The following is a 57,671-nucleotide window of genomic DNA, read 5'->3' on the forward strand; positions in this document are numbered from 1 at the left end:
GGGAATGTTCACTTCTTTCTTGAAATACAAACTAAACGAGCAAGGGAAGAAACTTGTCAAAATCGACAAATGGTTTCCATCTTCTAAAACTTGCTCAGACTGCGGAAACACCCAGCCAATGCCGATGAACTTTCGAACTTATGTTTGTTTGTGTGGACTTCATCTCGATAGAGATGTCAATGCGGCAATCAACATCAAAAAAGAAGGCATTCGCTTATTAGTGATTGCCTAATCGTAAAATATAAACTCTTGGAACAAGAGGGTTAGCTTGGTCCATTTCGTCAGCTAGTAAAAGTGGCGATTACCCAAGAAGCCCCCACTTCAAGCAACCCGTAAGGGTGGTAAGTGGTGGGTAGTTCACATGCAAAATAAGTATTTAAATAGTTTACAAAGGTTGCTTTCGTTCATGCGGGAAGCAGCCTTTTTTTTTTGGAAAAACCTTGCATCTTTCTTTCATAGCGAAAACCTTCTATTATATACAGTAATTGCACGACATTCGTAAACAGCCTTTTCTATTTTTATAGACGCCGACATGATAAATTAAAGCGCAACATTATACAAGAAACATTTGATCGTACGTGTTATCTTTTACATGGTCATTACAGGATAGGAGGGCAGCTGCATGTCAGATGGAATTCGACTAGTTCATTTTGATTCAGATTTACACATTGAAGCGTATCAATTTAAAGGAATCATGCAAAAGTTTCCTAGTCACTTTCATGAATATTATGTGATTGGATTCATTGAAGAGGGACAGCGTTATTTAGAGTGCAAAGGCGAAGAATATATGATTAATCCAGGAGATTTATTACTATTTAATCCTTACGATATTCACGGTTGTGAACAAATAGATGGGAAGACATTAGATTATCGTTGTATTAATGTGAAACCAGAAGTGATGAAGAAGGCCATGTTAGAAATTAACGGTCATGAAAATCTTCCTTCCTTTAAACAAAATGTTTTGTATCAAAGTGAAATCGTATCTCATTTACGAGAACTGCATTTGAAAATTTCGCAAGGAGAGAGCGAATTTCAAAAAGAAGAATTATTCTTCTATCTATTAGAAGAGCTCATTCAAACGCACTCAGATCTTCCGATTAGCACAGTAGCTTCTGAAACCTCTTATGAAGTTAAACTTGTGTGTCACTACTTGGAAGAAAACTATTCGAAAACGATTACGCTAAACGATTTAAGTGACTTGACAGGGTGGAGTAAATATCACTTATTAAGGTCGTTCACAAAACAAAAGGAACTCTCTCCGTATCGGTACTTAGAAACGATTCGAGTCAATCATGCAAAAAAGTTGTTAGAAGAAGGTGTAAAGCCGATTGAAGTGGCAGGTTTAACAGGATTTAGTGACCAAAGTCATCTAACGAAATGTTTCAAAAAATTAATAGGATTAACACCAAAGCAATATATGCGGATTTTTGAAACAGATGTAACGAACGAATAAACAAGAGGAGACATACAATGGATCATTTACTTGCATATATGTTAATGGCGCTTATGATGTCCATGTTGCCTGGGACAGATACAGTGCTGATTATGAAAAATACGCTTAACCACGGAGCGAAGGCTGGACGTTATACCATTCTCGGGATGGCAACAGGTCTCACTTTCTGGACTTTTGTTGCTGTTCTTGGTTTGTCGGTTGTCATTGCTCAATCCGTTGTTTTATTTACTACGATTAAATATGTAGGAGCGGCATACTTGGTTTACTTAGGTGTAAGGTCTCTTTTGGCAAAAACGACGTTTTCGGTAGAATCAGTTGAAGCTGAAAGTGAACATCAACTGAACAAATCGCAAAGGAATCACTACAAAGAATCGTATTTGCAAGGCGCAATCAGTAATATTTTGAATCCAAAGACTGTTTTGGTCTACATCACATTTATGCCGCAATTCATTGATCTTAATGGAAATGTAAATCAACAACTCATTGGATTAGGGTTGATTCTTACGGTCATCGCGGTAGGGTGGTTTTTACTGTTCGTTTATTTTTTAAATCATATGAAAAAATGGTTGAAAAAGCCCAAAGTTCAGAACGTGTTTCAAAAGTCTACTGGATTGATGTTAATAGGATTAGGAGTGAAAACGGTTAGTTAAGTTCCTGTAAACCGATAAAAGTAGACTCAGTCACCAGCCGTTTAACGATTCAGTTCAGATAATAAGTAACGAACGTGTTTTAAAAGCCGTACTTTTCTAACTTAAAGTGCGGCTTCACTTTGTTTAAATAACGGTCTTGTTATGTAGAGATTCTATTACTCTATTTAATCGCTTCAAACACAAATGTTTCTTTGTTGTGACTTGGTTTTTTCGAAGAATCATAATTCGCACATACGTGTACTTGAGAAAAACCAATGCTTTTTAATAAAAGAACGAATTCTTCCACTCCATACCAGCGTAAACCAAATCGCTGTAACTCTGTTTGTAGAAGCTTTCCGTTACGCCACTTTTCATACTTTAGATATGACGTTTTTTGTTGATGAAAGAGATTGATATTCACCACTTTTTCTTCCATTGTCATGGTGTCTCCGCTTGGAAGGGAAAAAGTCGATGTGTGGATGTCACCGATGTTGACGCTAAGGTCAGGTAAAAATAAATCAAGAATAAGTCGCCCTTCAGGTTCTAAATGATCATAAAGATTCTCTAATACTGAAATAGATGCATCTCGATCTTCAATTAACAAAAAAGAGCCAGCTGGAATGATAATCGCTTCATAGAGGTGGGGAAGAGATACATGTTGTAAATCAGCTTCATACAAATCAACATGAAGCTCGCGATCTTCACAATGCTTACGACATACGTGTAACATCGCTGGTGAATAATCAACACCATCCACTGTTAATCCCGATTCTAAAAGAGGAACAATGACGCGACCTGAACCGACCATCGCTTCAAGAATGCGACCGTCACAATCTTTGAGTGTTTCAAGATAATACTCGATGTCTCCACCTAACGATTGTCCGACCTTTTTCGTTAACTCATATACCTCTGTGCAAAGCTCTCCGTAATGGCTAAATGACATGTGTGGATTCCTCCGATAAGTAAAATTTAATGTCAACTTCCTAACATAAGATGGATTACAAACCAGACAAGTAGTAAGCGCTGTGTTCGCTTCCTTCTATTTATTGATTGGTGTTTCCATTATAATACATACAAAGAGATAAGTAGAGGTGTACAAAAAATAGTGAACCTTATAAAGTAAGATAAAAGGAGTGGTAGATTGTGTCTTGCGTATTTTGTGGTTTTCCTACTGAAAAGCGGTTATTAGAAAATGAGTACGCGTTTGCTTTTTATGATGTGTACCCCGTTCAAAAAGGACACTTGCTCATCGTTCCAAAAAAACATATCGCTTCATACTTTGACGCGTCAACTGAAGAAATTATCGCGATGCATGAATTATTACATAGTGGAAAAAGGTTATTGGATGAGAAATATCAACCTGATGCATACAACATTGGTGTAAATGTTGGAGAACATGGTGGTCAAACGATTATGCATCTTCACATGCATTTAATTCCACGCTATAAAGGGGATATGAAAGATCCGCGTGGAGGAATTCGAAAAGCAATTCCTAACCTTGTCCCTTATCCATGACATAAAAGGAGAAGTTATCATGCCAACTTATAACAAGCTAGTAAGAGATCGTATTCCAGAAATCATTGAACAAACGGGGAAGTCTTATCGAACGACCGTTTTAACAGAAGAAGCTTACATAACTGAGTTGAAGAAGAAAGCTCAAGAAGAACTAAACGAATTTCTAGAAAGTCAAAGTAAGGAAGAAGCGATGGAAGAGCTTGCAGATCTTCTTGAGATTGTTCATGCATTAGCAAATACATACGGAGCTTCAATTGAACAAGTAGAGGAAATTCGACGAAAGAAAGCAGAAAAGCGTGGAGGCTTTCAAGAACGAATGTTCTTGATTGATGTGGATGATGAGTAAAGTAGAGTTAGTCACAAGTCAAATTGGAAAGCGTATCAAGCAAGAAATAGAGAAAGCAACGAGCATTTATATTCTTACATCATTTGTGATGGATTCTGGCGTGAAGTGGTTATCTCATGAGTTATCAAAAGCGCTAGAACGAGGGGCAGAAGTGAAAGTATTAGCGGGTGATTATTTATTTGTCACACAACCCCATGCATTAAAGCGATTGATTGAGCTCCATCCTAACATTGAAGTGAGACTATGGAAAAGTAACGGTAAATCTTTTCATCCAAAAGCTTATATGTTTGGTTCATCTGAAAGTGAAGGGGTATTAATGGTAGGTTCGTCAAATTTGTCGGCTTCTGCTCTTTCACACGGTGTAGAGTGGAGTTTGCAAGTGACAGATGCGATGCAAGATGGCCCTATCAATGAGGCGTATGATGAGTTTATTCGATTATTTCAAAACGACCAAACAATCACGGTTAATGTTGAGACCATTTCAATATATGAGAAAGAATATGAGCTTTACCATCAAAAACATCCATACGCAATCAAAGAGTGGACAGTTTCTGAAGAAGAAACTTTAATGCTTCCAGATCAAGGGAAGGAAGAAGAGCTTGTTATTCAAGAATCGTCTGTGTCTTACCATACAGTTATTGAGCCAAGGTTTGCGCAAGTTGAAGCACTACAATCACTGAATGAAACGTATCGCGAAGAAGGTTACAACAGGGCGATGGTTGTGATGGCGACAGGTCTTGGAAAAACATATTTAGCTGCGTTTTTTGCAAAGCAGTTTAAACGTGTGCTCTTCATTGCACACCGTGAAGAAATTTTACATCAAGCAAAAAACTCTTTTCAAATTGTGATGCCAGACAAAACAGGAGGCATTTATAATGGTAAATCTAAAGAAAGTGACGTTGACTTTGTCTTTGCATCGGTTTATACGCTAAGTATGGAGTGTCACCTTTATCATTTTAACGAAGATGAGTTTGATTTAATTGTCGTCGATGAATTTCATCATGCTGCGGCAAACACCTATCAAAAAATTATTAACTACTTTAAACCATCATTTTTACTAGGCATTACGGCAACGCCTGATCGAATGGATAATAAAGATGTATATGGATTATGTGATGGGAATGTGGCTTATAGCATGCACTTTATTGAAGCTGTTCAAAAAGGGTGGCTAGCACCGTTTCGTTATTATGGTGTGTATGATGACATTGACTATTCTGCTATTACATGGCTTGGAACAAAGTATGATCAAGAGGAATTGCTAGCAGCTCAATTAAGAGAAGAACATGCAAGTTTAATTCGACAAGCGTGGGAAAAACATAAGCAAACAAGAACCATTGGATTTTGCTCATCTATCCTACAAGCGAACTTTCTCTCTCAGCAATTTAATCAGCATGGCTATCAAACGGTCAGTCTTCATTCCAAAACGGTAGACATGTCTCGATTGGAAGCGATAAAGAAGTTAGAAAGAGGAGAACTTGATGTCATTTTTACCGTCGATTTATTTAATGAAGGAACAGATATTCCAGCCGTTGATACTCTTTTGATGGTGCGGCCAACTGAGTCACTCACGGTATTCACCCAACAAGTTGGACGTGGTTTACGCATTTATTCTAATAAAACACATTGTACCATCATTGATTTAATTGGAAACTATAGAAATGCTGATCATAAGTTATCGTTGTTTCACCTTGAAGAAGTAAACGAAAAAACGAAGGGACTGGTGTTACCAACAGTTCCAGCTAACTGTGAGTTTCACCTTGAAACGAAAGCGATTGATTTGTTGAAGCATCTCTCAAAAAAGCATCAACCTCGTAAAGAGCAATTGAAGGAAGCGTACTTAAATTTAAAAAGAGAGATTGGTAGAAGACCAACTTATCAAGAACTTCATTTATATGGGAAAGAGCCTGCGATTGCGTATAAGCAGGAATTTAAATCATATGTCGGTTTTTTAGCGTGGGCGAACGAGTTATCCGAGCTGGAGGAAGAAGTGTTTCAATTATATGAATCGTGGCTCGTAGAAGTTGAAAAAACGGGAATGACAAAGAGTTATAAAATGATTGTGTTAAAAGGAATGTTAGAACGGGGAAAAGAGAAATGGTTAACGCCAATCACTCCACAAGAAGTAGCGCCATTTTTCCATACGTATTTAACAGAAAAGAACTACCGTAAAAAAATCGATTTCTCCGATAAGTCACTGCAAAAACTGTGGGAGTATGATGAAGAGAAAATAAGCAAATTGATTGCGAAGATGCCGATGACAAAATGGAGCGGATCTTCAAATGGAATTGTTACGTTTGAAAACAGTGAATTTAAATTTGATTTTAATGTAGAAAGCACGACGCATAACGATATCTTGTACGACTGGACTACTCAAATATGTGAATATCGTCTTGCTTCCTATTTTGAGAAAAAAGCACAAAAGCCAGGCTCCTAACCTAAGAGTCTGGCTTTTCTTTTTCTTTCTTAAAATGATTTTTCCAAAACGATCTTCGGATATTATTACAAATATTGTTAAGGATTTATATAGAAAAATAACTAGTCCACTCTTTTCTTGGTTGTGACCTTTGACTCGTTTTACTCTATCTTTGTTCACATTTTTGTCACAAAGTCTTCTTTTTTCGATACGTCATCCGATACATTTAGAGGGGGGAGCTTGCTCTACCCGATAAATAAGTAAAGGGGAGAAGATCGTGAGGCGTTTGTTGATGTTGGTGTTTGTTGTATGGTTTGCACTTCCACTTGGGGCACAGGCTGGTAGTATTGGAGGAAAAGATGACCCTTCTGGTGTTCCTGGCCAATGGTATCTTGGTGATACACCTGCTTCCATTGATCCAGCGAAGCCACCAATTGTGTTTGTCCATGGATTTAATAGTTCATCAAAAACATGGTGGGAAAACAATGATATGTATCAAACAGCTTTTCAAAATGGGTATCAAACTGCTTTTATTGATGTGCATCCAGATAAAAATATGTGGACAAATGGTCCGTTGCTTTCAGCGAAACTTCGTGAGATCTACAATCATTTCGGAGGAAAGAAGCTTGTGGTTGTTGCACATAGTAAGGGTGGCATTGATACACAAAATGCACTCGTTCATCAAGGGGCATATCCGTATGTGTCCAACCTCATTACGTTATCCACTCCACATCATGGTTCGCAACTCGCTGATCTTGCCTACAGCAGCTGGACAAGCTGGCTGACAGGCATTCTTGGTAGTAAAAATGATGCAACCTATTCACTTCAAACCGCTTACATGAAAAACTATCGCATTCAAACCGATTCACATGCAAACTTATATCGAAATCCTATCTACACATTTGGTGGCACAAGCTGGGGAAGCTTTGGCTCGTCATTGTATTGGGGCGGAGTGTATTTAAACTCATATGGCTCAAATGACGGAGCCGTCACGGTTACAAGCTCGCGGTTACCATACGCAACAGAAGTACGTGTGAGCAACTGGAACCATTCTTCGATCAAAGAAGGGCGTTCAACGTTCTCATTATTTAGACCATACTTAACAAGCACACAGGCTGCTTCTTTTATGACATCTAGCTTTGCGGAGGCAAGTGCAAGCTTAGAAGAGGAAGTGGAAGACAGCAATGAGATTCATCGCGGTGGTCAATTTACAAAGCAAGCTGCTCAAACGTTTGTAGTAGAAGATGGTGCTCAGCTTATTCATGTTGATTGGTTAAGTGATCAACAAATGAATCACGTTCAACTGGTGAGTCCATCTGGGCAAGTCTACGGAAAGCCTACCTACTCAAAAGATGAAGGTGTGTTTAAAGGAGCTTATCACCATCTGTTTCAAGTCGCTACACCAGAAGCAGGAACATGGAGGGTGGAGGCGAAACATCCTAAAGCTGCGTACTTAATGAGTGTGAACATCACAAGTCCATTAAATGAAGCCGTACACATTGATTCGATCACGCCATCTTCTCTAGACGTCACGCATACTCAGCCGAACATTCAACAACTAGACGGCGACATTAAAATTACGAAAAACAACAAAACCATCAACAAGCCATTCAAAAACATGAACAAAAAACAAAAAATTGCTGTTTCTTTTACAGAAGAAGGAGTGTACAACATCACACTTGACGTAAAAGGGAAAACAAAAAACGGCAAGTCATTTGAGCGTACACTTGTCAAATCGATTTATGTAGATGGTAATGGAAAGATATATCAGTAAGACAGTAGAGGTGACAAAAAGAGTAGAGGTGCTCTTCTTGTCACCTTTTTTTAAAAATGTATTTATTGAGTTATACAATTATTGTAAACTAGAATAAGTACATAACAAACGAGAATGAAAGTGAGGAAACAATGTACTTTTTTATTAGTTTAGTAGTTGCGGTTATTGTGTATTTTACAGATTATCCACTAGCATCAATCGGATCTATCTTTATCATGATGTATGGATTAGTATGGTCATTAATTGGGCTTGTTCAAAAGAAAGCGGCTGCCAATCTTTCCATCCATATTGGTCGTCTGATTGTGAGCACCAACATTCCAATCTTAAACTATATCTTCTTTTTACTAACAGGTGTCGGAACGTGGGAAGCAACAGAATACGGACCACTTCCAGTGAAGTTTTACTGGTTTTTTGGCTTCCAAATTGTATATGTTATCATTCCAGAAATTGTCGAGCATTTTTTAAGAGATCGTGATAAAAAGCTAAGGATAGGGTGGAATATCCTTTATCCGTGCTTGTTTGTATTCGCGTTTTTCGTTTATATTGCGCTTTAATGGTAAAAGGCCTTTGAAAAGGTCTTTTTCTTTTGCCAGAAACACACGATTTACGGTGCTCCTGGCGGGTAATAGTAAGGAGGCATTTTCAGCCAGCCGTGTGCTCTCATCTTTGTTTTTACATCCATTCCAAACAGTGCTTTTTCTGAGTGAAACCTCATCCACATGAGGCCGATGTCGTTACGTACGCTTTGGCTAATATTTGTGGCGCACATCATAATATTTGCCGCCACTTTCGCTGAAATAAGGTTGGCAATTTCGACATCTGTTGCTTTTACACCGAGTGGCACTGCACTCGGATCAGATTTTGGCTTATGCTCACTCGTTTCAGGTAAAGATACACCTTCTTCGAGCATCAGTTCTTTGAGCGTAGCCATTTGATGATCAGCAAGTTTTTGTGATTCTTTCAATAACTCAATTAACACATTGTCTGTTGTTGAATTTAAGGCTGCTTCAATGACAGGCACTTCTTCTGCTAGTGCGGTGTAATAAAGCCAACATCCCATTGCTTCGCCAATATGCAATCGTGGTTTCGGCTCACTATCAAATCTTGTCTTTAAATACTCAAACACTGCCTCGATCTTTTTCGGCATAGTCAAACACCTCGTCTATGATTGTCATATATAGGTTTTACAAAAAATGGATTTCTACACATGTTTTTTAGTAAAGGTAAGATGAATGAACAGATAACGATGGTTGTGAAGAGGAAAAGTGAAGAATCTTTAAATGAATTTCGTTGCTTGTTACGCTTCGTTTACGTGTGAAAGAGTGGAATAAATGACTGTCTTCCTAATACACTTTAAAGAATTCATCAGTGAGGGGGATGTACATTGACGACAGCGAAAAAGATTTTTGTGGGAAACTACAAAGGTGGTGTTGGAAAAACGACGAGTGTGTATCAGCTTGCTTTACATATGATAGAGGCGGAGGAAAGGGTGTTACTGATTGATCTTGATCCGCAATGTTCGTTGAGTGAAATTTGCTTATCACGTATGAACCGAAACCTAGATGATTTACAACCAAATGAGTGTCTAAATTATGTGTACGATGTGTGGGTGCAGACGAAGAAATTTCCGCATGTGCATATTCAGTTTGATGCCGATGCCTTACTAAAAGTGACAGATGAAGGCGTGTGTTTCATTCCGTCGAATATGTTTTATAGAAACGGCGGTCTCGATGATTTAGCGTTAAAATTGCAAGATGATTTTTACGACCTTTTGCCGCTTCAACAATTTTTTCAATCGACAAAGCTAGAAGCAGGCTTTGATTATATTTTGTTCGATTGTCCGCCAACGAGCAATATGATGACAAAGGGTGCGTTTTTGCTATCAGATTATTACCTCATTCCATCCATTATTCAAACGGTGAGCATAAGAGGGATTGTTCATTATATTAACACGGTCAACACGATTTATCATGAAACATGTGAAGAATCTGAAACAGCGATGTTAGGAACGCAATTTTTTGGTCCAAAACCGAAGTTAGTTGGCATTTTTGAAACGATGAAAAAGTCAAATGTGAACAACCAAGACGAATTAAACGAGCTCAAACAAAATTTGAAAACGGCACAAGTTGAAACGGCTCTAAAGGATCGGTATTTGTTTCAAACAATTATTAATAGCCATGAGTATATCGCGAGAAAAACCGCCAATGGAGAAAAGTGTGCAGAATATGAAAAGTTAACCGATGAAATTTTGGCATGTATGGAAGGACCAGAACCTATTACGTTAGGGAGCTTAGGTGATAAAGATGAAAACCTATGAACTAGCGAAGCAGTTAACGGTGTTAAAAGATGTATATGCATCGGTTGGCAAAGCCAAGCATAAACGCGAGGTGGCGCAATTAGCGAAAGTGATTGAGCAATTAATCAGTGCTCCAGATCAGCCCTTGGAGTTGTTGTTGAAAAGTGAAAGAATGGAGTTGAAGACGACTAATAAACGGTCACAAAAACTCACATTCGAACAAAATTTGGAACACTTACTAAGAAAGCAATACAACCAACTACAAGGAACAAAAATAAAGTACGAGGATATGAATACGAGGGAAGAAGTGTTGGTTTTCTTTGAGTACACAGATGCGGCAATTTTAAAGCAGACGACAATGATGGATTTGAAACTTCTATATAGTATGTTAACAGGGGAAAAGAGCGAATTAAAAGGAAAGAAAAAAGAAGACTTAGTGAGGAAGATACGCCTAAATATTCATGCTAGTCGTAGAGGTGAAGCGTTTTTGAATAGATAGAGGATGGGACATAACGAAATGATTCCTTCTCAAAAACGAACAAGAACGTTTCTATCATCGTTAGGTTACAACAACAAGTTCGTTCCATTTCGCTCCAGCCACTCGCTTTTTGCGGGGAGGAACCTGAGCCTCCTCGTTCCTGTGGGGTCTCAGCCTTTCCTCTATTTCCCGCAGGAGTCGAGTGTCCTACGCTCCATTCCACTATTCTTTTAAACTTGTTTTTTAATCAAAAAATATCTGGACTATAAATAGAATACAACTATAAATAGTTCGGATTTCTTATCGACTGAAACATTTATGTCTCAGCCTCAAGTTAGCTATCCTTTTTATTTATAGGTTAATAAACGATAACCTCAAGTTAAATAACCTCGGAACTGAGCTATTCCTTCCATAACTTTAGTTATATCAAAACTAAAGAACTACACGAAGTAGAAAATATTCCCTGTTTTGTGACTTAAGTGGTATATACAACTATACTGCTATTCCAATAAACTGAAAGAGTAATAATGTAAGTGTTTACAATAATAAAGATGGAGGAGGAGAACGATGAAACGTAAATCAATGTCAATTGCGTTGGCAACTCTCATTGGTACGTCTGTATTTGTACCGCTTGATGCGTCTGCCAACGTAGAAGGAAGGAACGTGTTGGCTACCATGGAGATGAATGATGCGAAGAACACAAGTCATAAAGCTCATCCCGTGTTTACGTGGGATCGCCCAGGACCAACGTCTCCTGTGCTTCACCCAAGTTCAGCAAAAGGAGCAGGGATGATGCAAGGGTCTCTTGATGAAATCGATCCAATTCTTGAAAAAATGATTGGTGATAACGTGATGCCAGGTGCTGTTGTGTTTGTCGCAAGGCGTGGACATGTTGTAAAGCATGAGGCGTATGGATATGCGTACCGTTATGAAGATGATAAATTTACTGAAACGAACAACCCCATTGCGATGAAAGAAGATACGATCTTTGATTTAGCTTCCATTAGTAAAATCTTTACAACCACCGCTGCCATGCAGTTGTATGAAAAAGGTTATTTCGACCTCGATGATTCAGTCGCTACTTACATTCCGGAATTTGCGCAAAATGGGAAAGAGAATGTAACGATTCGCCAACTCATGACGCACACATCAGGATTTACAGCATGGATTCCGCTTTATTCACAAGGAAAAACACGTGAAGACCGCATGCAGATTGTGTTTAAACATCCGTTAGCTAACAAACCTGACACGAAATATACATACAGCGATTTAAACATGATTACGCTCGGTGCGTTAATTGAAAAATTGTCAGGGCAACGTTTAGATGAATTTGTGAAAGAACACATTACAGAACCACTTGGCATGAAAGATACGATGTATAATCCGCCTTCATCTCTTCAACACCGAATTGCTGCAACGGAATACCAGCCAGCGATTAACCGTGGTCTTGTGTGGGGGCAAGTGCATGATGAAAATGCGTGGTCACTAGATGGAATAGCCGGACACGCTGGTGTATTTTCAACCGCATCTGACTTAGCGAAGTTTGCGCATATGTATGTCAATGATGGCCGTTACGGAAGTAAGCAAATTTTGAAAGAAGAAACAGTCAAACTATTGATTGAAAATCAAATTCCACAGTTTCCAGGTAATGATCATGGCTTAGGGTGGGAGCTAGGTCAAGGTTGGTTTATGGATGCATTATCAGAAGGATCGACGTTAGGGCATACTGGGTATACCGGTACTTCAATTGTGGTGAATAAGAACAATGATACGATTGCTATTCTGTTAACCAATCGTGTACACCCGTCTCGTAGTACAGTGACAACGAACATTGCCAGGCGTGCATTTGCAAGGCAAGTGGCTGATGCTATCCCTGTGACCATGCCGAGTAAAGCAGAAGCTTGGTTCGCTGGATACGGCGACAATGCACAAAAAAGCTTAGTGGCGAAAGTGGATGGAGAGGGCGAGCGAACGCTATCATTCAACACGTGGCATCGCATCGAAAATGGCTCCGACTTTGGTTTTGTGGAAGTTTCGTCTGATGGTAAAACATGGACTGCGCTTTCGACGATGACAGGAAGTAGCGTTGAGTGGAAACAAAAGCGTATAACGATTCCAGAAGGATCAACGTACGTTCGTTTCCGCTATCAAACGGACGCGACAGTAAATGGTCGAGGGTGGTACGTACAAGACGTGAAAGTGGAACAAAACGGTCAGTCGAAAAATGTGAGTTTATCAGGAGAAGGATGGACAAAGCGTAGTTACTAGTCGAAAAAGCTGGAGGGATAAAGATGAAGAAAAGAATGAAAAAGCTTGTTTTATCTGCCGTTGCGTTTCTACTCGTGATTACGCAAGTAGGAATGATGAAGCCGGTAGTTGCATCAGCAGAACGTGATGTCAAAGATTTAATCTTTGTTGAAAACATTCCACAAGTCGAAAAAGAAGTAGGGAATCACACTGAATTTCAAGCACTACGTGTTTTTAAAGATGGTCATTTTAAAAAAGCAACCAGTCATTTAACATGGACATCATCAAATAAAACAGTCGCAACCGTTGATCAACATGGAAAGGTAACGTTTAACGAAAAACCAGGCCGAACATTTATTACGGTTAGTGATGGAACATTTACAGACCGTATTGCGATACATGGTAAGAAAACAAGTGAAGGAGTCACTCCTGTTTTACGAAAAGAAAAAGGTGAACGTTATGACGTCATTAATCATGCGATAAAAGGAATGACGATTGAAGAAAAGGTCGGTCAAATGTTAATGCCAGATTTTCGTAACTGGAACGGAAAAAACGTAACAGAAATGCTCCCAGAGATTGAAGCACTTGTGAAAAAGTATCATCTTGGCGGTGTCATTTTATTCCGTGAAAATGTTGTCACCACTGAGCAAACAGCGAAGCTTGTGTCTCAATACCAAGAAGCAGCTGAAAAGCAAGGGCTGTTAATCACAATCGACCAAGAAGGGGGCATTGTGACACGCCTTCAGTCAGGAACAGACATGCCAGGAAACATGGCACTTGGTGCAACGCGTTCGACTGATATTTCTCGTCACGTTGGTCGAGCAATTGGAGAAGAACTTGCATCATTAGGAATTAACGTGAACTTTGCACCTGATATGGATGTTAACAATAATCCAGATAACCCAGTCATTGGTGTTCGCTCATTTGGTGAAGATCCAAAGCTTGTTGCTGATATGGGGGTTGCGTACATTGAAGGACTTCAAGAAGCAGGCGTCGCAGCCACAGCGAAGCACTTTCCTGGTCATGGTGATACAGCGGTTGACTCTCATCTTGGACTACCAGAAGTGCCGCATGACCTTGAACGTTTAAAAGAAGTAGAATTGTACCCATTTCAACAAGCAATGAATGCGGGAATTGATGCGATTATGACAGCTCATGTGACATTCCCGAAAATTGATGATACAAAAGTGATTTCAGAAAAAGATGGCTCAGAGATTGCTGTGCCAGCGACTCTTTCGTATAACGTGTTAACCAAGTTAATTCGTGACGAAATGGGTTACGAAGGTGTCATTTCAACAGACGCCATGAACATGAAAGCCATTGCTGATCACTTCGGTCCAGTCGATGCGGCCATTCGTGCTGTACAAGCAGGAACAGACATCGTGTTAATGCCAGTTGGATTAGAAGCGGTAGCTGAAGGGTTACTTAAAGCTGTAAAAGACGGTGAGATTCGTGAAGAGCGTATCGAACAATCAGTTGAGCGTCTGTTAACGTTAAAAGTGAAGCGTGGCATTTTTAAAGAAGAAGTACCTCAGTCAATCGATGAAAAAGTTGCAAATGCGCTACAAGTGGTTGGATCGCCTGCTCATAAAGCAGTGGAAAAAGAAGCCGCAGAACGTTCGATTACATTGGTGAAAAACGAACAGGCTCTTCCGTTAAATGTATCAAGTGACGACAATGTTGTCGTAGTTGGGCGCACAAACTTAACGGACTTAGCAGTAGCGGTTAAAGCACATCATCCAAACGCAACGATTATCGAAGCATCATCAACGTTTCAATTAACAGAAGCACAAATGCAAATCGTGAAACAAGCAAAAGCGGTCATTGTTGGGACAAGCACATTTAGTGTGGCGGGACGATCACCTGAAAACACGCAAATGAAACTTGTTAACAAGCTAGCCCTAGAAACGGATGCGCCAGTTATCGCAATTGGTATTCGAAATCCGTATGACATTATGGCTTACCCAAATGTTGACGCTTATCTTGCGCAATACGGATTCAGGCCAGCAAGTTTCCAAGCTAGTGCGGCAACCATTTTTGGTGACAATTATCCGAGTGGGAAGCTGCCAGTGACCATTCCAGGCACAACAACTAATGTATTGTATCCATTTGGACATGGTTTAAGCTACTAAAAAGAGGAGGGATTTTCGGTGAAGAAATGGCTCATTACATGCTTGACGGCAATCCTAATCCTTTCTTCGTTATCTGTCGTATTAGCAGATAACGGAAAAGGAAATGGACATGCGTATGGCAAGGGGAAAAAAGAGAAAGAATTCGCACTTGGTGTAGATGTTCTATTGAGTGACAAAAAGGAACTGATAAAAGGAAAACGAGTGGGTCTTATTACAAATCCAACAGGAGTTGACAAACAGTTAACAAGCATTGTGGACTTGCTTCATAACGACCCAGAAGTAGAGTTAACCGCACTTTATGGACCAGAGCATGGCGTTCGCGGTGATGCACAAGCTGGGCAATACGTTGAATTTTACACAGATGGAAAAACGGGATTACCTGTGTACAGCTTATATGGAAAAACAAGAAAACCAACGCCAGAGATGCTTGAGAATATTGATGTTTTATTATTTGACATTCAAGATGTCGGAGCGCGTTTTTACACGTACATTTACACAATGGCATATGCAATGGAAGCAGCAAAAGAAAATAATATGCCATTCATCGTATTAGATCGTCCGAATCCATTAAACGGTACGAATGTAGAAGGCCCTGTCTTAGATATGAAGTATGCGTCGTTTGTTGGGAATTACGCCATTCCGCTTCGCCACGGGATGACTGTTGGAGAGTTAGCGAAGCTTTTTAACAAAGAGTTTAGCATTGGTGCAGATTTAACTGTAGTGGAAATGAAAAATTGGAAGCGACACATGTACTACGATGATACGAAGCTTCCGTTTGTCATGCCATCTCCAAATATGCCAACGCTTGAGACAGCGATTACGTATCCAGGTGCAGCATTAATTGAAGGAACGAACGTATCAGAAGGACGCGGCACAACAAAGCCGTTTGAATTAATTGGCGCACCGTTTATTAATGCCGATGAGTTAGCAACAAGCTTAAATGAATTAAACTTACCAGGCGTTGCGTTTCGAGCTGCTTCATTCACACCAACGTTTTCAAAGCATGCGGGTCAGTTATCTCACGGTATCCAAATTCATATTACCGACCGTAAAACATATAAGCCAATCGAAACAGGTCTTCACATTGTGAAAACGATTCATGACTTATATCCAGATAATTTTGCGTTCCGTGCAGAGAATAGCGCAGGCATTTCATTTTTTGATAACTTAATGGGCAACCGTTGGGTACGCGATGGAATTGTCGCAGGTCGTTCAGTAGAAGACATGCAAGCACAGTGGCAAGTAGAGTTAGAGGAGTTTAAAACGGTTCGACAAACGTATTTACTTTATTAACAGTCGCGAAATTCCCTACCTGTTAAATAGAAGGTGGGGAATTTTTCTAAAAAAAAGCTTGTCTCCTAAAAAGAGCATGGGTTATTATAGAAAACGCTTACATAGTTATAAGTACAGCCTATAAAAGAGGGGGTTTTCACATGTTAGGATTTTTGCAGAAAATTGGTAAATCATTGATGTTACCAATCGCAATTATGCCCGCAGCAGCACTGTTGCTTCGATTAGGGCAAGATGATTTCTTTGGCATTCCGTTTGTTTCAGCAGCTGGGAATGCAGTCTTTGGACATTTAGCATTGTTATTTGCGATTGGGGTAGCAATTGGCTTTTCAAAAGACGGAAGTGGAGCAGCAGCACTTGCGGGGGCGGTTGGTTACTTTGTTTTAACTGAAGGAGCAGCAGCCATTAATGAAACCATTAACATGGGGGTATTAGGAGGTATCGTTGCCGGGGTTATTGCAGGTCTGTTGTATAATCGCTATCATTCTATTAAATTACCAGACTGGCTCGGATTCTTTGGCGGAAAACGATTCGTTCCGATTATTACATCACTTGTGATGTTGGCTTTAGCGTTTGTGTTTGGGTATGTATGGCCATCTGTTCAAGCGGTCATTGATAGTATTGGAGAATGGATCATTGGTGCAGGAGCAGCAGGTGTTGGGGTATTCGGTTTCTTGAACCGCCTTTTAATTCCGTTAGGGTTGCATCATATTTTAAATACAGTCGTTTGGTTCGAGTTTGGAGAATTCACTAATGCAGCAGGCGATGTGATCAAAGGAGATTTATGGCGCTTCCTTGCTGGAGATCCATCAGCAGGAATCTTTATGTCAGGTTTCTTCTTAGTCATGATGTTCGGCCTTCCGGCAGCTGCGTTTGCGATGATTGCAGCAGCGAAAAAAGAGCGTAGAAAAGCATTAACAGGAGCATTAGTCGGTCTAGCTTTAACATCCTTTTTAACAGGAATCACGGAACCGATTGAGTTTTCATTTATGTTTTTATCACCTGTTTTATATGTCATTCACGCCGTGTTGACGGGTGCGGCGATGTCGATTGCATATGTGCTTGATATTCACCACGGTTTTGGATTCTCAGCAGGAGCAATCGATTACTTCTTAAACTTTGGAATTGCGCAAAAGCCACTCTTATTAGCAGGTGTGGGTCTTATTTATGCAGCGTTATACTTTGTTATTTTCTATTTCTTAATCATCAAGCTCGATTTAAAAACACCAGGGCGTGAAGAGGAAGTAGAAGGAGAATTTGAGCAAAGTGGTACATCAAACAGCAACTATGCTAAACTAGCTGATTCGTATGTAGAAGCATTAGGAGGCCAAGATAACCTTGTCGAAATTGATAACTGCGTCACCCGTCTTCGTTTAAAAGTAAAGAATACAAGTGTGGTAAACGAAGCGCGCTTGAAACAACTAGGCGCAAAAGGTGTGATTAAATTAAGCGACACGGATCTTCAAGTCATTGTTGGAACCGATGTTGAATTTTTATCAAATGAATTGAAGAAGAAATAGATTTATAGGTGAGAAGGTTGAATCGAGAGAGGGGAAAGTGATCCCATTCGGTTCAACCTTTGACGATTCGGCTTGGGCTTCTGTTTGAGCTACCAGCCATTGTCTTATTTCTGACGAAGCTAGGCATTCTTACGCCAACGATGATGACGAAATATAGAAAGTTTGTGTATCTAGCTTTAGTAATTTTATCAGCAGTCTTAACACCACCAGACCTTCTTTCTCAATTGTTTGTTCTTATTCCATTGTTTCTGCTTTATGAGATGAGTGTTCTTTTATGTGGGTGGATTTATAATCGCAGTAAGCAGAGAAGTTATGCTTGATGTATGCGAAAGGAGGGGTAAATCAAGTGGAGTGTAAGGAGATGAATGTCTCGTTCCTTCCAAAAAAAGTATGTTAAAATGAGTAAAAGACATCTGTAAGGAGTTGTTCAAATGAATCTTCTCATTGCGTTAGCCGGCGTTGTTTCTTCTGCATTTGTTCTGTATTACCTCGGAAAATCAGGATATGACTGGGGGATAAATGAAAAAAACTAGAGGGGATCTCTAGTTTTTTTGTTTAGGAATGGCCAATCCCAATCCAGTTCATGAATACAATTCGCCATCCATCAGGATCTTCAATTGTAATCCCTTTTTCTTCCCAATACGGGTTTTCAGGTGAGACAGGTTCGTAGCCCATTTCTTTTAATCTAGCTATTAATTGCTTGACCGTGTCTTCTTCTGGAATGTAAAAAACAAGTAAGTTATCTTTCGTTGGAGCGGGGCATGGACTTCCGTCTTTATGTTGCGTAAATTCTAGGTGATAGTCTTTATCTGGGAGACCAATCATAATCCCATCATAGCCATCATGATCTTGAAAAGACCCTATTTTTTGAAGTCCTAATCCTTGGCAATAAAATTCTTCTATCTTTTTTAATTGATTCGTTGGGCGTGCTATTCGAATTTGAGTGACACCCATTTGATTTGGCCACGTTTTTTTCATTGTTTTTCCTTCTTTCATCTTAGGATCTTATTAGTAGTATACGAGATAAGTTGTTGAAAAATCTTCCATCTTATGAATGATGTTTCTCGTACTTTTGATGTAGAAGAAGGTTTGAAAAATGAAAGTATCTTCCAAAAAAAACATTTGTAATTTTCTTACTACTCATATTATACTAGCCTATATGATAGGTAGACAGCTTAGAGAAAAGTAAAGGAGGAGGGAGGTCGTTGATTCACGTTCGAAAGCAACTTCTGCATGAAATGGTCGCGGACGAAGTTAAGCAATATATCAGAAAAAAAGGATTAAAAAAAGGTGATTGGCTTCCATCAATGGGCGACTTAGGAGAGCAATTTGGCGTAAGTCGGACGAGCGTTCGAGAAGCATTGCGGCATTTAGAAGCGTTGCATGTAGTGGAGATTGTCAATGGACGAGGTGTATTTGTAAAAGATGCTGGCGCGCATCATATTCAAACACGTGTCATCATTGAAAGTGAGAAGGTTTTTTTACTTGAGCTTTGTGATGTAAGACGAGGGCTAGAAGGGCGAGCTGTTGAGTTAGCAGCCATGCGTGCAACAAATGAGCAACTTGTGAAAATGGAAGAAAATTTACGCATTTATGAACGTCTTCGTATCCTAAACCAAGATACGGCACAAGCTGACTTGTTGTTTCACAAAACCTTGTACGAAGCTTCTCACAATCCAACGCTATGTCAGATGATTGAAGCCGTTTACGATTCGTTTCACGAGTTTTGGCAAGTCGATGAACGTATTCAACAAATCTTTGAAGATACATATCACCTTCATGAAGAGCTTTTTCACCATGTAAAACAACAACAACCTGAGCAGGCAAAACGCTCAGTAGACAAGCTCATTGATGCGGTAGAATTATCCGTTCAACAGTTGTTTTCATCATAATGGTCGAAAAGGGGTAGATCCATATGGCTCAAACAAAAGGAGAAGCAAAAGTTGCCAAAAAGGCACTAATTGCGAGTTTAATAGGAAGTTCAATTGAATGGTATGATTATTTTTTATATGGAACAGTGGCAGCACTTGTGTTCAGTAAGCTGTATTTTCCGTCCGAAGATCCGGTCGTAGGGTTAATGCTTGCGTATGCATCATTTGCGATTCCATTTTTCATTCGTCCGCTTGGAGGCATTATTTTTAGTCATATTGGAGATCGAATTGGACGAAAAAAGACGCTTGTTATGACACTATCATTAATGGGAATTGCGACGGTGCTTATTGGATTGCTGCCTACGTATGAAACGATTGGGATATGGGCTCCTATTCTATTAATTATACTCCGTTTAGTTCAAGGTCTTGGAATTGGTGGAGAGTGGGGCGGTGCCCTTTTATTAGCAGTTGAATACGCACCGAAAAAACAACGCGGATTTTTTGGCAGTATCCCACAAATGGGTGTGACCATCGGGATGTTGCTTGGAACGCTTTCGATTTCACTCATGACGCTTTTACCGGATGAATCATTCCTTGCATGGGGATGGCGCGTACCATTTATTTTAAGCGCTCTTTTAGTCTTTCTTGGCTTGTGGATTCGAAATGGTTTAGATGAAACACCTGCATTTAAAGAAGCGAAAGAAACAGGAAATATTTCGAAGATGCCACTTGTTGATACATTCAAATATCATTGGCGTTCTGTCTTAATTGCTGTTGGCGCGAAAGTAGTGGAAACAGCACCATTTTATATCTTTTCAACGTTTATTATTTCATATGCAACAGGTACGTTAGGGTTTGAAAGAAGTGCAGCACTCAATGCCGTGACAATCGCGACGCTTATTACGACCATTATGATTCCGTTTATGGGGAAATGGTCAGATAAAGTGGGACGTAAGCCTCTTTATATTGGCGGGACAATTGGAATGATTTTATATGCATTTCCGTACTTTTATTTACTCTCATTGGACTCTGTCTTTTGGTTAACGGTCGCGACAATTATTGGATTAGGGATTATTTGGGCACCGATTACCGCTATTCTTGGCACAATGTTTTCAGAAATTTTCGCGACAAATGTTCGTTACACAGGGGTAACAGTTGGGTATCAAATTGGGGCAGCGATTGCAGGTGGAACGGCACCGCTAATTGCAACTGCGCTACTTACTACGTACAATAACTCTTCGACACCAGTGGCCATTTACATTATCGTGACAGGTCTTATTTCATTAGTAGCCATTATGTTTACACGTGAAACCAAACACGTTGAAGGTTCAAAAGACCAAACATCATCATTCTAAAACCAATAGGTGGAGAGTATTCTTCACCTATTCGCCTGTTAATCTATAAAAGGAGTGAGCATCTTGCTACTACTAAATGAACGAATGATTCGAGAGTTATATTCAATGGAAGATTGTTTGAAAGACGTGGAACAAGCGTTTCGATACGGACAGGAAGGGAAAACCATTGCACCGGTTAGGTTGTCTGTTCCTCATGAAAAGGTTGGCGCTGAAACGTTGTATATGCCCTCTTATATTGAACCAGAAGACTATACAGCGATTAAAATCGTGAGCATCTTTCCAACGAACGCACAGCAAGGACGAAATGTACTGCAAGGAATGATTGTATTAACAGATGCAAAAACGGGTGAGCATGTAGCAATGATGGATGCGAGTTACTTAACGGTTTTGCGAACAGGAGCCTCAAGTGGCGTCGCAACGAAGTATTTAGCAAGAGAGGATGCAAAAGTCTGTGCTGTGTTAGGGTGTGGTGCACAATCAATCGGACAAATTCAAGCAATGATGGCTGTGCGAGAATTAGATCATCTAGTGCTTTACAACCGCACACCGGATAAAGCAGCAAGTCTGAAAGAAACCTTGCAGAAATTGTTTCCGAATTGGAGTGGAGCGATTACTATTGCAAAAAATGCCGATGAAGCCGTGCAACAAGCAGATCTTATCGTTTGTAGTACAAAGTCAACTACACCTATCTTTGAGGGGAGCGCATTGAAAAAAGGAACACACATTAATGCGATTGGTTCGTATCAACCTCATATGCAAGAAGTCGATGTTCAAACGCTACATCAAAGTGATAAAATTGTAGTTGATACACTAGAAGGAGCGCTTCATGAAGCTGGTGATTTCCTCGTACCAATGAAAGAAGGAACATGGAATTCAGCTTCTATTTACGGAGAAATTGGTGAGATTATTGTTGGTGAAAAACAAGGTCGTACAACAAGCGACGAAATCACGTTTTATAAATCAGTAGGAATTGCTTACTTAGACACAATGGTTGCAGCAAGTGTTTATAAAAAAGCGATAGAAGTAGGCATTGGCGAAATTTTTTCGCTTTAAATGAGAGTCGAAGTAGTGAATGAAACAAAGGTTGTGAAGAAGATGAAAGAGAAGAGTAAAAGAAGAGTCATTGTATCATGGAGTGGAGGGAAAGATAGCTGCTTAGCTTTGTATCGCCTACAGCAACAGCATGAGGTTGTTTGCTTACTCTCTATGGTATCAAAAAAAGATGGTCGAAGTCATACGCACGGTATTCGACTGCCCATTTTAACATTACAAGCAAAAGCATTAGGTCTTCCGCTTGTGTTAGTTGATTCCGCTGGTACGTATGAGCAGTCTTTTCAGCACGCACTCGTGGAGACAAAAGAAAAGTATGGTGCAGACGCTGTGGCGTTTGGTAGCTTATATGAAGAAGAGGATCGTCACTGGAATGAATCTATTTCATATAAAGCAGGACTTAAAGCGCTATTTCCATTATGGACGAGCAAAGAAGAGTCGAGTCGTTTGTTAGAAGAGTTCATCTTACTTGGCTTTCGATCTGTTATTTGCCGAGCATCGCAAGACTATTTTGATAAAACATGGGTTGGAAGAATGCTTGGCTGGCGGTTCTTTTATGACATGGAACAGACAGGAAAAGCGGTCATGGGTGAGTTAGGTGAGTATCACTCGTTTGTATTAGATGGTCCAAACTTTTCAAAAAAGCTTGATATCACAAAAGCAGAAACTGTTTTAAATCAAGGATTATGGTCACTTGATATTCAGGATTGTCAACTAGTCGCAAAAGCAGGTGCTGTACAGAACGGATTGTAAATCTGTTGTCTACAGCACCTTTTATTTATCGCGTGTGGCCGAAAGCTTTTCTTTGGTTTATTAGATGAAAAATATCACCTAGAAGAGGTGTTTTAAAAGGAAAGAAAAGGGAATGAAGTGTTATAAGGAAAAAAACAAGCAGGAAATACTCAACATGAACTAGAAGAGTAACAGTGGAATATACCTACATACCAACATCTTGTAAAGGAGACAGAAATGATGACACGCATTCCAATTGCACTTCAACTTTATACATTACGAGAAGAAACAGAACGAGATTTTATTGGGACATTAGAAAAAGTAGCTGAGCTTGGCTATGAAGGAGTAGAATTTGCTGGATACGGTGGGTTACAAGCAAATGAGTTAAAGAGTGTACTCGACCGATTAGGATTAAAAGCGGTTTCAAGTCATGTTTCAATTGAAGAACTAGAAGAAAACCTAGAACAAGTGATAACTTATCAGCAAGAAATCGGAAGTAAGTATATCGTTTGCCCTTATCTACCACCAGAAAGACAAACAGAAGAGGATTACCGTCATCTTATTAGTGTGTTGAATCATGTAGGAGAGCGCTGCGCGAGTGAAGGTCTCACATTGTTGTATCACCATCATGACTTTGAACTCATTCGTTTTGCAAACGGTCGCACCCCGCTTGAGATGATGTTAGAGGAAACAAGTCCAGAGTGGGTGAAAGCAGAGTTTGATGTGTATTGGCTCACTCTTTCAGGTGAACGTCCAGTCGAGTGGTTAACACGTTATCAAAGCCGTACCCCTCTCGTTCATTTAAAAGATATGACAACAGATGACCGAAAAACATTCGCGAGACTAGGAACAGGTGGAGTAGATATAGAAGCCATTCTCCAACAAGGTCCGTCCTCAAACGTCGAATGGTGGATTGTTGAACAAGACCAATGTGACGGATCAGCGATTGAAAGTGTCGGAGAAAGTATTCGTTATTTGAAAACGTTGCTTGAAAAACAAAAAGATTTTACCGTGTAATAAAAAAGAGGCTTGGACATAAGTATTTCAGTTGATAATATATTCGAACCATTTTGAGTTTTATACTCTTTATAGTTCGGATATTTTTTTTGTTTGGAAAACAAGTTTAAAAGAATAGTGGAATGGAGCGTAGGGCAATCGACTCCTGCGGGAAATAGAGGAAAGGATGAGGCCCCGCAGGAACGAGGAGGCTCAGGTTTCTCCCCGCGGAAAGCGAGTGGCTGGAGCGAAATGGAACGAACTTGTTGTTATAACATCACGATGATAGAAACGGTATTGTTCGTTTTTGAGAAGGAATCATTTCGTTGTGTCCCACCCTCTTTTTTGTTGAAATTGTGACGTCATCGGTTGAAAGTTCTGCAAAGTCAATCGTTTTCTTCATTTCTACAACCTACTGTAGTGTGACTGATAAAAATCTGGAACAAAAGTGCCTACTTCAAAATATAATAGGGTAAGAAATGAGCCCAACTTATCTTTATATATAGGGGTGGGGAAATGAAGGGGATTGTTTTAGCTGGTGGGAGTGGAACACGTCTATATCCTTTGACAAAAGCTGTATCAAAGCAACTGCTACCAATCTATGATAAACCAATGATTTATTATCCGCTATCAGTGTTGATGTTAGCGGGAATAAAAGACATTTTAATTATTTCAACGCCGATGGATACGCCGCGATTTGAGCAGTTATTAGGAGATGGCACAGAGTTAGGTATTCAACTAAGCTATGAGATTCAAGCATCACCTGATGGGCTTGCTCAAGCTTTTCTGATTGGCGAAGCATTTATAGGCGATGATTCCGTTGCATTAATTCTCGGAGACAATATCTTTTATGGTCATGAATTTACGAAAACGCTCGAGCGCGCGGCTCATTATTCTGATGGCGCTACCATATTTGGATATAATGTCAAAGATCCACAGCGATTTGGTGTTGTGGAATTTGATAAGGATGGAAACGTCATGTCCATTGAAGAAAAGCCGACGAATCCACGGTCGACGTACGCCGTGACAGGTTTGTATTTTTATGATAACGATGTGGTTAACATTGCAAAATCGATTAAGCCATCTGTTCGTGGTGAGCTTGAAATTACAGCTGTAAATGAAGAATATTTGCGTCGTGGCAAGCTTCAAGTCGAGTTGCTAGGACGTGGCTTTGCATGGCTTGATACCGGAACACATGAATCATTAGTAGATGCTTCTACGTTCATTGAAACCATTGAAAAGCGCCAAAGTTTGAAAGTTGCTTGTTTAGAAGAAATTGCTTTTCGAAAAGGATATATTTCAAAAGAGGCGCTTTTAGCACTTGCAGAACCACTCCAAAACAATGAATATGGACAATATTTACTTCGTTTAGCGAATCAAGGTATCATTGGAGGTTATTAAGAGAGGAGACAAAATGGTGAAAGTTGTACCAACAAAACTTGACGGAGCGCTTTTGATTGAACCTCGTATTCGAACGGATTTTGATGATTTAGTGATTGAGGTTTATGATAAAACGTTGTTTGCCGAATATGGGATAAGAGCAGTCTTCATTCAAGATAATCATTCTCTCTCACAGCAATCAGGCATACTGCGAGGGCTGCATTATCAATTGCATCCGAAAGCGCAAGCGAAACTTGTTCGGGTGATAAGTGGTGCAATTTGTGATGTGATTGTTGATATTCGAAAAGGTTCACCTACGTATGGGGAATGGCAAGATTTTTACCTATCTGCAGAAAATAAGCAACAACTTCTTGTACCAAAAGGATTCGCTCACGGCTTTTGCACGTTAGTGGAGAAAACAGAAGTGCAGTACAAAGTAGACGAATTCTATGCACCAAATTGTGATCGTGGCATTGCCTGGGATGATCCATTGCTCAACATTACTTGGCCTACTCGAAGTCCGATTTTATCAGAAAAAGATAAAAAGCACCCAAATCTTATTGATGCAGAACATCATTTTATATGGGAGGGATAGAACATGAATATTCTTGTAACGGGTGGAGCTGGTTTTATTGGGAGTAACTTCATACGTTATATGCAAAAAGCGTATCCTCACTATCAAATCGTCAATTATGATTTACTTACATACGCAGGTAACGTAGAAAGTGTAAAAGATTTAGCGAAACAGAAGAACTATACATTTGTAAAAGGAGATATTACAAATCATGAACTTGTGAATCGGATTGTGAAAAGTCATTCGATTGATACAATCGTAAACTTTGCAGCCGAATCTCATGTGGATCGAAGTATAAAAGAGCCAGGTGTTTTTGTGAAAAGTAATGTGTTAGGTACACAAGTGTTACTTGATGTAGCAAAAAACAACCATGTAAAAAAGTATGTCCAGGTCTCAACAGACGAAGTGTATGGTTCACTAGGTGAGCAAGGATATTTTACAGAAGAAACGTCATTAGCACCTAACAGCCCATATTCTGCAAGTAAAGCAGGAGCAGACATGATGGTGCGTGCTTATTATGAAACGTTCGGCTTACATGTGAATATCACAAGGTGTTCAAATAATTATGGACCTTATCAATTTCCTGAAAAGTTTGTTCCTCGGATGATTACTCATGCATTAGCAGGAAAGAAGTTACCAATCTATGGAGATGGGAAGAATGTCCGTGATTGGTTACATGTAAAGGATCATTGTTCTGCCATTGATTTAGTTCTACATAAAGGAAAACAAGGTGAGGTGTATAATATTGGCGGACAGAACGAACGTACAAATAATGAAGTCGTTCAGTTTATTGTTGAAAAGGTAGGAGCTTCCCCGTCACTTATTACATTTGTTGAAGATCGTTTGGGTCATGATTATCGCTATGCAATCGATGCAACCAAAATACGGTCAACGTTAGGGTGGGAGCCGGTTTATACATTTGAACAAGGAATGAGCGAAACCATTTCTTGGTATATCAATCATCCGCAGTGGTGGAAGTGCCGTGAAAATGTTGAAAACGTTTGCGGTTATAAAAAGAGGTAAGGTGACTAAACGTGAAAAAAGTACTTATCACAGGTGCAAGCGGTCAGCTAGGAAGGGAGTTAACAGCTCTTTTTCTGAATCATTATTTTGACGTATATGGATTTAGTCGGCAACAGATGGACGTCACGAACGAAGAACAGGTGAATGACTTGATGAATGAGGTGCAGCCAGATCTTGTGTTGCATTGTGCGGCGTATACAAAAGTGGACGAAGCTGAATTACAAGCAGAACAAGCTTATGTGGTCAATGCATATGGAACAAAACATGTAGCAATTGCAGCGGAACGAGTAGGTGCAAAGCTCGTTTATGTAAGTACAGATTACGTGTTTGATGGTACAGGGAAAGAGCCCTATCATGAATGTTCGGTTCCTTCTCCATTAGGGGTTTACGGAAAATCTAAGTTAGCAGGAGAAGACTTCGTGAAAAGGTTTCATACAAAATGTTTTATCGTTCGTACCTCTTGGTTATATGGTGGGCAAGGCAGTCACTTTGTAAATACAATGTTAGCACTAGGGAAAGAAAAGAAGGAACTTTCAGTTGTCGATGATCAAATCGGCTCGCCTACCTACGTTGTTGATCTAGCAGCTACGATTCTAGCACTTATCCAAACTGAAAAATATGGGATTTACCATGTATCGAATCGTGGAAGTTGTTCTTGGTATGAATTTGCGGTTGCTATTTTTGAAGAAGCCGGTATGTTGGTATCCGTGTATCCATGTACATCAGAGGATTTTCCTCGTCGAGCGAAACGGCCGGCTTATTCGGTGTTGAAACATGCTAGGTTAGAAGAACAAGGGTTTCCGAAAATGAAGTACTGGAGGGAAGGGTTAGCTCACTTTTTAAATCAAGAAGGATGATGCAACAAATCGGTGTTGCAAGGCTCTCATAAAAAGGTGGGCGGATAGCATATAGGATAAAAAGAAGCATCTGTAAAGACTTCGGATCATTGAGAGGTGAGAGGGATTAATTCGAGTAACTTAGAAAGCTACAAACTTATTAAAACAATAGGGAAAGGAACATATGGTCAAGTTTACTTTGCTGTTCATCAAAAGAGTGGAAAGAAAGTAGCGATTAAAAAGTCAGAACATATAAGCAAGGGTAAGCAGGAAGCCGATGTTTTAATTTACGGAGCATCTGGGGGTGTTGGAACGTTTGCTTTGCAACTTGCAAAATGCTTTGGTGCTACTGTAACGGCTATATGTAGCACGAAACAGGTAGAAGTTGTTCAATCACTTGGCGCAGACGTGATCATCGATTATAAAAGAGAAGAATTTGCGATCAAAACAAAGCAGTATGATCTCATTATAGGAGTAAACGGTTATCAACCTATTTCCGTTTATAGGCGTGCCTTGAAGTTGAATGGAACATACGTCATGGTTGGAGGAGGAGGGAAGCAAATTGCAGAAGCACTCATGCTTGGGCCATTCATGTCATGGTTTAGTAAAAAGAAGTTGAAACACGTCATACAAAAACCAAATCAAACTGATTTGCTTTTTCTAGCAGACCTTCTTGAATCAGGAGAAATCAACGCGATTATTGATCGTACTTTTTTATTAGATGAAGTGCCTAAGGCTTTCTCTTACTTTGAAGAAGGACACACCAAAGGAAAAGTTGTCATTACAATAAAGGTGGAGTCGTAATGACCCCACCTTATTCTTATTCGTTCTCTATAACAAATGCCTGATACGTATCAAAATCTTTCTTACGGCATTCGAGAGTAAGGAGAGTCCCGTTCTCTTCATAACTTGTTTCAAAAATAGTTGCTTTTTCGTTTAAATAAGAAGTAACATATCCTTTGTCGTAAGGAATGAGCATTTGACATTCAACATAGTCATCAAAGATATAAGAAGCAATGGCATCAAGAAGCTGATCCATCCCCATTTTCTTTTTAGCAGATAGATACACAGCGTTCTCCACTTTCGGCTCTTGTTCATCCACGAGATCGACTTTATTATACGCATAGATCATCGGTACATCTTCAATTCCCATTTGTTTTAACGTATTGTTCGTAATGTCAATGAGTTGTTCGTAATGAGGATTTGAATAATCAACAACATGAATCAATACATCCGCTTCTCTTGCTTCTTCTAATGTCGAGCGGAAAGCTTTGACAAGATGATGAGGAAGCTTATCGACAAAGCCGACAGTGTCTGTTAATAAAAATGATTTTTGATCGGGCAAGGTAATGTTGCGTACAGACGTTTCAAGTGTCGCAAACAACATATCTTTTTCAAACACTTGCTTATCTTCTTGTGGATGAAACATGTCAACAAACGCATTCATAATGGTTGATTTTCCAGCATTCGTATACCCAACTAAGGACACAACAGGAACATCATTTTTTTTGCGTTGCTTACGCTGTACTTCACGCTTTGCGACAAACGTTTCTAATTCAAGGTTCAGTGCCGTAATACGATCTTCTACGCGGCGGCGATTCAATTCAAGCTTGGTTTCACCAGCTCCTTTGTTTGACACACCAGCGCCACCACCTTGACGGCCGAGTGATTCGTGTAACCCAGCTAGACGCGGAAGCTGATATTTCAGTTTTGCCACTTCAACTTGTAATTGTGCTTCTTTCGTTTTAGCACGCGTTGCGAAAATATCTAAAATAAGCGTTGTACGATCCATCACAGTGGTATCAAGTTCATCTCCTAAATTTCGAAGGTGAGAAGGAGCAAGCTCATCATTGCAAATGATAAGATCCGCGTCTGTTTCTGCTAAAAGAGCGCGAATTTCTTCCACTTTTCCTTTTCCAACATAGGTTGCTTTATTCAGTCGATCTAAGTTTTGGGTAATGTGACCCACTACATCAATGTCACGAGCATCTGCTAAATTCGCCAGCTCTTCCATCGAATACTCAAAGCCTGACTGTTTATCTAATTGAACGCCAACTAAAATGGCTCTTTGTCTTTCTTCTATCATGTATGTATCCTCCCATTAAAATCTTTCTACTAGTGGTTTACCCATTTTACCTTCTTTAAAGACAGCTAAAAGAGGAAGGTTTACTTCCTCTTTTGATTTTAGGCTATTTTTCCACTTTTTATGATAAATTAGAAACCTTATCCAATTTGAAACGTATACCCATTATAGCACATCGTAAAAGAGGATTGAATGGATTGTCCACTTAGCACGGTTTCAGGTTAAAGAGGCCATATCATATGTACAGTTTCCATTAGAAAGGAGTGGCATATGTGAATAGAGGAACGAAAATTGGTTTGATTGTTTCGATTGTTGTTTTAACGGTTTTACCTGTTATTTTTCTACTTGTTTCATGGCTAACAGGAGAATGGCGTTTCTTTTGGTTAAGCTTAGCTCCCATTCTATCATCGGGGTTAACAGGACTTCTCGTAACACTTCAGGTGATGAAGAAAGAAAAACAAGGATAAATAATATAGAACTTTTACAAGAAAAAGGAAAAAGATGTTACGATAAAATAGAGGAGGAATGATTATGCCAACATGTCAACATTGTCAAACGAAATGGACATGGACACAAACGTTCAAAAAGTCATTTACGCTCACGCAAAAAATGACGTGTCCATATTGTGAGAAAGCACAATATCTTACGAAAGATTCTCGTGTGAAAAATAGTATCCTAAGCTTTATTCCACCGGTTATTCTTCTACTTACTACAAGCTTCGGTCTTCCGCTAAAAGTAGCGTTCAGTCTATTGATTGGTGCAGCGGGTTGTATGTTTATCCTGTATCCGTTCATGGTGAAATTGTCTAATAATGAAGAGCCGCTGTGGTAACAAAAACGAGGAGCTTTGTGTGTTGAACACGAGGTTTCTCGTTTTTAAATTTGATCAACTTCTTCTATTTAGTATGCTGGGATTTTGTCTGTTATCAGCTGAATCATTCTTGATATGAAATTTTAAAAAAGAACTAGTTCTTTTTCTATATGAGGTTAGGTACTTGCGTTCTCCTACATGAAAAATTAGAAGCATTTTTGTGAAAAAAGGCTAAGACTTACGTCAAAAGGTCTATTGGAAATTCCGTTCCATCTCACTATTGATATAAAAAGAAAATGCACTTACTATTAAACATGCTGTGTATATACAGATAGTGACAGAAAAAGCAAGAAAAGACCAGGAAAGTGGTTCTACACAAGTCGTACGCTTCATGTACGACTTGTTTTTGGGTGAAGAAGAAAGTGTAGCCATTTTTGGTATAACTATCTTGTTACGATAAAGAAAGATAAAGGGGTTTACATGTAGTAGGGGGTCAATAGACAATGGATTTCACACAGTTAGTCAGCGAGGTGGCGGCTAAAACACAGATGTCAAAGGCGCAATCAGAAATCGTTCTTCACGACATTTTCGAGGCAGTTTCGCGTCGACTGCAAGAAGGAGGACTGATTCCTGTAACAGAGGGGATGTTTGTTGATTGGAAAGATCAACTAGCTTCCTATAACATCCTTACTTTTAAGAGAGGCAACCAGGTTAATCAACACGCTTTTATCGATGAGCTGCGATCACAAGAAGACATCACCAAAGAGGAAGCTACCTTCGCTCGTTACGTTTTTAACCAAACCAAAACAAACCAAATCATCATGATTGACTTAACAGATATCGCCCATCACCTCAACATGGAGATGAACGAAGCAGTGAAAGTGGCAAATCGTCTAATCGACAAAAACATCCTTCACACACTAGACTACTACGAACCGGTTGAACGTGTTTGTTTAGGGGCTAGGTGGCGGAAGTATTTGTGAGTAAATGTCATAATACGGTGCTTTCTTCCCCTGTTTTACGTTAAAATAGAGGAAGAAAGCACTTTGTTTATGTTAGGGGTAGAAAAATGAATGGAACAGAAGTTGAAAAAGAGCTTATTGTCAATTCTGAAAAAGGAAATTTATTAAATGAACTAGTTGCTTCTCTTAATGAATGTCAACATTTCTACTTTAGTGTGGCATTTATTAATTATAGCGGATTGCAGCTTCTTTTAGACGCATTTAAAGCAGCAAAAAATAGCGGTGTAAAAGGAAAAATCATTACATCGACTTATTTAAATTTTACTGAGCCAAAAGCGTTGAAGAAAATCAATGAATTTCAAGATATTGATTTAAAAGTATTTGTAACAGATAAGGAAATTGGTTTCCATACAAAAGCATACATTTTTGAAAACGAGAATAGCTATAAGGTTATTATTGGTTCTTCTAATATTACACAAAGTGCGCTCAAAAGTAATATTGAGTGGAATGTGAAAGTGATTTCAAAAAATGATGCTCCATTTATTCAAGATGTATTAGAAGAATACGATCATCTTTGGAATAGTAGTATTGAAGCAACAGCTGAGTTTATTGAGAGATATGAAGGCTTTCTAAAGAAAATCAACACGTATAGTGATGCAAGTAAACTTGTTTATGAGCATGTAGAATACATTGTGCCGAATGCCATGCAAAGTCGTGCGATGGAAAACTTGGAAAGACTACGTGCTTTTGGAGAAGAAAAAGCGCTCGTTATTGCTGCGACAGGGACAGGAAAAACATATATGTCAGCATTCGATGTGAAAGCTTATCAACCAAAGAAGTTGCTATTTATTGTTCATAGAGAAGAGATTTTGAAAAAAGCAAAAGAAACGTTTGAGAAACTTATTGTTAATCAAGGGTTAACATTCGGTTTATTAACCGGAAGTGATAAACAGAAAGAAGCAGATTACCTTTTTGCAACGATTCAAACACTGTCCAATTGCTATCAAGATTTTCGTGAAGAAGAATTCGATTATATGGTTATTGATGAAGCTCATCATGCAACAAGTCCGAGCTATCAAGAGGTACTCAATTACTTTAAACCAACGTTTACGCTTGGTATGACCGCGACACCGGAACGTAGTGATCATCACAATGTATTTGAGTTATTTGACAATAACGTCGCACTAGAAGTTCGACTACATGAGGCGCTAGAGGAAGAACTTGTCGTTCCATTCCATTACTTTGGGATTACAGATATTGATGGTGTTGATTTAAGTGATATTGACATACGTGATGCAGCAGAACTAACAAAGCGGCTAAAAGTAAATGAACGAGTCGACTTTATTATCGAAAATATGAGCTTTTATGGTCATGACGGAGAGAAGCGTAAATGCTTGGGGTTTTGTGCAACGATTGAACACGCTCACTATATGACTGAAGAGTTCAATAAACGTGGTTATAAAAGTGTATGTTTAACTGGAAGTGACAGGTCAGATCAACGTACGGCATGTATCAGGAGACTTGAAGATGACGGAGATGAGTTAGAGTTTATTTTCACTGTTGATATTTTTAACGAAGGTGTCGATATCCCAACTGTAAATACAGTGTTAATGTTAAGACCAACAGAGTCTCCAATTATCTTTATTCAACAGCTCGGACGTGGACTTCGAAAATATCCATCCAAGAGCTTTTTGACGGTATTAGACTTTATCGGGAATCACAACAAAGCTTTTTTAATCGCCATAGCGTTAAGTGGAAGTCGGTATTATGATAAAGAAAGTCTGAAAATTGCCATCGCGACGGGGTTTGCTGATATTCCAGGCTGTACCCACATTCAAATGGATAAAATTTCGCAAGAGCGTATTTTAGCTCAAATCGACAACGAGAATTTCAACTCTTTAAAATACTTAAAAGAAGAATACTTTGAATTTAAAAAGTTACATCAGGGTCGAATACCTTACTACTTAGTGGATTACTTAAAGTATGACGGGGCACCTGATCCAATTCGATTTATAGACCGAGATAAAAGTTATTTGCAATTCGTTGCAAATGTAGAGAAAGATGAATATGCTCATTCCCTATTAAGTAGTGAACCGTTTGAAAAAGTACTCAAAGAGTTATCGAGTAAGTTACCACTTAAAAGAGTTCATGAATTTGTACTTTTGCAGTATTCGTTAGAGAATGATTATATCACCCTTGATACAGCTAAAAAAGAGATTCTTAAGTATGTAAAGCAAATAGAAGATGATAGCGTTCGTCATGCATTCGAATGCTTGAATCAAGACTACTATGATAGTGGTCAAAGAAAAAGTAAACCACAGTTATGTCAACATATAAACGGTATATTAACAAAGACAGATGGTTTTACTAGAGTTATCGAAAATAAAAAGTTTAAAAAGCATATAGAAGATATTATTACGTATGCGATTATTCGCTATGAAAAAGAATTTAAGTCAGAAGGATACGGTCTCCCTCATTTTAAGCTATATGAGCAATATCAGATGACTGATGCAGCTTTGCTTTCAAACTATCGCAAGACGCATACTGCATTTCGAGGTTCTGGGTTACTCACTCATGAGAATGACTATTTTTTATTTATTGACTTACACAAAGAAGAAGATATTAAAGAAAGTATTAACTATCAAGATAAGTTTATTAGTGAACGATACTTTCAGTGGCAAACACCAAATAGTACGGCGCAAAGCTCTGAAAGAGGAAAAAATATTATGTTTAATGAAGAAAGAGGCATTCAGCTTCACTTATTCGTACGAAAGTATAAGAAAATTGATGGGAAGACAGAGCCATACATTTATATCGGAAAAGGAACCACAGTGGAATTTGATGGAGAGAAGCCGATCACGGTAAAATTAAAGCTAGAACATGAAATTCCCGCGAACCTTTATACCGAATTCACGAAAAAAGTATAGATTCTTAGAAGTGAGAATAATAAAAGCTCCCTGAACTCTAGTAGAGACAGGGAGTTTTTATTATTCGTTAATCAACTGTTCAACAGCTGGTACATCTGCTGGTGCCCACTTTAAAGAGCTTAAGTTTTCACGCTTTAACCAAATGAGCTTTGAATGTTCACTTACTGTAGGTGTTCCTTCGACTAAACGACACTTAATCGCTAGTAAATTAATGATGAATGTGTCATATTCGTGTGTATGCTCGTTAAATAGTTCTTGTGCTTTTACTTTACAATCAAGCTCTTCCGAAATCTCACGCTCTAAAGCAGAATAAATATCTTCATCTTTTTCTACTTTCCCACCAGGAAACTCCCATAAATTTGGAATGGTCATGCTAGGAGAGCGAAGGGCACATAAAATTTCTTCTTGTTCGTTTTCTAAAATTGCTGCGACTACTTTGACGGTTTTTTTCACTAAAATCACCTACCATCTTCCTTTTACTGTTATGTATCATGAATTTTACTATAGCATAAATAAGTAGAAGTAGCCGACTGTGAAATCTATTTATTGAAATAATTAAATAGGTGTAATCGTGTAATGGAGAATAAGAGGATGTTTAAGAATATAACTATAAAAAGCTTACAGAGTGATATAATCATTAAAGTTAAAAGCATTTCATCAATGGACAGTTGATGAATGTAAAAAGTCCACATCAATCTCTTGTTGAGAAGCCACTACACTTTCACACATACTCACAAGCCGCACCAACTTTGGTTCGGCTTCTTTTTTATGCCTGTACCATTTTTAGTACACCCTTCTTGGTAAAATGATGACTATAAGGTTTTGGTTGGAAAAATATACATAAAATAGATTTGGTACTTTTCAACAGTTTTCGCCTTATTTATACTATAATTCTTAATGTAACAATTGTAACATTTGTAATAAAATTGAAAGGAGGAAGTGTGTTGAAAGAACATACATTGCTTTCATTCCTTCAAAAAGCTGATGAAGAGTTAGCGTCTGTTGGGAGAAGCATCGATGAACATATTTTTCACGATCCTCATGCGACCTTAATGAAAGGGCGCTTATTTGGTGAGTTAGTAGCGAAACTTGTATTTCAACAAGAAAACATTGATGAATATTATCCGATGAAGCATGTAGAACGAATACATAAGCTCGATCGTGATGGATTAATTGATCATAAAATAAAAGAACGGTTCAATTGGTTACGCGTAAACGGTAATAAGGCAGCTCACGAGGCAGATTATGGAACGATTGAGCAATCCTTAACAGCACATCGCTTTGTCTATGACTTAGGCGTATGGTACATGGAGTCATATGGAAGCTTAGATTTTAACGCGCCTACGTATGAAATTCCAAAACCAGCCAAAGGACAGGCTGTTAATCAAAATGAATTAAATGAACTATTAACAAAAACAGTGGAGAAAACCTTACAGGAACTTTTAAGTGCTCAGCTAGGAGGATTAGAGAAAACACTTCTTGAAAAAATTGGACAAAAAGAAGTGGCAACCACAGTCGAAGAGCAAGAGGAAGAAGTACCTGAAATAGAAAACGACGTACATGATCCAGTTGAGAACCCTGAGTCAAATAGCGACTCTTTTCAACTAGTAGACTACTTACTTAGTCATAACCTTGAAGTAATTGATAAACGTGCAAATAATGGAGCTCTTTGGGTTGTTGGAGGTTGGGAGCTAAACAACATTCTTTTTCCTTTAAAAAAGCATCGTATTTATTTTCGCTTTTCAGAAAAAGGTGGCAAAGCAACAAGGAAGCGTCCGAGCTGGTTTTTAATAGGGAACTATGCAGAGAAACCTTCTGTTCGTAGTGAAGATCAAAGTCCAGAAGGAACAGAAGAGACGTTACTAAACTCAGAAACCGAGACAGAGATTGCTATCGAGTCAAAAGTAGATAAGACAGCAATAGAAGTAGACCTAATCATCGAGGATCAACTAGTCATTCCTGCAAGATTAATTGAAGTGGAAATAATCACGTTTTCAGCGCCAGTGTTACAAGAATATGCTCAACAATTTCAAGTTTCGACGTTTAAACAAGTATCGCTAGCAGACTTACGACATATATACAGACGTAATAGAGAGACTTTCTCTAAGCTTTTGGTTCAACTTTGGTTTCTAGGAGTATCATTCCAGGGTGGACTTTATCAGCTCGTCAAACTTTCTCATAATCAATTGGAGACGCTATGTTTGCAGAATGAATCGTCGCAACGTTTACCTGCGCAACTTCCTGATTACGTAAAAGGGTTGTTGAAAACATTTGGTATTGAAACGATGAAACAGTTATCTTATGTACCGGTTGCTTCATTAAAATGGATACTTGATAAAGAGTACGATACATTGGTTCGCCTTGTTCAGGAAGAAGGAACAAGCGGTGAGATCATTCAAGGGTGCAATAATCTTGTGATGGGTCTGAAGGAAAAATTGAATGTTCACACATATGGAGAGATCCCAGAGAATCTTGAAGTGTTAAAAGATCGAATTCCTTATGTAGGACCTAGAATGCTAGAAAAGTTCTTTGATCAATTAGTAGAAGTATGTGGAGAAAACCTTCAAGAAATTGATGATAACAGCCAAGGGAGTACAAAAGGAGAGATCGTTTCGTTTAATGGGGAACAGTGTGAGCTTCCAGAAACGATTAAAGGCATGGCAATCGAAGTAGAGGACTATCCAAGTTGTCCAACCATTGTAGAAAAGTTACATCATCATGGAATTGCATCGTATGGAGACTTACCTATCGATTTAACCGATTTAAAAAAATTGCCGAGCGTTGGAAATAAAGCGGTTGAAAAGTTCTTTACACATGTAAAGCAAAAAGTGATGCAAGTAGAAGAACTTGTGAAAGAAGAAGAGTTGCTTCAGAGCATGAATGAAGAAGAGCTGATTCAGTATGAATTTACACGCTTTGCAACTAAATTAGCACATGCGGAACAACATAATGCTTTTGATGACATGTTCCGTTTAGATGATCGGACCATTGCGATTTTAAGGCAACGTTATAAAGGATGGTTAAAAGGGAACCGCCCTACATTAGAGGACTTAGGTCAGATGCATGGAGTGACACGGGAACGTATTCGTCAAATTATTCAAAAAGCATCGATTAAACTTTCACAGGTTGGGCGTCGTTGGTTTGAGAGGTTAGAGCAAGCATTACGTGAGCATCAAGGAGTGCTTGATAATACGTTTTTTACAAACAGGTCATTTACCGATTATATGATGATTGAAACGTTAGAGGAGTTAGATATTCGACTAGACGTGAACCAAAAAGTGATAACGAGTAAAACACGTCAAGAAATCATAGACGATTTGCAAATGATTTCAAAGCATGTGGAAGAAAAGTATTGCCGAAAGCTTGTTCAGAGAGATCATTTTACCGACGTTGTGAATGAAGTGATTGCATTTGTTCAATTGCCGAACGTGTTAGTTACTCACGTGATGGAGGATGCTTTTATTCTTTCAGTAAATGAGCAACATTACTTTTTAGCATCTAGTAAAAAAATTGATATTGCTGCGATGACACTAGAACAATTTCCTGAAGGCATTGAAGTATATAAAGAGTGGAAAAAACTAAATGAATTAGCAAATGAACTCATTCCAGGCCTATTTGTTGGCGAAAGGGATTTTCCAGGCATTTGTAATCGGGATGAATTTGTCGATACGGTTTATTTGTGGGGAAGAGGGACATATATTCATGAGAAGTTTGTGAATCCTCCATTTGAGCTTTTGCAAAAGATTCGTGAAAAAATGTTAACCGATTTAGAAAAACGTCCAGTATTGAGTATCGGTTCAAGTTATCACAGATTTCAAGAACTACTTAAAGAACAAGGTGTTCCAACGGAGTATGCGCTTTATACGTTACTACGAACCTATCATGCAGATGCCTTATCTTTACCGAAATTTCCAAAAGTGATGAAGGTGGGAGACGACCGCAGTATTTTAAATGTGGACATCTTAAAAGACTTTTTGAGACATCGTGAACATCCAGTAACCATTAAAGAGTTAAAAGAAGAATTTATTCAAAAAAGAGGATGGAAGTCATTCACATTGGATGTGACATTGTTTCATTCGAAGGATGTTATTCAAACTGATTTAGGTGTTCATACGTTATTGGAACGGTTTGATCATGTCACGGTTGAGATATTATCACCGATCATTCAAACCATTAAAGAACGCTTAAATGATTGGCCATCTATTCAAATAACGGGAATTTTCAAAGAACATGAACCTTATTGCAAGGCGAATCGAATTCCAACACATTATGTGCTATATAGTTTGTTAAAAGACCGAGTGGGCGATCAATTTCAGCTTCACCGCTTCCCGCATATTGTACGTTTAGGAGAAGAAGCAGACTCAGTAACGGTCCGATCTTTAATGGAGAACTACTTGCTAGAAATGGGCTGTGAAGTATCGAGAGAAGAAATGTTGGACTGGCTTCAAAATGAAATAGGGGCACGTGAACAAATGTTTGATAGTATGTTACCCGCTTGTGAGAAGATTTACTACTATACAAGAGGTCAATTTGCGGAATTTCTACATGAAGATGTACTTGGATGGAACGAAGAAAAAGCGGCGGAGCTCACGCGTTATATAAATGAAGCTCTTCAATCTCAATTAGCTAAAAACGGTCAGCCGTTTATTGTTGTAACGGACTATCTACACGAAGACAGGTTACCATCTTTAGAAATTGATTTGCCATGGACTAGTGACTTATTAATTGATTGCTTAAAGCGAAATAATGAATTTCAACTATTTGGCTCTAAGTCTTATATCATTATGAAAAGTGAAAATGACTTAGGAATTGAGACAAACAGTGACTTCATTACGTACCTTTTAGAAAGTGAATTTGACGGCGCTTGTAAAATAAAAGAGTTTAAAAAGCGACTAGTTGAGGTTTTGTACTCAAAAGAAGGGCGCTTATTACATGAGGTTGAGACATTACTTGATGAAAACAATGCACCATTTGTTAAAGTCGGGGATGAATACATGTTGAAATCGTTGTTAGAGGGAGTGAATGCATAAATGGATCAACAAAGACAACTCATTGAGCAATTAAATGCCTATATGGTAGATGAAGAGGAAGAGACGAAAGCAATCATTCAAAAAACCGTGGAGCTTGTAAGTACAAAAAAGCTCTCGGTGGATTCATTAGCGAAGAAGTTAGAAAGAGAGATTGACAAGCTAGTATAACTGTGCGGAAAAGGAAGTGAAGAGTCATGTTTGTACGAAAAATTACATTTGAAAATTTTCGTCAGTTTTATGGAGAGCAGCAAATTGAATTTGCCCAAGGCGTTAACGATCGAATTGTGACTGTTATTTTAGGTGAAAATGGACGTGGGAAGACCGGGATTTACCGAGGTGTGTTGTTCGGACTATATGGTGATCGGGCACTCGAACAAGATTCAGACGGAAAAGAAGACATTATTTTAACAAATGTAAAGAAATTAGAAGAAGATGCAAAAGGAGCTCGCCAAGGAGTGACGAGCTCTGTAACGATTGAACTCGTACATGAAGGTACCGTGTATACGATTAAGCGAGTACTACTTGCTTATCAAGAAGAAAGCGGGAAAATTATTGAGCAAATAAAGGAAGTAAGCTTGACTTATAAGGAGCAAGTCATTATAGATAAAGAAGAAGTACAAGCAATGGTGAATGACATGTTAGATGAACGTGTAAAAAATTACTTCTTTTTTGATGGTGAACGAATTGAACGATTGACAAGAGCATCTGACCAGCAACGTAAAGAAATTGCAGTAGGTATACGTAATTTGTTAAAAATAGATGAGTTAATCAAATCAGAAAGTGTTCTTCAACAATTAAATAAAAAATTACTATCTGATTTAGAAAAAACATCGACAGGTGATTATCAAAAAAAGCTCAAAGAACAACTAGCAAATGATGAACAAATTGAACAGCTAAAACATGTAATAGACGAAGCGAATGATCAACTTATTGCACTAGAAACAGAGTTAACTACAATTGACGCTAAGCTATCTACATATAAAGAAGAGGAACAATTACTATTACTACGTAAAAGTAAGGAAGAAGTGCTTGAACAAAAGCGAGCAGAATACATGAAGGTTGTAGAGTACTTACAGCAATTTAATGATGTACTGAGCTTAATTATGGCAAAAGACGCTTTGTATGTGGTGAAAAGTCAGTTAGAACATGTGATGAGTACGATGTCTGAAAACGATGAAATTGATTTAGCACTTGTTCAAAAACTACTTCACGATTTAACATGCATTTGTGGAACGACGTTTCATAAAGATTCAAAGGAATACGCACAGCTGCAATCATTAGAGAGCCGTGTTCAAAATCGCGTTGCTAAGCAAGAACATTATGTACTGTTAACAGAAATCAATCAATTAATTGGTTACTTAGATGGAAAAGAATCAGAACTAACTCATCGTCTCGAGAATGTGCAGGCAAAACAAAAAGAAGTAGAGGGACTGCAGCAACAATTAGAACAGGTGAATAAACGACTTGCTAGCAGCGATAGTGATGAAATTGGACAGCTTAATCAAAAGCGTACCATGACGTATGAAGAAAAAGTCCATCTTGAACATGCTCTTACATTACATGAATCTCAGTTAGATGAGCATAAACAAACGAAAGAGCAAATTGAACTTTCACTGAGAGATTTGCGAGTCAAAAGTGGCGTACATGAAAAGCTAGCCAAAAAACAAGAAGCGGTTCAAAAGTCTTTAACATGTATGAGCCAAATGATTAAAAAATTCGAGAGAAAAGTGGTAGCAGAGCTTGAACAAGCATGTACAGAAAACTTAGCTAAACTTCTAGATGAAAGTGGCCGAATGAATATCTATTCTGTTCAAGTGAAAAACGATTATTCGATTGAAGTGTTAAATAGTTATGGTCGCTCCTTCTTAGCTAACATTTCACAAGGACAACGACAAGTTCTATCGCTCAGCTTTATTACGGCACTCGCTCAAGTAGCAGGAAATTCTGCAAAGCTTGATCTTCCATTATTTATGGATACACCGTTTGGTCGTCTTTCTTCACAGCATGAAGAAAACTTACTGTCATTTTTACCTCAAGTCTGTTCACAGTGGGTACTCTTAGTAACAGATCGTGAATTTGGAGAGAGAGAAAGTGAACTTTTCTTACAAAATCGTTGTTGGGGGAAATTTTACATGCTAGAAAGTGTTGAACCAGGTGTCACACAAATTATTCAGCGTCCTCCTGGGATTGTTCGAAGTCGTGTATCGCAATCAGGAGGTGTTCAATAATGGAACAACCGAAAACGTCTTTACGTGTTAAAGTGCGAAAAGAGTATTTACCATTTTACAAAGATGTCATTAAAAAGCACTTGTTTGCTCGTCACAGTGAATTCTTTACGTTATGTGCAAACATAGGCTATAAGTATGGAAAAGTAGATGAGGCGTATCGAGGAATTGAGCTTTGTCAAGCTTATACATTTACACCTTATCAGCGAACGGTTTTACAAACATTGATTTACAAAGATAAAAAGAAAATCGTTGATGACGTGACAATGTTTGAAGAAGCAGAGCAATATGCTGATGCAGGATTTCGTTATTTAGTACAACATGTTATTGCAGACGTTGTTACACAAGTAAACGACGGGGAGTACACACTTTCCTTAGGCGAAGAACAAGAGCTTCAACTTTTACTAGCAAAGTTTGTTCAAAAAGAAATGGCAAGTGTGCCGTTTTAGTAGAAAAACGAAGCAGTAACTTTACCAGTTACTGCTGCTTTTCTATGTTTTTGTCGTTGTTTATAAGTTGAATTGAAGGAGGATATACTTTGTATAATTTATTTGAAATGATTTTTTCCCGTATTAATGATATGGGTGTACAAGGGTTTACTAGCTATTTTTTAATTGTGCAATTAGGTGTTTTTGTATGGTTAATAGGAACACAACTAATACGCATTCGTAGAGAAATGAATGTGATGAAACAGTTAAAAGATCCTCTTATGACAATGAATCGTAGTCAAGGACAAGAGGCAAAACAAGTCGATTTCGCGATTAATGACTTGTTTGAAAGTATAACTGAAAAGAACTCTAAATATAAAGAATTGTGGAGTCGTTATTATACTCGTGTCACAGAAAAAAACGATGATGAGCGCATTCGTGTTGAACCATTCTTTGGTTTTGATGTGATGCATTATCATATGGGGCATCGACCACTAATGGATGTTGGAGCAGGTATTAGTGTTAGTATCGGAGTGTTAGGAACATTTATCGGTCTTTCAGTTGGTCTTTCTGAGTTAAGTCTAGGAGATACAGATGCGTTGCGTACAGGAATTGGGAGTTTACTAGATGGAATGAAAGTTGCGTTTTTCACATCCGTATTCGGTGTATTTTTATCGCTAATTTGGATTGGATTTGATCGTTACATTAGCAGTAGATTAGATAAGGAAATCGATATCCATTCAGAGCGACTCGATTATTTATTAAGTACAGATGATGAAGAGTTATTTTTAAATCGTTTAGAAAAAATTACGCGTAGTCAAGCGGATCATTTAAAGACGTTGTTAACGGATGCTCTTGAAAAAGCGATGATGCCAGTAGTGTCAACGATTCAAGATTCGAATCAGCACATCACAGAAGCATTTGGACAATTAACTAATCAGTTTTCATCTCTTCAAGAAGGTATTCACGTACAGTCAAAACTATTAGAATCACAAGTTGAGTTAACAAAAAACAATAGCCAAGATGTCACAGAACGTCTTGTTCAACAAATTACAGGTGGAACCGAAGAGACGATTGCAAACTTTAGTCATTTAATTCAAAATACACAAGGTATGCAGCAACAAATGATGCAAACTGTACAACAAGTCGTGACGCATTTTGCTGATACAGAACAGCGTCAAGCAAACACGATGCAACGCACAGAGAAGCTATTTGAAAAGCTTTCAGATGGTTTAACAGACATGGATGAGATGAGAAAAGGGTTTAAAGAGATGTCTACATTCATTGTAGATATTCAAGGCACGTTTGAAACGGTTCAAAAAATGACGGAACAACAAATGCCGCTTCAACAAGAAATGATGGAAAGCAATCAAGCACTAGCACAAAAATATGGCCATCTATCGGATACATTCTCACAAATGAATGAGAAAGTTGAAGGTAAATACGAGGAACTTTTACAACAAGTCGTAACCGTATCATCAACGATGTCAACGACATTCAAAGACATGACAGATCGTTTTACGAAAGCATTAGCTGTTCAGGAGCGTTCATTAACAGAATCTGATCTCTTACTCGAAAATGTCCAGGCAGTTGTGGCAGAACTTACACCACTAGCACCTGAATTAAAAGAAGTAACGGGTAATATTGCAGACTTAAAACAACAGTTGCGTGATATGCAAATCGCCCAAACGAAATTACTGCCTGAATTAGTAGAAATGCGTTCACATACTCATACAGTTGTTGAAGAAGCGTTAACGACGACGAAAACACATGTAACTGATATGAAAGAACAAATTGAAATGATGCAGCAAAGTTGGGTAACAACGAAAACAGAATTTGAAGAAACACGTCAAGTTCTTTCGCAGTCTGTGAAAGAATTTAAAGATAACATCGATGCTGGTTTAAGTAAAACGTATCAACACTTTGATCAAACATTAACCGATGCTGTTAAGGGTGTAAGTGGTTTAATTAATCAATTCCAAGATACGCAAGAGGATTTTGTAGAAAGTATGAAAGATCTCAGTGATTCAATTGAAAGAACAGCTGAAGTGATGAAAAGATGAGATATCGTAAACGTGAAGAAGTAAACTACTGGATGTCGTACGCTGATTTAATGAGTGCCATGTTAATGATTTTTGCCCTTTTGTTAACTCTTGTTATTTTAGATTACCGTGAGTTATTAGAAGAAAAAGAAAAGCAAATTGAAGAAGTCGTAAGCGTTAAAACCGAAATTATAAAAGCTCTAACAGAAGCGTTTGAAGAGTCAAACATGTCAATTGAAATTGATCAACAAACTGGGGCCATTCGCTTTCCTGGTAGCGTCTTGTTTGAATCGAATTCAGCTGATATTTCCCCACAAGGGAAGCTGTTTTTAAATCAATTCATTCCGCAATATTTAGGGATTTTACTACAAGATCGTTTTAAAGAAGAAATTTCATCCGTTATTATTGAAGGCCATACCGATCGAAACGGAACATACATGTACAACATGGCACTTTCACAAAACCGAGCGTACTCGGTATTATCATATATTTATAGTCCAGAGTTCCCGAATTTCCAACAGCGTGAATTGTCAAAGTCATATATCACGGCAAATGGGCGAAGTTTTAGTCAACCGCTTAACGACCAAAACGGTCAATACGATGAAGATCGTTCCCGACGCGTTGAGTTTTTATTCCGTCTGAAAGATGATGAGGCGATTAAAGCCATCGAAAAGTTGGTGACAGAATGAAATATGAATATGAGCCGTTTCAGTTGAAGGCTTGGCTTCGTGATGAGCGTGAAAAGTTAAAAAAAGCAACAATAAAAGATGTTAACAAAGAGTACAAAGGAGCTCTAGTGAAGCTCAAAGAAGAGTTTGAGATGAAGAAATTAAGTACGGATGCAGATTTTGTGAGATGGGCTAACAGTTTGAAACGTCGTGAGAAGCTATTATTGCCAAACTTATATGATAAAGATCTTCGTCCATCGTTAAAACAAACGCTTATTCAAATAATTGAAGAGAACGCCAAAGAAGAACGTCGTCTTTTTCGTGTTATGGCGGACGTTGTGTATCAAACGTGTGATTTAGATGATATGTGGAAACTTCTCAAACATTCATATACGTTGCATGAAGAGCGAATTGAAAAGCGGATGGAAGCAAATGATGCAAAAAAGTGGCGGGGATACTTACTAAGTGAAGATCCAATTCGATTTCTAGCAAAAACTGCGTACGAAAGTGATAAATCATTTTTAGAAGAATTAGAGACGTTTTATTTAACAGAGAATTTTCCTCTTTTTAAATATGTGTTGCTAGATGTTTTAGGGTTTGCAAATGAACAGTTCTTTTTAGAGGAAAAAGAGCTTTACAAAAAATACTTTGCAGCTTCTACAAATGAAGAACAGCAAGAAATGACCGAAAAACTTATTCGTCAATGTCAGTTAAACAATGTAAAAGACCTAGGGAAATTTATTTATGAAAAGTTGAAGACATATCGTCGAAAGCCGATGCTTTGGAAAAATGTTGGTGAGGAAGAAAAGCGTCGATTTCAGCAATGGATTCTCCGCCTAGAGTTAAAAGATTTTTTCAGTCAAGTCAATCAAAGTCATGAGCGCTTCATGTATTGGAAGAAATATATTCATAAGTTAGAAGACGTTGTAGTGACAGATGAACGGAAAACACTCATTATGTATTTTTCAGATATCGTTATTATGGAAGTGTTAGGGACAGGAGCTGTCTATGCGTATAGTGTCAATACATTTCAGAGGCATTTCCAAGCTAAAATTGATCGAATGATACAAGAACAAGAGAAATATGAATTTAATCCACGAATGAAGCCAAGAGAAGTGAAGAGAAGTGAGCTAATGGAGAAGAGTTATATCTATAAAGATGGCTGGCTTACACATCGACTTGGTTGGCAGTCTACATTTGATAATTGGCTTAGAAGTCGTTTGAATTGGGAGGTAGATGAGCGTGTTCTTCAAGAGGAAGCCAAAAGAATTGAAGCAGACGTTAATGGCTGAAGCTAATGGAATATCATTTAAGTTTTCTTTGCAGGAGGGGAAGAAAGAAACTCCTCTTTCTGTTCCTTTTCAACAAGATGAAGTAGAGCAGTATTACAAGCTTCCGGGATTTATCACATATATTGCTTGGGAGCAATTATACGACGAAGGATTAATTGAAGATCATGTTCTATCGTATGAAACATACTACCGCTTGTTAGAAGATGACGAAGGTAAAGGTGTTCTTCGTTCATTAGGTGTACCGATCGAGCCTACGCCATTTTATGGAGAGTTATCGCTTACGTCACTTGCTGATGAAGGAGAATTATCGTTACGGTTATCAACGCCACAAGGTCAAAATATTGATCGAATTGCAACACATGTCGGAGCGTTTTATAAGAAAGGAGACGAATACTTCCTTTTATCAAAAGAACTGTTCGCATTGAAAAAATCATTAAATGAATCATACGAAAATGGTTATCAAAAAGTAGGAATTTGCCAAGACCTTGCCAAAAAAGCGAACATTAACTTAGACGGATTTTTAACAAAAGAAAGCTATCATGTTGTGGATGAGTATGATGTTGATGTGAAAGTACATAGCCATGATCATATTGAAATTGTGCCACAAGGTGAATCAGAACGAGAAACGATCGTACTAAATCATGCTGGTACAGTCGGAAGTTTTAAAGATGGTTTCGCACGAGAGCGTTATGTGAAAACAAATCGAGTTGCAGAAGATGTATCGATTTTAGCTAAAAAGCGTCACCTTCGTGGCGAAGAAGTCCCGCTCTTTTTAGAAAATCCATCTGCTGTGCTACCAGAACATCATTTTATGATCGACTTAGAAGAATTTTCAGAACGTGTTCGAGGTCTTATTCCAATTGAGCGTGCGAAACCATCTTTTACAAGTTCGGGTCTGCAATGGTTTGATGAAGAAAGCGGACAAGTATTGTCTTATGATACGAACTTTTTAAAAGAGTTAATGGAAAAGCATCCAACTGAACAATATGTTCAGCATGAAGGTAAGTGGATTTATTTAGATCCAGCCCTTCGCAAACAATTGTTAGAAGAAGAAGAGATTGATCAAGCGATGAGGCAAAGTTATGCACTTGATATTAAAGCCAATGAAGATGAATTAGAGTATCAAGTAGATGCGGAAAGCGGACTTCAAGTGAAAAAATATTCAATTCCACACGGTTTAAACGCAACGTTGTTTGAGCATCAACTTGAAGGGTTTCAGTGGCTATGTCAGTTAGAAGAAGATGCTCGAGGTGGATTACTTGCTGATGATATGGGACTTGGGAAAACAATTCAGGTCATTACATTTCTTTTACATATGAAAGCAAAGCAGAAACTTAAACCATCGTTAATTGTTCTTCCTATCGCTCTTATTGAAAATTGGGTAGAAGAGATTCGAAAGTTTGCACCAGAGCTGTTAAGCTCCCTTTATATCCATAAAGGAAGCAGTCGCTCTTCATCACCATCGGTCATTTCACAGCATGATCTCATTTTTACCAGTTATGACACACTCAAGATTGATCAACTTGTACTTGGCAAAGTAAAGTTTCAGTCGGTTATTTGTGATGAAGCACAAAATGCAAAGTCTCATACCAGTCAACGTTCGCGAGCTCTTCGGGCGATGCAATCAACTTTCCGACTAGCCATGACAGGAACGCCTGTTGAAAATAGTTTAGATGAATTATGGTCGATTATGGACTTTGTACAACCTGGATACTTACAGTCATTACGACAATTTCGTCAAACGTATGTTGAAACAGGAGATTATGAAAGGTTGTTAGAAGTATTAAAGCCTTTTTATTTACGACGAACAAAAAAGGGTGTACTTTCAGATAAATTACCAACAAAGCATCCGGATGATGTACGTATTGTTGAAGCCTCTCCTGTTCAAAAAGAGCTGGCACAATCGATGTTGCAAACGAAAGAAACCGGTCAAATTGCTATCTTAAATATGCTCATGCGCCTTCGACAAATGTATGGCCATCCAGGTGTGATTATCCCATCGTATGAAACAATTCCAGCTAGTGAACTGCCTAAGTTAGCAGAGATGTTAGCAATTATTGAGGAAGTAAAAGCAAGGAATGAGAAAGTACTCATTTTCACAGAGTTCCGTAAACTTCATTTTATTTTTAAACAGTTGTTTATGATGAAATATGGAATCTCAGTTCCGATCATTGACGGTGATACGAAAAATCGTCAAGCCGTCGTCAAATCGTTTAATGACACACCTGGCTTTGGTATTATGTTATTATCACCAAAAGCAGCAGGTGTAGGACTTACCATTACAAGTGCTAATCATGTTATCCACTACACAAGGTGGTGGAACCCAGCTGTTGAAAATCAAGCAACAGACAGGGCGTACCGAATTGGTCAAACAAAAGATGTTCATGTGTATCAGATTATTACGACTGATACTGAAAACTTCCCACAAGGAACCGTGGAACAACTTATGCATCAACTTCTAGAAGATAAACGAAACTTAGCTGAAAATGTCATTATTCCATTTGATATGAAAGATATTCAACGAGAAGTTGTAACTAAAATGGGCTTAATAACAGCGAAATCATAACTAGCCAAAACCGCTCACTCAAAGAGCGGTTTTTCTAGTAAGAAATAGTTTGCTCGCTTCCTAAAAAATGATAGAATAAAAGAAAATGTTAACTATAATTCAATTTAAGTTTACAAACAGGAGGCTATCTATGACAACCGAATCGACTATCTCCAAACAATCCTTCAACATGCCTAATTTTGATCCTACCGCACCAATCTTTTTAGCAAACCCTTACCCTTTTTACGATGCGTTGCGTAGGGTGAACAGAGTGCAGTGGATTTCGTCGATGAGTCATCAAGGGTGGTTTGTAACGGGATATGATGAAGCAGTTTCCATTTTACGTGATCAACGGTTTCAAACGCGTGTCCCCATCTCGCAATCGTCTCCGAACGAGATGTTGTGGAAAATTTTCAATCATACTCTTTTGTATCAAAATCCACCTAACCATACAAGACTTCGTGCGCTAGTGGGTAGAGTATTTACGTCACGGGTAATCAACGATTTTCGTCCTTACATACAAGAAACCATCGATTACTTACTAGATTCTGTAGAGAGTAAAGGAGAAATGGATGTGGTGTCAGATTTGGCGTTTCCGCTTCCTAGCATCGTTATTGCTCGTATGCTTGGCGTGCCAGCTGAAGATCGCGATCAGTTCCGGGATTGGTCAAATACACTCATTCAAACGATTGATTTAGCACGGCCAGAGGAAGCAATGGCACTTGGCAATCAAGCCGTAATGGAGCTGATTGTGTATGTGAAGAAGCTAATCGACGAACGTCGAGCCAAGCCGCAGGATGATTTAATTAGCCATCTACTTGTAGAGGGAGAGAATGGAGATCAGTTAAGTGAGGATGAACTAGTAGCAACGTGTATTTTAATGCTGATTGCTGGTCACGAAACAACGGTGAATTTAATTAGTAATACGATGCTTGCATTGTTGGAACATCCGACTGAATTAGCAAAATTACAAGATGACCCTACTCTTATCAAGTCAGCGGTGGAAGAAGTGCTTCGCTACGATGGTCCCACTCAAATGACCGCTCGCACTGCAGCGGAAGATGTTCAGCTAGGAGAATGTAAGATTGAAAAAGGCCAACATGTGTACATTTTACTTGGAGCAGCGAATCGAGATCCAGCTAAATTTGTCAATCCGAACACATTTGACATGACTCGCTCACCAAATCCGCACATTGCGTTTGGAAATGGCATTCACTTCTGTATTGGTGCATCCCTGGCTCGACTAGAAGCACAACTAGCTGTCAGTTCATTAATAAAGCGATTTTCACATATTGAATTAAAGACTACCAATCTACAATGGCGACCATTAATGGGGTTTCGGGCGTTAAATGAGTTAAAGGTTTCATTTTAACTTTCAAAAAGGAAAAAGCGTTGAACTGAAATAGCTCCAACGCTTTTTTACTCATCTTTCCATTTAAGTACGACTTCTTGATCATCTCCAGATGCACTTACCATCGGTTTCAACGTTATTTTCCATACATCTGCCGCACCATCATACTCAATGTTTTTCACGCCTATCACATCTTGTTGATTCACTTGCTTACTCGATAATAATTGCTTAAGCACTTCTTCTTGAGTAAGAGTAGCACCTTTTGGTTTTTCTACTTGCACAACCTCGACCTTTTCAACACTTCCTTGAGCAGGAAATGACTCAGCAATTGGTCCATCAATCCACACGTGAACGTATTGCCCGATGTCTACTTCGTTAAAGGCATTAGATAGCCAAATCGCATTGTAATAATCGTCACTTCCATTTACAACAAGAATGCGATGATCGTCTTTTTTCATTACATATCCTTCAAGAGTAGCAGGATCACTACAGCCACTTAAACATACAAACAGTAAAAGAATAAGTTTTTTCATAATTGGCTTCTCCTTAAACAACTTGTTTTAGAATGATTTCTTTTCCCTCAAGATAAGAATCTCCCTTACAAACGTCCCGATGACGATGGAAGGAACGATAATCCCAATAAGCGTTAAAACTTTGACAAACATGAAGGGTGAAAAGAGAACAACGAAGGAATTTGAAATGACAATAAGCGAGAAGATGACGCATGACGTAATGAGATGGCGAGGAGTTGCTTCTCTGTTATGTTTCATACATTCACCTCCTAATGATTTCCTTCTAAACTTATCACAAATAAAAAAAGATAGTAAGCTCTTATCCTCACTATCTGCTGCATATTAACGATATTCAGAGCCACCACCCCAGAGTTCACCACCTCCAGTATGTCCAGTATTATGATGGGTGTCTTCGTCTACAAGTTGTAAACGACCTGGTTCTTCATGGTGGTGCCACGTATAGCCGTCAGGGGTATGACCTTGTGATAGTTGTTGGATATCAGAAGCTGTTAAATGTAGTTCGCTTGCAAGTGAAGGATTCTGTTCCATCAAGTCATACAGCTCGTTGTTTGCATATGAAAAGTGAACAGCGTCACTTCGTAAATAAGAGTTTTCTGGAATCTGAACTTCAGCAACAGGTTCAAAGATAGGAAAGACACCAGTTTGAGCCTCACCATTTGGCAACTCAATCGTTCTTTCTGCAAATGGTACATTGGTTTCAGGATGAACATCACCTGCTAAGTGATGATTTCGTGTTTCAACCCCTTCGGCATCTACCACATCTGCGCCATCGACAAAGTCAACTACACCAACAGCAAGAGCAGATACAGCAGCTACTTTTCCGATATTTTTCGCACCTTGAAGAGCTCTTTCTTTATCACCACTTTTTAATCCTTCATATGTCGTACCTGCGTTCTTTATAGTGTACGACACCGTTTGACCAAGCCCTTTTAGTGTGCGCTCTGTTGAATCTTTTAGGTCACTAAATCCATCTTGCATCATGGTCTCATCTTTTTTTATTGCACCATATGTTCCTTTTACTGCACCATCGATAAATTGTCCTGCATTATCGAGTGCAATAGTCGAGGCTTGTTTAATGCCATCTCCAACTTCTGCGATCCATGGTGATTTAACGCCTTTACCAACCAATTTCACACCTTCACCGATGACAGTACCTGTTACTTTTCCAGTGCATTTTCCAATCGAACGGAATAATCCCATCTTTCTACTCCTTTGCAAACGGTTCTTTTTGCCTATATATTGTATTTTACTATGAATTAGTATTTTTTGGAATGATAGAACCAATCCACATTACAGTCTTGCTTCGTACACCGCATGAAAAATATGGTATACTAATAAAGTCTAAAAATTCTTAATTAAAAGGGGGCGTTCATAGATGAAAAAGATGCAAGCTTTCAAGAAACGAAACGATAAGGGGAACCCTCCTAGTTAATGAAGAGTTCCCCACCTAATGAGAGGGGAAAAAGGGATGAAACAATCTGTGAAATTAGTAGAGGTACATGCAGAAAACTGGTATGACTGTTGTCAGTTAAACGTATCTAGTAAACAAGCAGCTTATATTGAATCTAACGCGATTTCTATTGCACACTCCAAATTTGAATCGACGTTAAAGCCATACGCTATCTACTTTGAGGAGAAGGTAGTCGGATTTCTTATGTATAACTCGGTACTTGAAGAGCTTGACGCTTACTGGATTTATCGCATTATGATTGATCGAGCGTTTCAAGGAAAAGGCATTGGAAAAGCAGCGACCGCTTTAATGATGGAGAAAATGAAACAGTTACCGAATGCTGAACGAATTGTCGTGGGATATCACCCTAATAACATCGAAGCTCATTCATTATATAAAAGTTTAGGCTTTCATGATCAAGGACATCGATTCGGAAAAGAAATGGCTGTTGTGAAACAAATCAATTAAGTACATTATATAAGCGAAGCCCACGATTTAACGACATCGTGGGCTTTTTCACACGCAATTTTTCATTATTAGCTTGCCAAAGTCGCTTCTCTTTCTTCTTTCTTGGCAAAGTGATTTGCAAACAACGCTCCGAGTGATAAATTGAAAATCATGTTCACAATCGGAGCAATGGCCGCTAGTTCACTTATAAATTCAAATGCAAGAATGGCAGCGAGAGCGGTGTTACACAGTCCGACTTGAAAGAGAATCGCACGAGCATCCGCTTCTTGCACGTTTAAAATTTTCGCAATATAGTAAGCAAGCAACATGGGACCAATCACTTGAACGAATGTCACAGCCGCCAGAAGGGGCATGCTGCCTATTTCTGATGAAATAGCATCTTTGCCGCTGCCAACTAACGTATGAATGATGAGTAGCAACGCAACAGAGGAACCTAACTTTGTTACGGACTTAGAGTGAGTAACAAGTGTCGGAATCATGCGTTGTACAAGTAGCCCAGCTCCAAGTGGAAGTAACACAATAAAGAAAAAAGATTGCAGTAAGCTCCAAATAGATATGCTGACTTCTTGACTAGATAACCCCATCATTGAAAGTGGTGTGACGATGGGACTGATAAAAATGTCAACTAGTGAGGCTGAAATAACAAGTGGAGTTGTTCCACCTGCAAGGAATGTATACAAAGTTGCTGCTGTTGCACTTGGTACTACCCCACTTAAAATGATACCTGCTGCAAGGTCTGGTTTGTGAGAAAAAAATGCATAAGCAAGGCCAATTGAAAGAAACACCGTTAACGTCCATTTTAAAAGAGTTGCAAGAAAAAGCTCACGCTTTTTCGTATGAATTTGTTTAATGGCGTTCACATTCATTGACAATCCTGTAAAGAAAATGACCACTCCTAACAATAAACTTGGCACCGAAGAAGGCACATTTAAATGATAAGGAGACACATAAGTTCCGATAGCCATTAACAAAATCAGGAGTGGCAATTTTCGTGAAAGAAACTCGTTTAGTTGGTTCATACTTTCACATCCTGTTGCTAATTTTTAAAAAATTAAAAATAAATTGACCATTTTAAAAATTATAAACTATAATGGTAAAAAATGAAACTCAAGTTTCATTATATGGAACTAAAAGGAGGGGGTTTATATAGAGCAAAACATTAAAACGGTTGAAAAAGCTTTTTTTATTATCGAACTTATCTCAGAAACTCCACGATCCTTCACAGAACTCATTGACCTCATGAATAGTAATAAAGCAACCATCCATCGCTTTGTGACAACACTAGAAAACCTCGGATACCTAACAAAAAATCAACAAGATAAATACCAGCTTGCGCCAAAGTTTTACACACTTGTAAAAAAAGGTGCTGAGCATTATAACTTACTGGAGATTGCTAAACCATACTTAACACAATTTGCTTATGATGTGAATGAAAGCGTTTTATTAGCTGGGTATACAGAAAGTACAGTCTACTATATGGATAAAATTGAAAGTCCGTCGGCTTTACGCATTGTGTTAGAGCCTGGGAAAACAGCACCTTTATATAGTGTAGCAAGCGGTAAACTATATTTAGCTCATTTACCTGATGAAGAAGTAGAGGCATATTTTAATGCGTATCCACTTACTCAAATCACACAAAACACCATTACATGTAAAGAAGCAATGAAAAGAGAGTTAGTAGAGATTCGGAAACAAGGTTATGCCGTAGACCATGAAGAGTGGGAAGAATATTTACGTGGTGTAGCGTTTCCAATCTATGACTATACAAATCAACTAGTGTCTGCTTTATGTATTGCTGGGGTATCGTATCGATTTACAAAAGAAAAAGTCACATGCATTGCCCCAAAAGCAGCAGAAATGGCAGCAGAGATTTCAAAATTTCTAGGGTATGTAAAAAAAGAGGGGGAATCTATGTATGAAAAAAAGTAAAAAGGTACTTTTATTGATTGTAAGCGTTATCACTTCTCTTGTGATTGCAGGATGTAGTAGCAGTAGTAGTTCAGGAGAAGCGGAAGGGAAAAAGATGAATTTAAAGATGTCCATTACTGTTGGAAATACATCCACGTGGTATGAGGCTGCTGAAAAATTTGCAGAAGAAGTAAAAGCAGAAACAGACGGACGTATTACCATTAATTTATTTCCAAATGAACAGCTCTCAGGTGGGGACTCAGGTAAAGGTGTTGAGTTACTTGTAAAAGGAACGACTGATTTTAGCTACCATTCTACAATTATTTATTCCATTTTAAATGAGCGACTGGGCGTTGTAAGTGCACCGTTTCTCTTTAAAGATTTAAACGAAGTAGATGCAAAACTGAATGGAGAAGCAGGGGAAGAAATTAAAAAAGTATTACGTGAAATCGGTGTTGAGCCATTAGGGTTTGGTCAAAATGGATTCCGTCAATTAACGAATAGCAATGTGGAAGTAAAAGCACCAGAAGATTTACAAGGTTTAAAAGTTCGTATCCCTGGTATCAAAATGTATACGGATTTGTGGAAACAATTTGGCGCAGATCCAACAACGATGACATTCTCTGAAGTATTTACATCTCTTCAACAAGGTACAATCGATGGCCAAGAAAACCCAATCGACGTGATTAACTCATCGAAACTAAACGAAGTACAAGATCATATTACCATGTGGAACTACTCCTATGACCCGCTCATTTTAGGGATGAACAAAAAGAAATTTGATTCGCTAAGCAAAGAAGATCAAGCAATTATTCAAAAAGCAGCCGATAACGCAAATGCTTATCAAATTGAGTTAGCTCGAGAAAAAGAAGAAGAACAAATTGCTGAATTAAAAGAAGCAGGTATGCAATTTTATTACCCAACGGAAGAAGAGTTAACGAAGTTTAAGGAAGCATCACAGCCAATTTATGACCAGTACAAAGATGTGTGGGGTGCAGACTTACTAGAAGCCTTCCAAAATGAATAAGAAAGTGTGAGAAATGATGTCAAAATTCCTTTCAATGATTGAAAATAGTCTATTAATCTTTAGTGCATCAGCCATGTGTATCATTGCGTTTGCGAATGTCGTGTCACGGTACTTTTTAAATCATTCATTTGCATTTACAGAAGAAATTACGATTAATCTATTTGTTCTTTTAACGTTTGTAGGCGCAGCTGTTGGGGTGAGAACTAATTCTCACCTCGGCTTTAGCCTTTTGTATGATAAAGCAAATCTATCAATGAAAAAAGGATTAACCATCTTTATCGGGGTAGTTGTTATTTCTGTGTTTCTTATCTTTACGTATTACGGTGTGAAGATGGTTCAGTTTCAAATGATGACAAATCAAACGACACCGTCTCTAGGGTGGAAACAGTGGGTGTTTTCAATTGGTTTTCCGTTAGGGTGCTTATTATGTATCATCCGTGCAATTGAATCAACCTTAAAAGAATATAAAAATTTACAAACAGAAAGTGAATGATGGAAATGGCAGCGTTAACTTTGTTTGGTTTGTTCTTTGTTCTTCTACTTTTACGTGTACCAATTGCTGTAGCATTAGCCGCTTCTTCCATTGTGACCATTCTTTCTTCCTATGGCTTTTCATCGCTTGATCTGGTGGCAGATATTATGTACACGAGTGTATCCAAGTTTACTCTGTTGTCGATTCCATTTTTCATTATGGCAGGTGTCATTATGGAGTATGCTGGGATTTCAAAGCGTCTTATTCACTTTGCAGACGTGTGTGTCGGTCACAGGAAAAGCGGAATTATCTTAGTTACGGTTTTAACAGCTATTTTCTTTGCTGCGATTTCAGGGTCAGGTCCAGCAACCGTTGCTGCGATTGGAGGTATTTTAATTCCTGCGCTTGTGAAAAACGGATTTAAGAAGGAATCTGCTGCCGCTCTTTTATCAAGCTCTGGATCCATTGGTATTGTGATCCCCCCAAGTATTGCGCTTATTGTGTTTGCTGTGGTAGCAGGGGATACGATCAACGTCTCCATTGGTCGTTTGTTTATTGCAGGGATTATACCAGGATTACTTTTAGGAGCGGCATTTATTTTTGCAGCGATGTATGTGCGAAATAAAGATATGAAAGAGCGAGCATCTCTTCCAAAAGATGATGTGGCTTCAATTGAAGTATCAGCTGCACGAGAAAAAGCGAGTCCACGTGAAGTGTTTAAAGCGTTTTATGAAGCTATTTGGGGCTTGCTTATTCCTTTTATTATATTGGGAGGAATTTATGGAGGTGTCTTTACGCCAACGGAGGCAGCTGTTGTAGCCGTCTTTTATGGGTTACTGGTCGGTTTAGTGATTTACCGAGAGTTAAAGATAAAAGACATTAAAAAGATCATCATTGATTCGTCTGTTCAAACTGCGGTTGTTATGTTCATCGTTAGTTCAGCGTCTATCTTTGCGTACCTTATTACAACTGAACAAATTGCCATGCAAATTTCTGATAGTTTACTAGGTCTTACATCTAATAAATACGTTATTTTGTTACTTGTTAATATTCTGTTACTGATTGCAGGAGCGTTTATGGATGCGATTTCAGCTTACTATATTTTCATCCCAATTTTATTGCCAATCATGATGATCTTAGAAGTGGACCCAACAGTGTTTGGGATTTTCATGACGGTCAATTTGGCAATCGGTCTATTTACACCGCCAGTTGGCGTTAACTTATACGTCGCGTGTGGACTTGCGAATGTATCAATTAATAAAATTTCAAAAGCCATTATTCCATTTGTTGTTGCGTCCATTATTGTGTTGGTTTTAATTACGTATATTCCAAGTATTACGACATTTTTGCCAGATTTACTCGGCGTAAAATAGGAGGAGTTTACCATGAGAGTGAAAGACTATGTAGCAGTTGTAACGGGTGCATCAAGAGGAATTGGAGCAGGGTGCGCAAAAGCATTAGCGAGAGAAGGAGCTAGTGTCGTGCTACTAGACCTTCTTTCTTGTGAAGAGACTGAAAACGAAATAAAAGGCATGAGTCC

General features: G+C 38.6%; 54 protein-coding genes (1 of these 54 running past the window's edge). 44 read left to right on the top strand and 10 right to left on the bottom strand.

The annotated features are described in order from the left end of the window. From DIS06_RS09485 to DIS06_RS09495, 3 genes are all read left to right on the top strand, one after another. On the top strand, positions 1 to 232 hold a 232-nt coding region (locus tag DIS06_RS09485), incomplete at its 5' end, for a zinc ribbon domain-containing protein (RefSeq protein WP_162595928.1). Between the two features lie 390 nt (positions 233 to 622). Further along, positions 623 to 1,453: an AraC family ligand binding domain-containing protein gene (locus DIS06_RS09490; protein WP_110113032.1), complete on the top strand. Its 831-nt coding sequence runs from the start codon at positions 623 to 625 to the stop codon at positions 1,451 to 1,453. Between the two features lie 17 nt (positions 1,454 to 1,470). Then, entirely contained in the window at positions 1,471 to 2,103 is a 633-nt protein-coding gene (locus tag DIS06_RS09495) for a LysE family transporter (RefSeq protein ID WP_110113033.1), read from the top strand. 160 nt (positions 2,104 to 2,263) lie between these two features. Here the strand turns inward: DIS06_RS09495 and DIS06_RS09500 are convergent, their stop codons facing one another. Further along, positions 2,264 to 3,025, bottom strand: coding sequence for a class I SAM-dependent methyltransferase (locus tag DIS06_RS09500; protein ID WP_110113034.1), 762 nt, complete (start codon positions 3,023 to 3,025; stop codon positions 2,264 to 2,266). 200 nt (positions 3,026 to 3,225) lie between these two features. Between DIS06_RS09500 and DIS06_RS09505 the strand changes: the two genes are divergently transcribed. The 5 genes from DIS06_RS09505 to DIS06_RS09525 all read left to right on the top strand — a co-directional run bounded on the left by DIS06_RS09505 (position 3,226) and on the right by DIS06_RS09525 (position 8,684). Then, entirely contained in the window at positions 3,226 to 3,597 is a 372-nt protein-coding gene (locus DIS06_RS09505) for an HIT family protein (RefSeq protein ID WP_110113035.1), read from the top strand. A 19-nt stretch (positions 3,598 to 3,616) separates the two neighbouring features. Continuing rightward, a complete protein-coding gene (locus DIS06_RS09510) occupies positions 3,617 to 3,943 on the top strand; it encodes a nucleoside triphosphate pyrophosphohydrolase (RefSeq protein WP_110113036.1) in 327 nt (108 codons plus the stop codon). Continuing rightward, positions 3,936 to 6,377 carry a DEAD/DEAH box helicase family protein gene (locus DIS06_RS09515; RefSeq protein ID WP_110113193.1) on the top strand — a complete coding sequence of 814 codons (2,442 nt, stop codon included), beginning with the start codon at positions 3,936 to 3,938 and terminating at the stop codon, positions 6,375 to 6,377. The genes DIS06_RS09510 and DIS06_RS09515 overlap by 8 nt, the downstream gene beginning before the upstream one ends. A gap of 256 nt (positions 6,378 to 6,633) precedes the next feature. Then, positions 6,634 to 8,130, top strand: a complete 1,497-nt coding sequence (locus tag DIS06_RS09520; protein WP_239421990.1) for an esterase/lipase family protein — start codon at positions 6,634 to 6,636, stop codon at positions 8,128 to 8,130. A gap of 131 nt (positions 8,131 to 8,261) precedes the next feature. Further along, positions 8,262 to 8,684 carry a hypothetical protein gene (locus tag DIS06_RS09525; RefSeq protein WP_110113037.1) on the top strand — a complete coding sequence of 141 codons (423 nt, stop codon included), beginning with the start codon at positions 8,262 to 8,264 and terminating at the stop codon, positions 8,682 to 8,684. A gap of 50 nt (positions 8,685 to 8,734) precedes the next feature. Here the strand turns inward: DIS06_RS09525 and DIS06_RS09530 are convergent, their stop codons facing one another. After that, complete coding sequence (locus DIS06_RS09530) at positions 8,735 to 9,277, bottom strand: DUF3231 family protein (RefSeq protein ID WP_110113038.1); 543 nt, start codon at positions 9,275 to 9,277, stop codon at positions 8,735 to 8,737. A gap of 237 nt (positions 9,278 to 9,514) precedes the next feature. Between DIS06_RS09530 and DIS06_RS09535 the strand changes: the two genes are divergently transcribed. The 7 genes from DIS06_RS09535 (at position 9,515) to DIS06_RS09565 (ending at position 18,413) form a co-directional block, all read left to right on the top strand. Further along, complete coding sequence (locus DIS06_RS09535; RefSeq protein ID WP_110113039.1) at positions 9,515 to 10,447, top strand: ParA family protein; 933 nt, start codon at positions 9,515 to 9,517, stop codon at positions 10,445 to 10,447. Then, positions 10,434 to 10,925, top strand: a complete 492-nt coding sequence (locus DIS06_RS09540) for a hypothetical protein (protein WP_110113040.1) — start codon at positions 10,434 to 10,436, stop codon at positions 10,923 to 10,925. The genes DIS06_RS09535 and DIS06_RS09540 overlap by 14 nt, the downstream gene beginning before the upstream one ends. A 546-nt stretch (positions 10,926 to 11,471) precedes the next feature. Beyond that, positions 11,472 to 13,172 carry a serine hydrolase domain-containing protein gene (locus tag DIS06_RS09545; protein ID WP_110113041.1) on the top strand — a complete coding sequence of 567 codons (1,701 nt, stop codon included), beginning with the start codon at positions 11,472 to 11,474 and terminating at the stop codon, positions 13,170 to 13,172. A 23-nt stretch (positions 13,173 to 13,195) separates the two neighbouring features. Beyond that, complete coding sequence (locus DIS06_RS09550; RefSeq protein WP_110113042.1) at positions 13,196 to 15,283, top strand: glycoside hydrolase family 3 protein; 2,088 nt, start codon at positions 13,196 to 13,198, stop codon at positions 15,281 to 15,283. Positions 15,284 to 15,301: 18 nt separating this feature from the next. Then, positions 15,302 to 16,576: an exo-beta-N-acetylmuramidase NamZ family protein gene (locus DIS06_RS09555; RefSeq protein ID WP_110113043.1), complete on the top strand. Its 1,275-nt coding sequence runs from the start codon at positions 15,302 to 15,304 to the stop codon at positions 16,574 to 16,576. 140 nt (positions 16,577 to 16,716) lie between these two features. Continuing rightward, entirely contained in the window at positions 16,717 to 18,093 is a 1,377-nt protein-coding gene (gene nagE, locus DIS06_RS09560) for an N-acetylglucosamine-specific PTS transporter subunit IIBC (protein WP_110113044.1), read from the top strand. Positions 18,094 to 18,152: 59 nt separating this feature from the next. Beyond that, positions 18,153 to 18,413, top strand: a complete 261-nt coding sequence (locus tag DIS06_RS09565) for a twin-arginine translocase subunit TatC (protein ID WP_110113045.1) — start codon at positions 18,153 to 18,155, stop codon at positions 18,411 to 18,413. 235 nt (positions 18,414 to 18,648) lie between these two features. On the opposite strand, the gene DIS06_RS09570 is transcribed toward DIS06_RS09565, so the two are convergent. Next, positions 18,649 to 19,071, bottom strand: a complete 423-nt coding sequence (locus DIS06_RS09570; RefSeq protein WP_110113046.1) for a VOC family protein — start codon at positions 19,069 to 19,071, stop codon at positions 18,649 to 18,651. A 227-nt stretch (positions 19,072 to 19,298) separates the two neighbouring features. Between DIS06_RS09570 and DIS06_RS09575 the strand changes: the two genes are divergently transcribed. From DIS06_RS09575 to DIS06_RS09595, 5 genes are all read left to right on the top strand, one after another. After that, a complete protein-coding gene (locus tag DIS06_RS09575) occupies positions 19,299 to 19,985 on the top strand; it encodes a FadR/GntR family transcriptional regulator (RefSeq protein WP_110113047.1) in 687 nt (228 codons plus the stop codon). A 23-nt stretch (positions 19,986 to 20,008) separates the two neighbouring features. Next, positions 20,009 to 21,319, top strand: coding sequence for an MFS transporter (locus DIS06_RS09580; RefSeq protein WP_110113048.1), 1,311 nt, complete (start codon positions 20,009 to 20,011; stop codon positions 21,317 to 21,319). 63 nt (positions 21,320 to 21,382) lie between these two features. Next, a complete protein-coding gene (locus tag DIS06_RS09585; RefSeq protein ID WP_110113049.1) occupies positions 21,383 to 22,372 on the top strand; it encodes an ornithine cyclodeaminase family protein in 990 nt (329 codons plus the stop codon). 15 nt (positions 22,373 to 22,387) lie between these two features. Continuing rightward, complete coding sequence (locus DIS06_RS09590) at positions 22,388 to 23,122, top strand: Dph6-related ATP pyrophosphatase (RefSeq protein ID WP_162595929.1); 735 nt, start codon at positions 22,388 to 22,390, stop codon at positions 23,120 to 23,122. 219 nt (positions 23,123 to 23,341) lie between these two features. Further along, entirely contained in the window at positions 23,342 to 24,118 is a 777-nt protein-coding gene (locus DIS06_RS09595) for a sugar phosphate isomerase/epimerase family protein (RefSeq protein WP_110113051.1), read from the top strand. 256 nt (positions 24,119 to 24,374) lie between these two features. Here DIS06_RS09595 and DIS06_RS20735 read toward each other — a convergent pair whose 3' ends face one another. After that, positions 24,375 to 24,500, bottom strand: coding sequence for a hypothetical protein (locus DIS06_RS20735; protein ID WP_275425422.1), 126 nt, complete (start codon positions 24,498 to 24,500; stop codon positions 24,375 to 24,377). 113 nt (positions 24,501 to 24,613) lie between these two features. Here DIS06_RS20735 and rfbA point away from each other — a divergent pair, with 113 nt between their 5' ends. The 5 genes from rfbA to DIS06_RS09620 all read left to right on the top strand — a co-directional run bounded on the left by rfbA (position 24,614) and on the right by DIS06_RS09620 (position 28,714). Beyond that, a complete protein-coding gene (gene rfbA, locus DIS06_RS09600; protein ID WP_110113052.1) occupies positions 24,614 to 25,498 on the top strand; it encodes a glucose-1-phosphate thymidylyltransferase RfbA in 885 nt (294 codons plus the stop codon). Between the two features lie 16 nt (positions 25,499 to 25,514). Then, entirely contained in the window at positions 25,515 to 26,072 is a 558-nt protein-coding gene (rfbC, locus tag DIS06_RS09605; protein WP_110113195.1) for a dTDP-4-dehydrorhamnose 3,5-epimerase, read from the top strand. A gap of 3 nt (positions 26,073 to 26,075) precedes the next feature. Further along, the gene (rfbB, locus tag DIS06_RS09610) at positions 26,076 to 27,074 is read left to right on the top strand and encodes a dTDP-glucose 4,6-dehydratase (protein WP_110113053.1); all 999 of its coding nucleotides are present in this window, start codon (positions 26,076 to 26,078) and stop codon (positions 27,072 to 27,074) included. An 11-nt stretch (positions 27,075 to 27,085) separates the two neighbouring features. Next, positions 27,086 to 27,931 carry a dTDP-4-dehydrorhamnose reductase gene (rfbD, locus tag DIS06_RS09615; protein ID WP_110113054.1) on the top strand — a complete coding sequence of 282 codons (846 nt, stop codon included), beginning with the start codon at positions 27,086 to 27,088 and terminating at the stop codon, positions 27,929 to 27,931. Positions 27,932 to 28,027: 96 nt separating this feature from the next. Continuing rightward, a complete protein-coding gene (locus tag DIS06_RS09620) occupies positions 28,028 to 28,714 on the top strand; it encodes an NAD(P)-dependent alcohol dehydrogenase (protein ID WP_110113055.1) in 687 nt (228 codons plus the stop codon). Between the two features lie 16 nt (positions 28,715 to 28,730). Here the strand turns inward: DIS06_RS09620 and hflX are convergent, their stop codons facing one another. Then, positions 28,731 to 29,996, bottom strand: coding sequence for a GTPase HflX (gene hflX, locus DIS06_RS09625; RefSeq protein WP_110113056.1), 1,266 nt, complete (start codon positions 29,994 to 29,996; stop codon positions 28,731 to 28,733). Positions 29,997 to 30,265: 269 nt separating this feature from the next. Here hflX and DIS06_RS09630 point away from each other — a divergent pair, with 269 nt between their 5' ends. The 4 genes from DIS06_RS09630 to DIS06_RS09645 all read left to right on the top strand — a co-directional run bounded on the left by DIS06_RS09630 (position 30,266) and on the right by DIS06_RS09645 (position 34,692). Next, the gene (locus DIS06_RS09630) at positions 30,266 to 30,460 is read left to right on the top strand and encodes a hypothetical protein (protein WP_110113057.1); all 195 of its coding nucleotides are present in this window, start codon (positions 30,266 to 30,268) and stop codon (positions 30,458 to 30,460) included. A 64-nt stretch (positions 30,461 to 30,524) separates the two neighbouring features. After that, positions 30,525 to 30,824 carry a TIGR04104 family putative zinc finger protein gene (locus tag DIS06_RS09635; protein ID WP_110113058.1) on the top strand — a complete coding sequence of 100 codons (300 nt, stop codon included), beginning with the start codon at positions 30,525 to 30,527 and terminating at the stop codon, positions 30,822 to 30,824. A 482-nt stretch (positions 30,825 to 31,306) separates the two neighbouring features. Then, on the top strand, positions 31,307 to 31,786 hold the full coding sequence (locus DIS06_RS09640; RefSeq protein WP_110113059.1) for an HU family DNA-binding protein: 480 nt from the start codon (positions 31,307 to 31,309) through the stop codon (positions 31,784 to 31,786). Positions 31,787 to 31,872: 86 nt separating this feature from the next. Beyond that, the gene (locus DIS06_RS09645) at positions 31,873 to 34,692 is read left to right on the top strand and encodes a DEAD/DEAH box helicase (RefSeq protein WP_110113060.1); all 2,820 of its coding nucleotides are present in this window, start codon (positions 31,873 to 31,875) and stop codon (positions 34,690 to 34,692) included. 60 nt (positions 34,693 to 34,752) lie between these two features. Here DIS06_RS09645 and DIS06_RS09650 read toward each other — a convergent pair whose 3' ends face one another. Next, positions 34,753 to 35,145, bottom strand: coding sequence for a (deoxy)nucleoside triphosphate pyrophosphohydrolase (locus DIS06_RS09650; protein ID WP_110113196.1), 393 nt, complete (start codon positions 35,143 to 35,145; stop codon positions 34,753 to 34,755). Between the two features lie 491 nt (positions 35,146 to 35,636). Here DIS06_RS09650 and DIS06_RS09655 point away from each other — a divergent pair, with 491 nt between their 5' ends. The 9 genes from DIS06_RS09655 (at position 35,637) to DIS06_RS09690 (ending at position 50,294) form a co-directional block, all read left to right on the top strand. Beyond that, a complete protein-coding gene (locus DIS06_RS09655; protein ID WP_110113061.1) occupies positions 35,637 to 39,722 on the top strand; it encodes a sigma factor-like helix-turn-helix DNA-binding protein in 4,086 nt (1,361 codons plus the stop codon). Continuing rightward, positions 39,723 to 39,890 (top strand): hypothetical protein, encoded by a 168-nt coding sequence (locus tag DIS06_RS20130; RefSeq protein ID WP_162595930.1) that lies wholly within the window; start codon positions 39,723 to 39,725, stop codon positions 39,888 to 39,890. Positions 39,891 to 39,916: 26 nt separating this feature from the next. Further along, entirely contained in the window at positions 39,917 to 41,950 is a 2,034-nt protein-coding gene (locus tag DIS06_RS09660; RefSeq protein ID WP_110113062.1) for an AAA family ATPase, read from the top strand. Next, on the top strand, positions 41,950 to 42,396 hold the full coding sequence (locus DIS06_RS09665; RefSeq protein WP_110113063.1) for a hypothetical protein: 447 nt from the start codon (positions 41,950 to 41,952) through the stop codon (positions 42,394 to 42,396). The genes DIS06_RS09660 and DIS06_RS09665 overlap by 1 nt, the downstream gene beginning before the upstream one ends. 89 nt (positions 42,397 to 42,485) lie before the next feature. Continuing rightward, positions 42,486 to 44,438 carry a MotA/TolQ/ExbB proton channel family protein gene (locus tag DIS06_RS09670; protein WP_110113064.1) on the top strand — a complete coding sequence of 651 codons (1,953 nt, stop codon included), beginning with the start codon at positions 42,486 to 42,488 and terminating at the stop codon, positions 44,436 to 44,438. Further along, entirely contained in the window at positions 44,435 to 45,106 is a 672-nt protein-coding gene (locus tag DIS06_RS09675; protein ID WP_110113065.1) for an OmpA/MotB family protein, read from the top strand. Before DIS06_RS09670 ends, DIS06_RS09675 begins: the two co-directional genes overlap by 4 nt. Continuing rightward, complete coding sequence (locus tag DIS06_RS09680) at positions 45,103 to 46,377, top strand: hypothetical protein (protein WP_110113066.1); 1,275 nt, start codon at positions 45,103 to 45,105, stop codon at positions 46,375 to 46,377. The genes DIS06_RS09675 and DIS06_RS09680 overlap by 4 nt, the downstream gene beginning before the upstream one ends. Continuing rightward, on the top strand, positions 46,328 to 48,943 hold the full coding sequence (locus DIS06_RS09685) for a DEAD/DEAH box helicase (RefSeq protein WP_239421992.1): 2,616 nt from the start codon (positions 46,328 to 46,330) through the stop codon (positions 48,941 to 48,943). The genes DIS06_RS09680 and DIS06_RS09685 overlap by 50 nt, the downstream gene beginning before the upstream one ends. A gap of 130 nt (positions 48,944 to 49,073) precedes the next feature. After that, entirely contained in the window at positions 49,074 to 50,294 is a 1,221-nt protein-coding gene (locus tag DIS06_RS09690) for a cytochrome P450 (RefSeq protein WP_275425423.1), read from the top strand. A 47-nt stretch (positions 50,295 to 50,341) separates the two neighbouring features. Here the strand turns inward: DIS06_RS09690 and DIS06_RS09695 are convergent, their stop codons facing one another. The 3 genes from DIS06_RS09695 to DIS06_RS09705 all read right to left on the bottom strand — a co-directional run bounded on the left by DIS06_RS09695 (position 50,342) and on the right by DIS06_RS09705 (position 52,006). Beyond that, positions 50,342 to 50,806, bottom strand: a complete 465-nt coding sequence (locus DIS06_RS09695) for a DUF3221 domain-containing protein (protein WP_110113068.1) — start codon at positions 50,804 to 50,806, stop codon at positions 50,342 to 50,344. A gap of 27 nt (positions 50,807 to 50,833) precedes the next feature. Beyond that, the gene (locus tag DIS06_RS09700; RefSeq protein WP_110113069.1) at positions 50,834 to 51,043 is read right to left on the bottom strand and encodes a hypothetical protein; all 210 of its coding nucleotides are present in this window, start codon (positions 51,041 to 51,043) and stop codon (positions 50,834 to 50,836) included. An 84-nt stretch (positions 51,044 to 51,127) separates the two neighbouring features. Beyond that, a complete protein-coding gene (locus DIS06_RS09705) occupies positions 51,128 to 52,006 on the bottom strand; it encodes an HNH endonuclease (protein WP_110113070.1) in 879 nt (292 codons plus the stop codon). A 268-nt stretch (positions 52,007 to 52,274) separates the two neighbouring features. Here DIS06_RS09705 and DIS06_RS09710 point away from each other — a divergent pair, with 268 nt between their 5' ends. After that, positions 52,275 to 52,724, top strand: a complete 450-nt coding sequence (locus DIS06_RS09710) for a GNAT family N-acetyltransferase (protein WP_110113071.1) — start codon at positions 52,275 to 52,277, stop codon at positions 52,722 to 52,724. Between the two features lie 68 nt (positions 52,725 to 52,792). On the opposite strand, the gene DIS06_RS09715 is transcribed toward DIS06_RS09710, so the two are convergent. Then, complete coding sequence (locus DIS06_RS09715; protein ID WP_110113072.1) at positions 52,793 to 53,743, bottom strand: bile acid:sodium symporter family protein; 951 nt, start codon at positions 53,741 to 53,743, stop codon at positions 52,793 to 52,795. A 139-nt stretch (positions 53,744 to 53,882) separates the two neighbouring features. Between DIS06_RS09715 and DIS06_RS09720 the strand changes: the two genes are divergently transcribed. The 5 genes in view from DIS06_RS09720 to DIS06_RS09740 are tightly spaced (at most 16 nt apart) and all read left to right on the top strand, a layout consistent with a single transcriptional unit that may run on beyond the window. Further along, a complete protein-coding gene (locus tag DIS06_RS09720; protein ID WP_275425425.1) occupies positions 53,883 to 54,653 on the top strand; it encodes an IclR family transcriptional regulator in 771 nt (256 codons plus the stop codon). Further along, entirely contained in the window at positions 54,640 to 55,659 is a 1,020-nt protein-coding gene (locus DIS06_RS09725) for a DctP family TRAP transporter solute-binding subunit (RefSeq protein WP_110113073.1), read from the top strand. Before DIS06_RS09720 ends, DIS06_RS09725 begins: the two co-directional genes overlap by 14 nt. Positions 55,660 to 55,675: 16 nt before the next feature. Continuing rightward, positions 55,676 to 56,152: a TRAP transporter small permease gene (locus DIS06_RS09730; RefSeq protein WP_110113074.1), complete on the top strand. Its 477-nt coding sequence runs from the start codon at positions 55,676 to 55,678 to the stop codon at positions 56,150 to 56,152. Positions 56,153 to 56,157: 5 nt separating this feature from the next. Beyond that, positions 56,158 to 57,504, top strand: coding sequence for a TRAP transporter large permease (locus DIS06_RS09735; RefSeq protein ID WP_110113199.1), 1,347 nt, complete (start codon positions 56,158 to 56,160; stop codon positions 57,502 to 57,504). A gap of 12 nt (positions 57,505 to 57,516) precedes the next feature. Then, on the top strand, positions 57,517 to 57,671 hold the start of the coding sequence (locus tag DIS06_RS09740; protein WP_110113075.1) for an SDR family NAD(P)-dependent oxidoreductase. The gene runs 613 nt beyond the window's last position; only the first 155 of its 768 coding nucleotides appear in the window; its start codon is at positions 57,517 to 57,519; its stop codon lies beyond the right edge, outside the window.

Source organism: Bacillus sp. CGMCC 1.16541, assembly GCF_003184905.1.
Taxonomy (GTDB): domain Bacteria; phylum Bacillota; class Bacilli; order Bacillales; family Bacillaceae_H; genus Priestia.

Bases quoted from the DNA above. Each gene is read 5' to 3' on its own strand.
- rfbA (WP_110113052.1), top strand. From the start codon at position 24,614: ATGAAGGGGATTGTTTTAGCTGGTGGGAGTGGAACACGTCTATATCCT.
- DIS06_RS09540 (WP_110113040.1), top strand. From the start codon at position 10,434: ATGAAAACCTATGAACTAGCGAAGCAGTTAACGGTGTTAAAAGATGTA.
- DIS06_RS09715 (WP_110113072.1), bottom strand. From the start codon at position 53,743: ATGAACCAACTAAACGAGTTTCTTTCACGAAAATTGCCACTCCTGATT.
- DIS06_RS09730 (WP_110113074.1), top strand. From the start codon at position 55,676: ATGTCAAAATTCCTTTCAATGATTGAAAATAGTCTATTAATCTTTAGT.
- DIS06_RS09550 (WP_110113042.1), top strand. From the start codon at position 13,196: ATGAAGAAAAGAATGAAAAAGCTTGTTTTATCTGCCGTTGCGTTTCTA.
- DIS06_RS09725 (WP_110113073.1), top strand. From the start codon at position 54,640: ATGAAAAAAAGTAAAAAGGTACTTTTATTGATTGTAAGCGTTATCACT.
- DIS06_RS09675 (WP_110113065.1), top strand. From the start codon at position 44,435: ATGAGATATCGTAAACGTGAAGAAGTAAACTACTGGATGTCGTACGCT.
- DIS06_RS09515 (WP_110113193.1), top strand. From the start codon at position 3,936: ATGAGTAAAGTAGAGTTAGTCACAAGTCAAATTGGAAAGCGTATCAAG.
- DIS06_RS09680 (WP_110113066.1), top strand. From the start codon at position 45,103: ATGAAATATGAATATGAGCCGTTTCAGTTGAAGGCTTGGCTTCGTGAT.
- DIS06_RS09530 (WP_110113038.1), bottom strand. From the start codon at position 9,277: ATGCCGAAAAAGATCGAGGCAGTGTTTGAGTATTTAAAGACAAGATTT.
- DIS06_RS09490 (WP_110113032.1), top strand. From the start codon at position 623: ATGTCAGATGGAATTCGACTAGTTCATTTTGATTCAGATTTACACATT.
- DIS06_RS09580 (WP_110113048.1), top strand. From the start codon at position 20,009: ATGGCTCAAACAAAAGGAGAAGCAAAAGTTGCCAAAAAGGCACTAATT.
- DIS06_RS09695 (WP_110113068.1), bottom strand. From the start codon at position 50,806: ATGAAAAAACTTATTCTTTTACTGTTTGTATGTTTAAGTGGCTGTAGT.
- DIS06_RS09735 (WP_110113199.1), top strand. From the start codon at position 56,158: ATGGCAGCGTTAACTTTGTTTGGTTTGTTCTTTGTTCTTCTACTTTTA.
- rfbB (WP_110113053.1), top strand. From the start codon at position 26,076: ATGAATATTCTTGTAACGGGTGGAGCTGGTTTTATTGGGAGTAACTTC.
- DIS06_RS09710 (WP_110113071.1), top strand. From the start codon at position 52,275: ATGAAACAATCTGTGAAATTAGTAGAGGTACATGCAGAAAACTGGTAT.
- DIS06_RS09510 (WP_110113036.1), top strand. From the start codon at position 3,617: ATGCCAACTTATAACAAGCTAGTAAGAGATCGTATTCCAGAAATCATT.
- hflX (WP_110113056.1), bottom strand. From the start codon at position 29,996: ATGATAGAAGAAAGACAAAGAGCCATTTTAGTTGGCGTTCAATTAGAT.
- DIS06_RS09545 (WP_110113041.1), top strand. From the start codon at position 11,472: ATGAAACGTAAATCAATGTCAATTGCGTTGGCAACTCTCATTGGTACG.
- DIS06_RS09635 (WP_110113058.1), top strand. From the start codon at position 30,525: ATGCCAACATGTCAACATTGTCAAACGAAATGGACATGGACACAAACG.
- DIS06_RS09525 (WP_110113037.1), top strand. From the start codon at position 8,262: ATGTACTTTTTTATTAGTTTAGTAGTTGCGGTTATTGTGTATTTTACA.
- DIS06_RS09705 (WP_110113070.1), bottom strand. From the start codon at position 52,006: ATGGGATTATTCCGTTCGATTGGAAAATGCACTGGAAAAGTAACAGGT.
- DIS06_RS09495 (WP_110113033.1), top strand. From the start codon at position 1,471: ATGGATCATTTACTTGCATATATGTTAATGGCGCTTATGATGTCCATG.
- DIS06_RS09500 (WP_110113034.1), bottom strand. From the start codon at position 3,025: ATGTCATTTAGCCATTACGGAGAGCTTTGCACAGAGGTATATGAGTTA.
- DIS06_RS09570 (WP_110113046.1), bottom strand. From the start codon at position 19,071: ATGAAAAAAACGTGGCCAAATCAAATGGGTGTCACTCAAATTCGAATA.
- DIS06_RS09595 (WP_110113051.1), top strand. From the start codon at position 23,342: ATGACACGCATTCCAATTGCACTTCAACTTTATACATTACGAGAAGAA.
- DIS06_RS09645 (WP_110113060.1), top strand. From the start codon at position 31,873: ATGAATGGAACAGAAGTTGAAAAAGAGCTTATTGTCAATTCTGAAAAA.
- DIS06_RS09690 (WP_275425423.1), top strand. From the start codon at position 49,074: ATGACAACCGAATCGACTATCTCCAAACAATCCTTCAACATGCCTAAT.
- DIS06_RS09700 (WP_110113069.1), bottom strand. From the start codon at position 51,043: ATGAAACATAACAGAGAAGCAACTCCTCGCCATCTCATTACGTCATGC.
- DIS06_RS09665 (WP_110113063.1), top strand. From the start codon at position 41,950: ATGGAACAACCGAAAACGTCTTTACGTGTTAAAGTGCGAAAAGAGTAT.
- DIS06_RS09640 (WP_110113059.1), top strand. From the start codon at position 31,307: ATGGATTTCACACAGTTAGTCAGCGAGGTGGCGGCTAAAACACAGATG.
- nagE (WP_110113044.1), top strand. From the start codon at position 16,717: ATGTTAGGATTTTTGCAGAAAATTGGTAAATCATTGATGTTACCAATC.
- DIS06_RS20735 (WP_275425422.1), bottom strand. From the start codon at position 24,500: ATGAAGAAAACGATTGACTTTGCAGAACTTTCAACCGATGACGTCACA.
- DIS06_RS20130 (WP_162595930.1), top strand. From the start codon at position 39,723: ATGGATCAACAAAGACAACTCATTGAGCAATTAAATGCCTATATGGTA.
- DIS06_RS09660 (WP_110113062.1), top strand. From the start codon at position 39,917: ATGTTTGTACGAAAAATTACATTTGAAAATTTTCGTCAGTTTTATGGA.